The following is a 57,671-nucleotide window of genomic DNA, read 5'->3' as shown; positions in this document are numbered from 1 at the left end:
CGAGTTTGCAGGCGGTCATTCCGATAGCGTTCGTAATTGGGAACGAAAGGGACGTATCGACTTGGACGGATACGCGCCGCCCCGTTTGCTAAGCGCTCTGGGCGTTGATCTTTCAAGACGGCAGCGAGGGATTTTTCTATCACCTACATACTCGCGTCATGGGCTGTTTCTTCGAAAACACACATCAAACAGAAGACTGGATGTTGCTGTGCGCAAACGAGGCAAGACACGCCATGCCGCGCAAAGGCGCTTCCCGGTAATTCCTAATGTAAGTTTCATGGCGGGCTATGCATTGGCCCCATGACACCAGAAGGCAACCCTTAACTGAAGCGATTTTGTTTGATTTAAAAAAATTGGATTGATAATCGCTTAGACTATTTATGTTTCTTTTGCTGGCGGTATTTTTCGGGAAAATAAATGATCTCAAGAACGAAATTGGACACCCGAGACCAGTATACTTGGGCTGAACGGGTCACGGTTTTTGACAGTCGGGGTTTCAGGATTTCTGAAACAACGACGTATGATGACGGCAGGGTGCGAGTTGCGACGTTCGAGGAGACAGCGCTAACTGCAGACATCTGGAGCGATCCGCATGATAATATGCCTTGGACGGGGATTACCAGAACCTACGATTCGAGTACGGGCCGAACCCTGACCCGCGTTGCTTTGCAAGATGACGGTCAGAGTATCAACTCAACCTTTGCAAATGGTAACGTAGCGACGCGAGAAGTCACCGACACGCATGATGTTGCCTCTTCTCAAAGCATCACGGAACTTTTTGACGCAGCGGGCAGGATATCAGAGAAGATAAAGGTCCAGGATGATGGGCGCGTGACCCACACCTATTTTGCCGATGGCGTTCGAACACATCGCATTGTCGAGGACAGAGACGACACCAAACCGTGGGCGCGTCAGGAATATACCTTTGAGGAGGCCACCGGCAGATTGGTGTCAGTCAAAACCGTTTTTGACGATGGTCAGGAAGAGACACAGCTGTCTTTTGCGAGGGCGTCCGGCTCCACAAGTGTGCAGGTCGATACAGACAACGTCCACAAATGGCATACGACGACGTCGTCTTTTGATGATCGTGGAGATATGGTGTCGCAAGAGCGCGTGTTTGATGACGGGCGCACGCAGGCCACACAGTTTGAAGATGGGGTCAAGGCGACTTCCGAATGGGCCGACGTTGGGAATGTCTATAGCTGGACTTCAAAAAGCGTGATCTTTGACGGTGCCGGTCGCTTGCTTTCAACGTCGCAGGCTATGGATGATGATCGCTTAATAACAGCCACTTACATCGAAGGCACCCGCCAGACGTATGCCGTCACCGACTTAGGCGATGCACACGGCTGGGCAACCAAATCCAAAAGTTTCGATGCGCAAGGGCGCATCTCCGAGTTGGTGGTTGTCTATGACGACGGCCGTCTGGCGACCACGACGTATGTTAGTGGCGTCAAGCAAAACCAATCGGTTCTGGACCTCGACGATGTTTACGGCTGGGCGCGGATCTACAAAGAGTTCAATGGCCCGGGAGGCGCCAAACTTTTCACGCAGCGCACGTCTGACGATGGCCAAGTGTCAGTGGTTGATGCGCGGGGGCGCGAGATCATAACAGGAGGCACCGAAGCTACGGTCACGGAAGATGCGACACCGTTGCTTGAGGCATCGGGACAACTCCAAATTGTCGCCGACTATCTTGGGCATACAGATTTTGTTCCCAGTATTGCGGCGCTTGGCGATGCCGGTTTGGGGCATTTCACCTTGGCGGTTGATGGCAGTTGGGCATACGTCGCGAATTCCAACCAGCGGAATATTCAGGCGCTTGGAACAGGCGACAGCCTGACAGACAGTTTTTCAGTGCGCACTGTGGACGGCGTGACTGCACAAGTGAGCGTGACGATCCAAGGAGTAACGGACGGGCCAGAACCGATCTACGTCGGAGGGGCGGTGATTGGCTTTGGTGAAGCTGGAGATCTCGCCATTGCCGCGCCAACACTCGACCTAACCCAGTTTTTTGCGGATGAACAGGGGGATGCGCTGACAATCACCGCGGCTGGACTGGATCCAAAGTACAGCATTGCGAACAACGTGTTGCGGTTCACAAATCCCGCCGATTTTGCGCTCAACGGCACCGCCGGAGACAGTGCCATCACGCTGACAGCGCTGGACGCCACAGGACAAAACACGAGCGTTTCCGTGACCTTGGCGACAGGAATGGCGCGAAGCTATGGGGACGGCATTTTGTCAAGCTTTGCGGGGCTCGACTACACAAGCGGGGATGATCGGCTCGAATTTGGCAACGGCGCGGGGGAGAATGGTTTCCTTGCGATGCGGCTTGGCGCCGGCGATGACAGTGCACAATTCGGGCACTTCGCGGCGGACGACGGGGAGATGCTGCTGGATGCCGGAGACGGCAATGACAGCGTTGTTTTCGGTGACGACGCAGGCCGGTCGACAGACGGATTTGGACTTGGCGAGCTGAATGTGAACCTTGGTGCAGGTGACGATGCGGTGCGCTTTGGCATGCGGGTGGGCCTTGGTGGGGCAGGAACCCAGATACACGGCGGCGTAGGACGTGACAGCATCATCTTCGATGGCAGCACGGCCAACGCTTTGATTGATCTCGGGGTGGATGGTGATGCGGACAGTGTCCTGTTCAATGGGGCGCTCGACAAGGTTGTCGTGCGCAATTGGCAGTTTGGCGAGGACACCATCGCGCTGACCGGTTCAAACGGCGGCATGTGGGTGCGCAGCGATGCGGTAGGCAATGCCTATTTCCAGCGCTTTGACGGATCGAACTTTATGGTCGAAGGCGCAGCGGGCATTGCCGCGCAGGATATCGTTTCGGGACTTACCCTGAATCACGCGCCAACATACGTTGGTGGGGTTTTGCCAATCAGCGCGGGCAGCATCGGGTCAACGGGTCATCTCGCCTTTGATCTGGCCACCTTGTTTAGGGATGCAGACATATCGCTCCGAGATGAGTTGCATGTGACGCTGGAGACAGTGCCAGCCGGTTTTGACGTTTCAAACAACGTCCTTAGAGCGATTGACCCTGCTGACTTGTCGGTTGCGGGTGACTACACCTTGCGCGCCACGGCAAGAGACCTGCACGGCGCTTCGGTCACGCAGGATATTTCGTTGCGGTTGGTTCTGGATCATGCCTTTGCCGACAGCCACAACCGTGATCCCTTCGTGGTGCTTGGCACCTTGGGAGGCGATGAATTCACCATCCCGGGGACACTGCGCCAGAACGCAAGCGGCACTGCTCAACCTTTTGCGATACAAATCGATACTTTGGCTGGGGAAGACACGATCGCCATCGGCGACGGGCTGGATACTGTCACGATGTTGGATATCACTGACCTCGCCGGCAGCACGACCTTGACGATTGGCGACCGGGTCAATGCGCAAAGCCCCGTCACAACCATCGCCCTTTCGACACACGCAGAGGATTTTAGCGCCGTCACCATCGGAGACGGGTTCTCTGATGACGCTCAAGCTTCGCTGTCAGGGCGCGGTAGCTTCCGCTTTGGCGACAGTACAGCGAACAATTATGGGGCCATCACGCTGGATGTGGCCGGCGACATCGCCTTTGGATCATCCGCAGGTGCACAGGGCGGGGCAATTGAAGTTGTCCAAGGTAGCTTTGGCGCGCGGAATATGACTTTTGGGACTGGCGCTGAAAACTTGACGCTCGCCTTTGGTGCATCAGGTATTGCGGAGACACTGACCTTTGAAGGCATGGTCAGCAATGCCACCATCTCGAATTTCGAGGCGGGCCTTGATCAAGTAATTGTGTCCGGTCCGACCACTTTTTGGAGCGCGTTTGATGTTGCCGGGGATAAGCTTTTTCTGGATGAGCGCGGGTCTAACTTCACGGTGCTTGGGGCGGCAGGCATCGCGGCTGATTTGCTGGCGCCAGAGCTGGTCAACCCCGGTCAGGACCTGGCGGTTCTGTTCAAAGCAATGCAGGACAGTTTTGTATTTGCAGAAGACGACGTACTCACCGGCACGCTTCTTGATAACGACCTGTTGGTGGGTACGCCTGTCACTGTAACGTTGCTGGATCAAGGCACCGCCGATGGTAGCCTCGTGGTAAACCCTGATGGCCGTTTGAGCTACATGACAGCGCGACAGGACCTCTGGGAAGGCTATCGCGATACGGTCCAGTTCATCTATGGCATCACGAATGCGGACGGGCTGACCTCGCAAGCCACAGCTGAGATCACAATCGAAGGCGCAAATGACGCGCCGGAGATGGCAGACGCGGAGATGGACGTTTTTGACAGCGTTCTTGGCCCGGGGGTCGGCGGCACCTTTGTTTTGGACCTGTCCACATTGGGCAGCGATCCCGACGGGGATGACAATGGCCAAACGCTGACCTACACAGTCACAAGCGGCAGCGCCGGTAGTCTGGCCACGGTACACGGGACCGAATTGCGTGTCTTTCCCGGCGCCACGTGGCGTTACCTCGACAGCGGGCAGACCAGGACACATGATCTGGAGATCACTGCCACGGACCGCCATGGCGCGTCCACGACCAGCACTGTCACGCTGAACGTTGTCGGGGCAGATAATGCGCCTTATTTGGGTTTCCCGGGCTTCACAATCCTCGAAGACAATGCCTCTCTTTTGGACGTGCTCGCGGGAGCGCGGAACATCGATGAGGGCGACACGTTTGCGCTCACGGAGATTCTAGGCACACACAACGGTTCTGCGGTCATTGAAAACGGACAAATCCGCTATACGCCCTTTGATGATTTCTGGGGCGAGGGTTGGGTCCGCTACAAAGTGGTCGACAGTGATGGTCTTGAAGCCATCGGCAGGGCCCGCATCAACGTGCTACCGGATCCCGATGCGCCGTTGCTTTCGTTCCAAACCTTTGGGTCTCGGCTCGGAGATGGTTTCGGCCTGATTGTACGCGCCGAAACCACAGATTTTGAGCAGGAGCCTGAAAACAACTTTGTTGGGATCGACCGGTTCGAACTGGTGGCGCGCGATGCGGATGGAAACCTTATCGAGAATTTTAGCGACTATGTCTTCACTACCGAATGGGACACGCCGCTAAATCGCACCAATGAGGCTTACGCTTTCCGTTTCAATCTTCCGGATGACGTTCCGACAGATTGGGATATCGAAGTCACGGCCGTTGCCAGAGATCTGGATGGCCGGGAAGCGTCCACAACCGAAACCTTTGCCATCGAGTTTGATACGACACACCACCATGCCACACAGACGTTTGAAATTGGCAGCCAGAACATTTGGAACAGCGCTGACGGAGAGCGTTTTACCGCGTCGGAAACCTTTGGCGGCTCCTTCAACGAAGCCGGCGGAACAACGGCCACGCTTGTTCAGTTTGACCACCGCTTGGCCGGCGTTGGCGTGTCGACGCATTTCAGCACGCGCCTTGATGGCGAAGCCAGAGGCAACATTGGCGTGACGGCCTCTACAGGGATCGAAGGAGGTTCCGTCAGCGGCACGGCGGCATTTGACACCACCGTAACGACCAGCATCTTGCGCACGGATGCGGGAACAACACTGAACTTTAACACAAGGGCAATTGCCGATCCCGGCGCGGCCAGCTTTGTTGCAAGTGCTCCCAAGTTGGATTTCGACCTCTCCGTTACGGAGCTGGATCTCTATGCATCATTCGCCGCACGTCTGTGGGGGTATCTGCACTTCCATCTTGCAGCCAGCACGGTGAAACCCGTGGATCGAGGCGACTTTTACGATGGTTGGGCGTTTGGGGCAGTTGCGCCACTGGATGCAAATCCACTGCTGGGCGCCGACGGCCGCAGTATTGTCAACTTCGATGGGATCGACACGGTCCAGTTCCTCGAATTTGGCCCAACGACGCAGGATCTCAGCGGCTCTTACACCGATCCGTTTGAGAACAGGTTGCTTGATTATGTCCTTGGCACAACTAATTTCACCAACCAAGCCACAGGTTCGTCGGGAAGTTTGCTATCGGGTGAGTTTAGCCAAACCTTTGCCGATCTGACGCTTGATCTGGATTCCATCGCCGCGTCGATCATTGGTAAGAGAAATCCATTGGGGTTCGTCAAACAAGAAAGCCAAGGTCCGTTTTCCTATGGTTACCACTACGATTTGCTGGACCTCGATCTCAGTTTCCAGGCCGCCTATCGCCAAGCCAATTCTCTCGACCTTCGCACGCTTGATGGCACGATCGTGTTTGAGGACGGGTCCGAAGTGGACTTCGTCTTTGGTGACGCTTTTGGCTTGAACAATGCGCAGCTCTACGATGAGGGCGGCGATAATGACGGGATCATCGAATATAACATCCTGATGCGGCCGACGGCGCGGTTCAACTCTGATGCCTATGTGGACCTGTCGGTGTTCGACCTTTTGAGCGTGCTAGGCGCTTCTGTCAACGGCGGCGTCAATGGTGGCGACTATTACGGTGTGAGTACTCCTGGTTTTGGTATCAGCAGATCGGTCGGGCCGGTATATTCGCATCGCGGCTTGATGATCGACGAAAGCAGTTCCATCACTTTGGCACAACGCAGCTTTGAGTTGGATGTCGGGACAGCGGTTTGGTCAGATCTCTTTGCTTGAGAACGATTATGATCAAGGCCTGCTACATATTTCTGCTTTGTTTCTCTTTTCAACCCCGGAACCCTTTCGCATAAAATGCCCGGATTCCGCCCATGTCGCGACTGTTCCGGACGACCAAGAGCGTCAAACACATTTTTTCACAGCCACTTGGGGTTGCGCGTGTCGATGACTGCCGCGTTCTCAGCGGTATCATACATGTCATTCTTTATGGCTTGCGCTGGCGAGACGTCCGTCCGACTAAGGCCACATAAGACGCATTCAACCGATAGGCTCAACGGTCCCACACGGGTGTCTTTGCAGGCATGCTGAGCGAATTTTCTGCTCAGGTAGATGTGACTGGCACGCTAATGATTGATGCGACTCATCTGAAGACCCATCGAGCAGCGTCCATCATGAGGCTTATAAAATGGGGTGGGCCTCAATCAGAAGAGAGGATGTTTGGAGGGTACAATGCGCCCAAAATGGACAAATATGATCATACACGAGGTGTTGGGGAAATTTTTGGTGCCCAGAAGAGGCACATAACATACGCCCAGTTATGCCCGCCCTGATAGATCGATATGAAAAAGTATTGTTTTAAAACAATATACTTGTATTGTTTTGCGTTTTTATGCCTTTTGCCACCCCGCTATAGAGAGTAGAAAAAAGGGGATAAGGCGGGGGATAGATAATGGGGCAGGCAGCGCAGCCGTGACAGGAAATCGAACAGTGCCGCCTAAACCGCTTCAGGGAACCAGCCCAACCTAAGGGGGGCAATTATGGCCGACACGAACCACGACGCAAAAAACCATTTGAACGCGGCACCCCGTGCTAAACGTGCTAAACGCAACCCCATGCCTGCTCATCCAGGTGAACGGTGCGGCGTTATTGCCCGAACAGAGGGGCTGGCAGCATGAGCCGCCAAATCTACAAGCTGACAGGCACGCAAGTGAAGCACGCCCCGCCGGGAAAGCATAGCGACGGGGGCGGCTTGTATCTCTATGTGCTGGCCACCGGAAAGCAATGGGTTTTCCGCTTCACGATGGCAGGCAGGCGGCATGAAATGGGCTTGGGGGGTTACCCTGAAACGTCCCTAGCAGACGCGCGAAAGCAGGCTGACAGGCACCGCGCGACTGTCAAGGCAGGGGGCAACCCCATAGAGGCACGCAAAGAGAATGAGAAGGCCGCACGAGCCGCCTACGAAGCCACCAATCCTGAAGCAAGGCGGGCGCGGCTGTTATCCACGATTGCGCCGCTGGCCTTCGAGGCACGCAAAAGCCAATTGCGTGATGATGGCAAGGCGGGGCGCTGGTACAGCCCGATTAGAACCCACGTCCTGCCCAAGCTCGGGCAAAAGCCTGTTGAAGAAATCACCGGAAACGAGATTGCCAAGGCGCTTAAACCGATCTGGCACAGTCAACCGGATGTCGCGCGTAAGGCCATTACCCGACTAGGCGTTTGTTTGTCCCATGCCCGCGCAAAGGGTTTTGAGGTGGATCGAATGGCCGTTGCCGATGCCAAGGAATTACTAGGTAAGCAGGTGCATGTGGCAAAGCACATTGAGTCTATGGATTGGCAGGACGTGCCCGCCTTCTATCAAAGCCTTGAAGATGCCGGGGCAACAGGCTGGGCGCTGCAACTGCTTATCCTGACCGGATTGCGCTCTAAGCCGATCCGTTTTGCCCATGTTGACCAGATCGAAGGGGACGTTTGGACCGTGCCCGCCGATCTGGTGAAGGGCAACAAGGGCAAGACAGAGGACTTTCGGGTTCCGGTTACATCCGAAGCCTTGCGCGTGATCGACCGCGCCCGCGAAACTGCCCGCGACGGGTTCCTTTTCCCCGGTATTCGAAAGGGCGTAATCAGCGACATGACAATGGCGCAGTTGATGAGCCGTAGGGGGCTTGCCGCCCGCCCGCACGGGTTCCGTTCCAGCTTTCGCACATGGGCCGACGACATGACCAACACCCCTTGGGAGGTGAAGGAAACCGCAATCGGGCACAAAGTCGGCAACAAAGTTTCACGGGCGTATCTGCGCACTGATTACCTTGAGGAACGCCGCTTGTTGGCCCAGCGCTGGGCGCAGCATGTGACCGGAGAACAGGGGCAGGTTTTGGCCATTCACGGGGCAACGGCATGACGCAGAACGAATCAGAACGACCACAAGGTTTAGCCGCAAGCACAAATCGGAAACGCAACATGCAGTGTAAGAAGGATAGTTTTTAGGTCATGACGCCAATTCGCGCCAATAAAATAAGGTTCATGATGTGTTCCATCGTTTTAGCGCCCCCTAAGAATACACCGACAAAAGCAAAAAAGGTTGCGCGTGGCAGGGAAACGAATACGCTTGTCGCAGCGTTAAAATGACGCAGAAGGCCGCGACGGGGGCTTGTCGCCAAACAAATCACCCCCGCCGCACTAACCAACCAACCCTAACGAAAGGGGGCCGGAACTCTGAATTTGTAAGTCACGACACACACGGGATTATGCCGATTTTTCTCCACCCGCTTTAGAAGTATTTCTAAAACCTTTTCACATTATGTGTACGCGGGAGAGGACAAAATCAAGCTCAAAGTGTCGCCCTTGGCAACGTGGTGCAATGCCCTGCAACGCACAGCAACACCCGTTAACGCACACATTCAGGTTCCGGTTTGCACATAAATGGAGTGCAAATCATGCAAGACACACAATACCTTATCCGCCTAACCGACGCGATTAAGCGTTATGGTTTGAGCCGTTCCACCTTCGACAAGGCCCACAATGAAGGGCACATTCGCAAGCGCAAGCTGGCGCGTGCCGTCTTCGTGGATACCCGCGAAATCGAAGCGTGGATCAACGGCGAATCAAAGAGCGCGTGAAAAACCCGCACCTGTGAAACACGGGCGCGGGCGGTAGCACTTCAGAGATTGGATTCCTGCAATCTACCGCATGTGCCCGATTGTCAAAAGAGGCAATCGGATGACTGACATCAAATCGAGTAAGACGACTTTCACCGACACAACCCCGCAAGGAGAGACCTTTAACCTGCTACTGGCGGGGCGTAACCGTTGGGCAATGGAGCAGTTGATAAAGGCGGGGGTCAAAGACTGCACGCCGAGCGACACCCCCGCACCGCGCTGGGCGGCATACACCCATAACTTGCGAAGTTTTGGGGTGCCCATTGAGACCGCGAATGAAAAGCACAAAGGGCCGTATCCCCGCACTCACGCCCGCTATGTCTTGCGTGCTCAAGTGAAGGGAGGTGCGCATTGACCGATGCACAAACATTAACGCTGGATCTGGGCGGCAAGTGGTATCGCAGCTATGGGGCTGCACCTTGTCCCGTTTGCCAGCCGGAGCGCCAGAAGGGACAAAACGCCCTGACTTTGGCCGATGGCAAAGAGCGGTTGCTTTTGAACTGCAAGAAAGCGGGTTGCGACTTCACGGACATTCTAAACGCAGCAGGAGTAACAGCGGGGGACTATGCGCCGCCAGATCCGGTTGTCGTTGTCGAGCGACAGGCACAACAGCGCGAACAGGACCGTAAACGCGCGATGCAGGCTCAAAGGCTTTGGGATGAGGCGTTGCCGATCAAGGGCACCGTGGCCGAAACCTATTTACGGGGGCGGGGTATCACTTGCCCCCTGTCCGATACGTTGCGCTATATGCCCGATTGCTGGCATGGCCCGACTGCAATACGGCGCCCGGCAATGATAGCCCTTGTCGAAGGGTCCGACAGGTTCGCTGTTCATCGTACCTACCTGAAACACGATGGTTCCGGCAAAGCTGATACGGACCCCGCCAAGATGATGCTGGGGAGCGTCTCGGGCGGCGCAGTGCGACTCAGGCAGGGGCATGACGCCTTGGCGGTGGGTGAGGGTATAGAAACGGCCCTAAGTCTTTCCAGTGGCCTTCTGAACGCCTCTATAACGATATGGGCAACCCTCAGCACAAGCGGGATGAAAACCCTAAGACTACCCTCAAGACCTTCACGGCTCACCATTGCCACGGATGGCGAACAGGCAGGCCGTGAAGCGGGGTATGCACTGGCGGAACGCGCAAACACGCTGGGCTGGAAAGTGTCCCTGTTACCCGCGCCAGACGGGCGCGATTGGAACGACATTCTGAATATGAAAGGGGCCGCAACATGAACGCGCCCGAACCTATCCACTTCAAGGCAGAAGGGCCGCAACCGCTTGTGCGGGAAATCCCAGCGGGGGAAACGTACCCAATCGATGCATTGGGTCCGCTCAAGGCCGCAACAGAAGCTGCACAAGACACGGCACAAGCTCCTATTGCCCTAGCAGCACAAAGCGCCCTGAGCATCGCCTCATTGGCCGTGCAGGGTTTTGCCGATGTTGAAACACTGGGCGGATACGCACCCCTTTCGCTCTATTGCTTGACGGTGGCTAATTCGGGGGAACGCAAGTCGGCAACCGACAAGGTGCTAATGCAAGGCTTACGCAACCATGAACAGGAACAGGACGCAGAATATCGGAAGGCCATACAACGCTGGCAAAACGATGCGGCAATCTGGGAAGCTGACCACAGGCAGGCCATGAAGCCCTTTACCACAGGCAAGGGGGACCGCATTGCGGCGCAAGCGGACCTAGAGGAACTAGGCGCAAGCCCAGCGCAGCCGATTGCCCCAAACTTGACTGCAACCGAACCAACCCTAGAGGGCTTACAAAAGCTGTTTGCCGTTGGCCAGCCTTCCCTTGGCTTGTTCTCGGATGAAGGGGGGCAATTTCTGGGCGGTCATTCCATGAACAGCGACAATCGCTTGAAAACCGTTGCCGGTTTGTCTGACCTGTGGGGCGGTGCCGCTATCAACAGGACGCGTAGCGGGGATGGCACGTCAACGCTTTACGGACGTCGGCTTGCCGCTCACTTGATGGTTCAACCCATCGCAGCCGTGCCATTTCTGTCTGACCCCGTGGCCAGTGGGCAAGGGCTTTCGGCGCGTTTCTTGATTACCCAACCGCCCAGCGCGATAGGTTCCCGGCTCTACAAAACGCCTTCCGCTGAGAGCATCGAAACGTTGCAAGGTTTTGCCGACAGGCTGAAGGTGATTTTAGCCACTTCCAAGCCAACCGCTGACGATGACCCGCAACACCTGAAACCCAGGCAACTGCCATTGTCTGGGAGCGCGTGGAAATTGCTCGTATCTTACTACAACACGATTGAAGTGCAGCAAGCGCCGGGGGGCGACTTGGAACATGTTACATCCTTCGCCAGCAAATCAGCGGAACAAGCGGCACGCATTGCAGGGGTGTTGACCCTTTGGGGCAATCTTGACGCTCTGGAAGTAAGTGCAACGGACATGGGATACGGGGTTGCCCTTGCGCAATACTACCTCGGGGAAGCGCAACGACTTGCCAATGTCGCCGCCATTTCTCAGGAAACGGAACAAGCCGAAAGGTTGCGCAAATGGCTTTTGGATAGCTGGCCAGACATTGCCGCGAAAAACGGGCGTTCCTCTGATTTTGTTTTGCCGGGGGATGTTGCGCAATACGCGCCCATGCGTGGCTTGCGCGAAACTAAAGTGGCAAAAAAGGCGCTGGGCCTATTGATGCAACATGGCTGTATTCAACCGCTTGAACAGGGTGCGGAGGTTGATGGCGTGAAGCGCAAAGCGGCCTATCGAATTGTCCGAGGGCAAGGGTGATGCAGGGCCGCCGATTAGCACGTTTAGCACGCCACCAGGGTTTCAAAGCGAAGGGGATTTGCTATGTGGTTTGATGTGAATGCCGCCTTGAAAGATGTGCTTGAACAGCATCCCGAAGCACGCGCGAGGGTGCTGGCAAGTGTCGAAACAACCCGCCCCCAGTTAACAGGTAGTGCAAACGATATGGCAAATAAGATTCTTGAGATGTTGCGAGAGTGCGAAACCTTGGCTCAGGCAAGCGAGCAAATCACGCGGTATCAAGGTGAAATAGCAAGGATTGAAGCAGCGGAACCCGCGCGCAAAGCCCATATTGAAAATTACATGCGCTACAGGTGGATGAAGGCCCAAACCCTTCGTGGCTCAGGGGGTGACACATGACCAGCCCCAGAGAATTTGCAGCAACTAACAAGCCCGTGATTGATTGGATAGGACAATGAGCAAGCCACTTGCAAAGAAGGAAAAAGACAATGCGTTGGGCGTGAAAGTGGAAGGCTCAGCAAGTGAGGGGCACGCAGTCAAGCTATCTGGGCACGACGCCTTGAAAACAATCTTTGGTACCAAGAGTCAGGAGCAAGCTGCGGCCTTGCTCAGTCATTGCTTTAGCGTGCTCAACAGGTCTGAGGCAGGGGAAGGCAGCGAGGCCGAGGACGAACGGATGTTCATGCTCTCGACAGTGGATGACATTGCCCCGCGTGACGCAGTGGAAAGATTGCTGGCGGTGCAGATGGCCGCAACGCATGTCGCGACAATACGCTCTGCCCGTTGGCTCGCCAATAGCGATCAACTCGAGCAGGCTCAAGTTCACTTTAACGGCTACAATAAACTAGCCCGAACTTTCACTGCTCAAGTCGAGGCTCTGCGAAAACACCGAAACGGCGGCAAACAGACAGTCACCGTGCAGCATGTGAATGTAGAGGAAGGTGGGCAGGCGATTGTCGGCAACGTCCAGCAAGGGGGGGAGGGTAAGGATGGAAAGTAACGTAAGCCCCATGAACAAGGCTCACGCCGCCCCCCGATGCACGGCTAAATCAAAGCGCACGGGCGAAAGGTGCAAAGGCCCAGCCGTGAAAGGGTGGAGTGTTTGTCGCTTTCATGGAGCAAGGGGCGGGCATGGTTCCGGCAAGGCACACCCAGCTTACAAGCACGGACTGAGGACACGGAAAGCCGAAGAGAGCCGCAAGCTGGTAACAGCGCTACAACGGCAACTCAGAGACTTGGATTCGTGGCTCAAGTCAGGGGCGGATGAATGATTGAATCTATTCTGGCGTTCATAATTGACTTGGGAACCAGTGACGTTTGCGGGGGATGGCCAGGATGGTTCAAGTATGCTGAAAAGCAGTTTGAGCACGTGTTGGTTGGCGTTCTGTTTGGAATATTCTGGCTTCCCCTTCGAGTTGTAGCATTCGCGGGCTGGCTGGCCAAAGAGCTATTCTCGGACTTGTCGGACTGTAGTTGGTCTTGGTTTGTGGCCTTGGATAGCGTTGCCGACTTGGCGTTTGCTGGTGTTGGTGTGGCGCTGGCAGTCATCGCAAAGCGATGCCTTAAGAGAGCCGGAAGCTTCTCACGCTCAGTTTCTTGAAAAGGAAAGGCCCCGCAAGCCGGCGGCGCGGGCAAATTCTATAGAAAAAGAAACAGACAAACTTTTTTGGATTGTCATTTACGTAAATGCAAGTCGCCACCCAAATCACTTGACTAAGAACACGATGCCGTTCTTCATAATTGAAGTATTCTAAAAATGAAATTTGGCGGAAATTTAATAGTTGCTTCAAGCAACAGTTCGGGAGTTGCAGAATGGCAGTCGGAAACAATGTAGCAGTTCCCATAGGTAACGAATTTCAAATAGATCTCGCTCCGTATGCTATTGTTGTGCCTCGTTCTGGCGAATCAGATTTTTCTGCCTCGGGCTTATCGGGCGGTGGGTTCGTGGTCACGTGGACAAGCACTGGCCAAGAACAAGATGGCTGGGGTATGGGAGTGTTTGGGCAGCGCTTCTCCGATAACGGTGACGAAATTGGCGCCCCTTTCCAAGTCAATACCTTCACTGACTACAATCAAAATGAATCATCCGTTGCGGCGCTCGAGGACGGTGGCTTTGTCGTAACGTGGACCTCTCAGGAGCAAGACGGCAGTAGAACGGGGATATTTGGGCAAAGGTTTTCCGCTGATGGCAGGGCTAATGGTAGCGAATTTCAAATAAACTCTCTGGTAGAAGGCTATCAGTTTGACTCCTCAGTGAGCGGATTAGAGACTGGTGACTTTGTTGTAACGTGGTCTTCTGTACCGCTAGAAGGATTTAATGGCGAAACATATTTGCAGCGGTATTCGGCTAGCGGAATCGCAATAGGTGAAGAATTTCAGATCATCAATTCTGAAGAAAGACTTCATTTTTCAGATGGTGTTACCAATTTGCATGATGGTGGTTTCCTAGTTACTTGGGTTGCTCCCGAACGGGACACTGACGGTGGTCGGTTTTTTGGACAATTGTTTGATGCAGGTGGTGCACCAACTGGTACTGAGTTTTTAATAGGGCCGGCCAACGTAGACTACTTTTTAGGCGAAGACGGTTACCACGTTGCCGGTTTGGTTGGAGGTGGTTTCGTTGCAGCTTATTCCATTTATGATGAAGCATACGGTCGTGAAAGTGTGTTTGTACAATTGTTTGACGCATTTGGAGGAGCCATCGGTTCCGAAATTAGTGTTGTTTTCCCAGGGCCTTACTTGGGAAACCCATCGGTAACTGGCCTTGAGGATGGCGGCTTCGTTCTGACATCTCGAGTTTATGATGGGGGAGGATTCGTGGATGTGCTCGGGCTAAGGTTTGATTATCAGGGCGTCGCGATAGGAGAGAGTTTTCAGATAAACAGCTCCCCAGTTTATGCTTCTGGTGGGCCTTTCCCCTATCACCTTGTTACAAGTGCGATTAGTTTGGATAATGGCGGGTTCTCAGTGATTTGGAGTCCTTCTGACCTTCTTGGACAGACGTTCACTGGGGAAGTTGTTGAGGCGGATTTTTTCAGGCCGACGACCGAAACGCAAAACCTTGCGGTTGAGGCGTCCTTAGGCTGGGTAAACACGCCATCTGGAGTAGGGCAGCAGGCAATTGAAGGCTCTACGGTGTATCTTGGGCGCAAAGATGGCCTTGAGCGACTTCTACGCATCGAGGGCGGGACAGTTATTGTTGATGGTGCCCTTGCCCGTGTCCAAAACGCCACTGTCTATTCAACCCAAACCCGGCAAGATGAAGTACTGTTTAGCGGCAGCTTCACTCTGGATCTCGACACGCTCACGACAACCGAGTTCACATATGACCATGCGTCCTCGCAATATGATTTCGCCAATGTTGCAACGCATAGTTTTTCAAGCCTGACCGTCAATGAAACCGAGGTCTCCCTTGGTATGGGATTGTCGTTCAATAGTGGCGTCTGGAATTTCAGCACTGCTGACAGCCTTCTGTCCTTAACGATCGGTGAAAGCGGTATCGTGCCGTCGTTCGGCACAATCGGGTCAACACGTTTGGCAGATGTGGAACCACTTGAGCTGTCTTTTCCTTCGGGCGATAACACCTATGAGATAGAGTTCTCCAACATTTCCTTCAGCTACGACAATGCAAGTGACAGCCTGTATCTGGGGGCCGCTGCAGAAATCTCGGTCGACTTACTAGGGTCGACCCGCAGGCTGGAGATTGACCTTGCTGGCGATCCGGGACCGACACCGTTTGATCCCGGAACGCGCTTTATCAGGTTCTCGGGGCTTGGGGACGGAAATAGTGGCTACGAATTTGATATGGTCGGAACGCTGACCTACTCAGTCGGGGCCGAAACGGATTCCTATGGAACCACGAGTTTGTTTGCCCCCAGTTGGGGGCTTTCCGGACTGTCTCTAGATTTGGACACCATTCAGAACAGTCTGGGTGGAAGTGTCACTGTCGGTTTACCCTTCCTGAACGGTTTCGAAGTGACAGGGGGGATTTCGTTTTTCTGGGATCCGTTTGCATTGGATGCCATTTCGTTTGATGTCGATGGCCTTAACACTCCCATTTTTAGTACGGGCTTGTTTTTGCAAGGGTTCCGCGGGGGAGCTTCCGGGCTTGCAAATGTTATTGCTTCGGACCCGCTCACCTATTCGGGCGGAGCAACGGTCTCGATAGGTCCAAGAGGCACCGAAGCTTTTGTTGGCGAGGTTGATGGAGAATACAGCGAACGTTCGATTGATCTGGAACTGGATGGCGCGTCAACGGCGGCACACTTCCTTCCTGAAACCGTGGTTCATGCCTTGCAGCTTGGAGAAGAAACCAACAACCGCTTGGTGAACACAATGACACGCTGGTTTGACGTGTCTATTTCGGACGTACTGGACTATGAATGGATGTCTCTGGACGGGTCGTTGGATTTTGACTGGGGCTCAGGCACTTTTGAGTTTGATGGCCAGTTTGACACGTTCGGCGGCCTTGTTTCGCGCGAACTTGAAATCACTGCCAACAGAAACTTCGATTTCTCAGTTAGATACACCTCCTCGATGTCCGTTCCGGATGCCATTTGGGTGATTGGTGGCCGCCAGCTTACTTCCGTTGAGGTGATGTTTGAGTTCAGCAATGATGACGACTTCAGCAATGACTTTGGCGCTGTCTGGACAGAGATTTCATTGGATGCAGGGATCGCCGAGTTTTCTGGATATGTCGGCTTCCAGGTCATGTTTGACGGTACTTTCAATCGTTTAGGCGGAGAAGAAGTAGAAGAGATCAATGTTGCAAACGCTCAGGCAAGCGGAGCGGCGAGTAACTTGACTACCCATACGGAAAGCGAATGGTTTCTGGACGAGGGAAACGTAGTATTGCTTTCAACCCGATGGGACAATGCTTCTGACAATGCGCACGCCATTCTGACCGGACCTGATGGAACACAATACCGCGAGAGCCAGTTTGCGGAATTGGAGTTCGTTCAGATTGTCGAGAATCTCAGCGATCAAACTTCGAGAACTTTGGCCATTCGGGTGCCTGAAACCGGCAGATGGACATTTGATATTGAAAGTACAGATTCTCTTGGCGATCTAAGCTACGACGCCATGGAAATATTGGATCCGGTCGATGTGCAGGTTGTGTCTGCATCAGCTGACGACAACTTAGGCACTATTTCGGTGACATTAGATGTTTCCGGTGTCTCTGTGGGTAACGAAGTCTCACTATATGTGTCGGAAAACGCCGATGGAAGCTCACCTATGGCAATCCTTGTTGGACAGCCTATTTCGTTGGACGGACAGCATAGTTTCAATCTGGATGTCACTGATATTCCGCCAAGTGAACTTTTTGTCGTTGCGACAATTAGCGGGAACGGAGCGGTGCCTGCAACTGCGGTAGCGGAAGAGGCCGTAGTGTTAACATTAGGCGAAGATCTTTCAGTTTCGATTATCGAAGGTAACAGCTTTGATAGCGATGTGCAGGTCTTTACCGTGCGGGTTGAGAATATGGGTACAAGGAGCAGCGCTCCTTCTTCTCTCGTCCTAACACTCCCAGAAAACGCTCTGCTCGTTGGTGCAATTGCCGGCGCAATTGTCCAGAGCGATGGTAGCTTATTGTTAGATTTGGGTCCGTTGGCTGCCGGTGAGATGTTTGATGTCACGCTAGAGTTGAACGTCCCAGATTCTGTTTTAGGAGAGGCTTTGCAAGCCGAGATCGAAGCGAGTGCTTTTGACTTGGATGCCTTTAACAACACTGCGGAGTTCAATTTGTCTACGGCCGAAGCTCGCTCCGAGAACATGCCCGAAGGTGCAACTGAAGCGGCAGACGTTTTGAGAGTGGCTGAGTTGGGCGATATAATCGACGGGCAAGGTGGGAATGACATCTTATTGGGGAATGCCGATCCCAATCGCTTGGCGGGAGGCATAGGCGATGACACTTTGGTTGGTGGTGACGGAAACGATACGCTGATCGGCGGTGAAGGCAATGACTCGCTCATTGGTGGTGACAGTGAAGACGACCTGCGTGACCTGATCTATGGCGGCACCGGCAATGACTCGATTGACGGCGGCTATGGCAACGACGAACTGCGAGGAGATGCGGGCAACGACACCATCGCGGGGGGCTTTGGCGCGGACACTGTGATCGGTGGCACCGGTGGCGACACCCTGACAGGCTCGGCCTTTGCCGACCAAATCTTTGGCGGCGATGGTGATGATTTTGTGAACGGTGGCTTCGGCCATGACCTTCTGAATGGCGGCGCGGGCGCGGATCGGTTCTTCCATATCGGAATCTTCAACCACGGATCCGACTGGGTTCAGGATTACAACGCGGCCGAAGGAGACGTCCTCCAGTTCGGCATCGCCACAGCCACCCGCAGCCAGTTCCAGATCAATACAGCCCACACTGCCACAGCGGCAGGAGAACGCTCGGGCGACGACAATATCGAAGAGGCGTTCGTGATCTATCGCCCCACGGGTCAGATCATGTGGGCCTTGGTCGACGGAGCGGGGCAGTCCTCGATCAATCTGCAGATCGGCGGGGATGTGTTCGACCTGTTGGCCTGATATCCAACCAGATAAGCTCGTAGAATCCCGCTTCGGCGGGCTTTTTCTATGTCCGGGAAACCGAGTGCCCCGCCCAATTGAAATCAGGGTGCCCTTATCTCTGGTTCGGGAGGACGGAAAGGAGGACGCGGGGGTCTCTCTCCTCTGTCTTCTATCCATCATTTATACCTATTCCGCTTACCCCTAGCCCCTCTGGCATAGGGAGCTATCCCTGCGTGTCTGACGTCAGCGCCTATGGGTCCAAATAGCGGTATTTGATAGGAGAGTGTTCTTGGCTCATCGTAACCACTGAGGAGTGGGACATGAGACAGACTAAGAAGAGCCCTGGCGAGACGGGAGCGTGAGCGATGGGGCATAGCTAGCGACTAGAACCGCTCCCAGCGACCTCGAGCCAGCGCCCCCGGAGACTGCAACCGGCCCGTATCAGGATCGTAGACACACAGCCAGGTTTGGCAAAAAGTCAGTTCTCAACGCCTACCCTTCAGCCTTGTTTTGAAGGGAACTCAGGAGTACGCTTGGCGTAAATTTCAAAAACAGATTTCCATTGTAGGTGAATTTCACGAGGGGCCAGGATGAGTTTGAGAGAGTTATATGATCAGCTCTCGGTAATAGGGCTGATCCGCATTGAAGCACAAGTGAAGCAAGATTTTGCCTTCCTTGGCGACATCGAAATTCGACATACTAATCCGATTGTCGACCATTTTTATTCGCCCTACGACATCTCTGAGACGATCATTAGAATTGAAATCATTGAGCGTATTTCTGAACGCATTGAGCTTGCCTATGCGGAAGACAATTACAACCAACTGCTGACAGAATTGGAAGGATTCAGCACAGCAAATCGCGTTCTTTTTGAAGAAGACATTGCTGCTGCCGGACAAGCATTTACCCAAGGTATTTCAGATGCAGGCCAGTCTTTCGGCGAAATACTGGAGCGCCATATTCATGGTGCCGCTGGTATGTGGATTTCAGTTGCAGATCTGGTTCTGGATACAGCACTTTCCACATCCGCCACAGTTCGGGCAACATACAACTCAGTAGCAGGCACATTTGATACGTTTAGAGGCTTCACCGGGGCTGTATTCAATCCAAAAGAAGCTATCGACAACATTTCGGAAAGTGTCGAAACGACAGTCGACATATTCAATACAATTGTAGAGCAATTCATTAGAGCGCTCGGTGGACTTAGGAACGATGGCTTTGAAAGTACGTTTGAGGACGTTCTTCAGAGTGTTGCAAATAGTCTCAACGACCTGTCCGGCACCCACGAACAGTTTCAATCCGTTTATGACGCATTTGTTGCTACCAATGATGCCAAGGCGTTTCTCGCCTTTTTATCCAGCGCAGAATCAGCCAGTGAGCTACGAGACAGAATTTTTATTAGAGATCATCTAAGGCAGTTTGAAGAGAACGAAGTTCTCGGACAAGTGGTTGAAGACTTTTTCGAAATATTGTTTAGGGTTGCCGAAATCCTTGTGGTTTGGGAAGATATTACCGACCTCAAATCAGCAGCCCAGAGCTTTGAAAGTGAAACACCCGGCGCGCGCTTGATCGAGGCCAGCATTGACATAAAGCGATGGGAAATTTGGTCTGCCCTGTCCGAATTTGGAGGGTTCATTGCGAACCGAATATCCCATCCGGGAGTGGCGCCGGTCGTTTCAGCTATTTCCAATGCAGCAGAGGCCTTTAACGAATTCAGGCAGACGATCTCGATAACTGACACAATTGATCCGCTCTTTGATTTCTTTTCGGAGGCCCCCTCTGCCTATGAAAGTTACCTAGAACAGATGCAAACGGCGCTCGCAACTTACGGCGGACGTGTGGGCCCAGATTGGGCACGAGATCTCTTCGTCGTTCAGAATGTCGATCCTTCAGGTGGTGAATTTATTGGATCGGAATTTGACGAAAACATTACGGGCTCAAGCGTCCGTGATCTGATTTTTGCTGGTGATGGAAACGATCTCATTTTCGGCGAGGAAGGCATTGATGTCCTGCGAGGTGAAAGCGGGAATGACACCATCTATGGCGGGGATCTGGGAGACGAGATATTTGGAGACCAGAACGACGACAGCATAAGAGGGGAAGCCGGTAACGATACGATAAAGGGAGGGCCCGGTGACGATACTCTTTACGGCGACCAAGGGAACGACACGCTGGAAGGAGAGCAAGGGGTTGACAAGCTTATCGGAGGGCCCGGGCGCGATGTTCTAGTCGGGGGGCAGAGCGCGGACCGGTTTGTTCTAGAAACAGACCCCGATGGCTCCATCGACACTATCCTTGATTACAATCAGGGTGGGACAGGCGTTTACTCACAATACGAGGGGGACACGCTGGACATTTCTGAACTTGTGGGGCCCGAATTTTCGGCGGGCACCAATTGGCAGGAATTGCTCCGTCTTATGCCTCTCTCCTCCGGTTCTGGCTCCCGCCTAGAGGTCAATCGGGTTGCTTCCGTTGGTGGCTGGGAAACAATCGCGTACCTAGAAGGTGTAATGGAAGGCCACACAGTCGGTTTGACGCTTATTCCCGAGAGCAATAGTCAGCAGGCTTTGGTGCGCGTCGGACACGACACTCCAGAGCCGGTTTCAGGGGATTGGACAATCACACCATCCAGCCAAAGCACGGATGAAAATGATGGGCAATTTCTGACCTTTGAAATCGAACGACCCGATGATCAGCAGTCAGAAACTGTTTATGTCAGCACGGTGCAAACCTACGGCAGTCAGAACGTAAATGACTATGATCCGTTGCTAAATCAGGCAGTTACATTTGATGCCGGACAAAGCAGACAGACGGTCCGAGTGGTTCTTCAGGGCGACAACATACCCGAACCCAACGAAACTTTTGGTCTGATCGTGCAATCAGATCAGGATCACTCAGTTGCTCAGTATCTTGCGTCTGCCAGTTTTGAAATTCGGGACCAGACTCCATCCGTTTCCGAATTAACCGATGAGGATGACTATCTACAGCTTAATTGGGAAGATGCTGTTGGTCCCTACTATGGGCTTGAGGGCGACGACACCTTAGTTCTGGATCTTTCAGACTCCGACTATCAACAGCTTTATGTTTCCTGGGGTGACCGTGGTGCTCTCCACTTCATAACGGATCGTTCTCAACCTGAAAGTCGCGAAGTGGTTACCTACCAGTTTGAGAGTTTCGAGATCATTGCAGGGGACGGCGATGAGTCGATCAGTCCGAACCTTTATCGAGATTGGATAGTTCGGGGGAATGGAGGTGATGACACCATTACTGGCGCGCTTTATGGCCACAACACTCTTTTTGGGGGACCAGGAAGCGATTCACTTAGAGGATATGGAGGGGATATCCTTGACGGCGGTGAAGGGTTCGATACGGCCAATGTGAGTGTGAGGCGGGGATTTCTGGAAGCTAACCACTTTACGTTCGATCAAAATCAATCAGAGTATCATTATCTACCTGATGGAACGGTCCTAAGAAACATTGAAAGTTTGAGTTTCTCGGCTGACCGTTCCAACGCATTTGATGATCACCTTACCTATCGTTTCAATGAGGACTTTTTGTATGAGGTGGCTGGCGTCTACAACGAGCCTATCCTTAATCTGGGACTTGGGAATGACCAAGTGACATTGGACTTTAGTCGTTTTTCGACCTCTCTGGAGACAATCACTTCTTCATCCATCGCGAGTTTATGGATTTCAACAGTGCATCTAGACCAAGGAGGGCACCCTGGAGTGCCGGGTACTCGAGGCACAACATTCGCGCAAGTGAATGAGGTTGAAAGATTTGAGATACTGGGGGGAAATGGTGACGACAGGTTCGTTCTTGCGCAAGGCCTTGGGGCGGATACCTTATGGGGGGGTGACGGAAACGATGAGCTTTCCGGAGGTGTGGGGCAAGACATCCTACTTGGCGGGGATGGAGATGATACGCTGATCGCAGGCAGCAGTGCTGACATTCTGGATGGAGGTTCGGGTATTGATATCGTCGAACTGGACCGTTCGGATAGTGAAATAGCCTTTGATATCGTTTTTGAGGATGGCCTTGGCGGATTGCAAATACTCGAAGACACAACCATACTTCGAGAAGTCGAGCGGCTTGGCATTACAACAGGCGAACAGAACGATTCATTTTCTTTGTTTCTTTCTAATGAGTTGTCAGGGCTACTTGTTAATATCGGTCGCAGCGTTGTCGATTTGGGCGGCGGCAGCGACACAGCAATTTTGGACGGCTCATCTTTGGAGCGGTCGATTCTTGTCTCTGCCGAGTCCTTCAATGGGGAGGATATTCAGTGGCTTAACTACTCTGTTGAGGGAAACTACTACAGAGGGGAGTTTCACGGTTCTGAAAACTTCACCTTTTTGGGCGGGAGTGGGGATGACCGTGTCTATGGATCGGACTTAGGGGAGCATCTGAATACCGGTGACGGACATGACTGGGTCCACTCGAGAGATGGAGATGATACTATTATCGGCGGGCGGGGAAATGACACTGTCGATGGTGGTCTTGGTCAAGACGAATATCGCTTTACTGGAAGTTTCGAAAGTTATGCAGTCCAACAAGGAGAAAGCCAGGGCTCCCTGAAATTTGTTTCAGCGCACCAAACGGACCTTATTTCCAACGTGGAAGTTTTTGTTTTTTCGGATAGAGAGCACTCTTTTGCGGAACTGGAAGCAATTGCTGGACGTGAAATCATTGGAAGCAGTCATGCAGATACGCTTGAGGGAGGGGCTGGAGACGACACCATAGGCGGCGTTTGGGGCGACAACCTGTTGCGCGGATTCTCTGGAGATGACCTGATCTGGTCGGGTGGCGGACATGATATAATTGATGGCGGTCCTGGCAACGACACCCTTATTGGCGGACAAGATTCTAGCGACCTGCGCGATGTGATCTACGGCGGTGCTGGAAACGACTCGATCGATGGCGGCTATGGCAATGACGAACTGCGTGGAGATGCGGGCAACGACACGATTGCAGGCGGCTTTGGTGCTGACACCGTGATCGGCGGCACCGGCCATGACACCCTCACTGGATCGGCCTTTGCAGATCAGGTCTTTGGCGGCGACGGTGACGACTTCGTCAATGGCGGTTTTGGGCATGACCTTGTAAACGGCGGGGCGGGTGCGGATCGCTTCTTCCATATCGGCATCTTCAACCACGGATCCGACTGGATTCAGGACTATAACGCGGCCGAAGGGGACGTGTTGCAGTTCGGGATTGCGACGGCCACCCGCAGCCAGTTCCAGATCAATACAGCCCACACCGCTACAGCCGCAGGAGAACGCTCAGGCGATGACAATGTCGAAGAGGCGTTCGTGATCTATCGCCCCACGGGTCAGATCATGTGGGCCTTGGTCGACGGCGCTAGTCAGAGTTCGGTCAATCTGCAAGTTGGATCCAATATGTTTGACTTGTTGGCATAGCCAAATCCACATTTAGTGGAAACCTGCGTTTTCATCCTGACCACCGGTCCCTGATGTATAGTCATGAAGATTGAAGTACCCTCCCGTTTAGCACAATTAGCACGTTTAGCATGGGGTTCTTGTTTCAGTGCGACTTACAATGTCACCTAAAACAACAAGAAATTCATAAATATGATTTAATATATATGAGGGGCGAGCCTTTCAGCTTCACGGCATAGCAGGCCTACAGCTTGCACGGGGAACGGCACCAATCAGCATTCGCGGGCATTAAAGGTAGCGCCGAATATTCGGGGGACAATTCAGGGGATATAGCGACAGCTCAGTTAAAAGCCTTTTTGCATTCCAATGAGTTAGGCTGATTTATTGGTGCCCAGAAGAGGACTCGAACCTCCACGTCCATACGGACACTAGCACCTGAAGCTAGCGCGTCTACCAATTCCGCCATCTGGGCACGGTTGGTGAAGCAGGCGTTTAAGGGTGTATGGGGGTGGTGTCAACGACGTTTGGAGAGATTTTTCATTTTTCTTCCCTCATTCCTTTTGTCACATTTTGAAATCAGGCCGCATCGTGCCAAATAGCATAACTATACTTGTTGAGGATCAAGGCGAAACGAGAGATAAGCCTTAACGATGTGTGTTGTAAGCTACGGGCACTGGCAGCGGAGGATACCTATGTCAAAACTGGTTACGATCTATGGTGGTTCAGGTTTTGTTGGCCGGCATATTGCGCGGTTGATGGCCAAAAAAGGCTGGCGCGTGCGTGTGGCCGTCAGACGCCCTAACGAAGCTATGTTTGTGCGCACATACGGTGATGTCGGTCAGGTCGAGCCTGTGCTGTGCAACATTCGCGATGATGCCTCGGTTGCGGCCGCGATGCAGGGGGCGGATGCCGTCGTAAACTGTGTTGGTGTTCTGTCAGAGCATCGCAAGAACACCTTTGAAGCGGTTCAGGAAGAAGGCGCCGATCGTGTGGCCCGTCTGGCTGCTGCGCAGGGCGTTGCGAACATGGTTCAACTGTCCGCTCTTGGCGCGGACGCCACGTCGAACAGCCAGTATGCGCAAACAAAGGCCGCTGGCGAGGCCGCTGTGCTGAAGCATATGCCAGATGCGATGATCCTGCGGCCATCCGTGATTTTCGGGACAGACGACGAATTTTTCAACCGCTTCGCCTCAATGTCCCGGATGGGACCCGCGCTTGTTATTGCAGGTGGCGGAACCAAGTTTCAGCCGGTGTTTGTAGAAGATGTTGCGGCTGCGGCTGTCAAAGGCATTACGGGCGAGGCATCAGGCTTGTACGAGCTTGGTGGGCCCGATGTGCGCACCTTGCGTGACTGGATGCATGAAATGCTGAGCGTTGTTCATCGCCGCCGTGCTGTGGTCAACATGCCGTTCTTCATGGCCGGATTGATGGCCGGTGTTCTGGATATCTCTTCCAAAATGGTTGGTGGTGTATTCGAAAACAAAATCCTGACGCGTGATCAGGTAAAACTGCTGCGCACCGACAACGTTGTGTCAGAAGGCGCCAAGACCCTTGCGGATCTGGGCATCGAGGCGACAAACACTCGTGCTGTGCTCGCGGATTACCTTTGGCGGTTCCGGCCTTCGGGGCAATATGATGCGATCAAGGATTCAGCGAAAAACATGCGTGTGTAATCACACGTTTTGGATCAATTATGCGGGCGGTCCCATGGGATCGCCTGTAGTATATGCAATCCACAAGAGCACAAGACCCAGAGCAATCCTGTAAATTACATAGGGTGTGAAATTGATGGATTGCAGCAGGCGCATCATCAGGCCAAGAGCGAGATAGGCCGCGCCAAACGCGAAGACCGCCGCAAATGCACAGTCTTTGGCAGTTTCAAAATCCGCCGTAGCATAGACTTCGACACCAAGAAGAACCCCGCTCGCAATGATCGTCGGAATAGACATCAACATTGCCAGACGCGCTGCTTCTGACCGTTCATAACCCAATTGGCGCGCACCCGTGATGGTGATGCCCGAGCGTGACGTCCCCGGGATCAGAGCGAGGGCCTGCCAAAGACCCATCACAATCGCATCTCGCAAGTTCCAGTCTGCCGCAGTTTTGTGAGAGGCGCCGCGTTGATCCGCCCACCACAATACGATCCCAAAAACGAGCATGGTCCAGCCGATGACCTTGACCGATCTTAGTGCGCTGCTCAAATCAAGGGCGCTGAGGCAGGCTCCGACAATAACAACGGGGATGGTTGCAATGAGCAAAAGGAACGCAAGGCGGCTGCCTTCTGTGTCTGTGCGTCCGGTGAGCATTCTTGGTGTGCCAAGCGCTGCTTTGCGCACGTCTGCCCAGAAATAGAGAATGACTGCACCCAGCGTTCCGACGTGAACGGCCACATCAATAGCAAGGCCCTGATCGGTGATTCCAGTAAGCGCAGGAAGAAGAATGAGGTGTCCGGAAGAGCTGACCGGCAGGAATTCAGTGATTCCCTGGATAATGGCTACCAGAAAAATGTGAAACAGGCTCATTAGAATGCATTCCCCTTTACCACCCAACTAAGCGTATAAAGTAGTGGAATCAGATGGAAAGAAATCATTTAGATCCGATTCGGACCTAAAAAATGAACAATTTGCACGTTTGTGGGTGCCTTCATCGCGATTTTTCTTTATTTGGGTCAGTATTGCTGACTTTTATCTTTTTTCTATTTTGCTTAAACACGCTCCAACTCATCAATTCAGGAGGCAGCTTCCGTGGCCAAGCAACCGATGCTGAAATTTGTAACCGTAGACCGTGACATGCCAGAAAAGCGTGACGCAGAAGTGCGGAATAAAGATTTCGACGAAATCTATGCGGAGTTCGCAACCGTAAAGGCCGAAGAGCAGGCCAGCCGGTGTTCGCAATGTGGTGTACCATATTGTCAATCACACTGCCCGCTTCACAACAACATTCCTGACTGGCTTCGCTTGACTGCGACAGGCCGTCTGGAAGAAGCCTATGCTGTTTCGCAAGCAACGAACACTTTTCCGGAAATTTGTGGCCGCATCTGCCCGCAAGACCGACTGTGTGAAGGCAACTGTGTGATCGAGCAATCGGGGCACGGCACAGTGACGATCGGATCGGTCGAGAAATACATCACGGACACCGCGTGGGATAAGGGCTGGGTCAAGCCGGTAGTCCCGAACGCTGAGCGTGCTGAAAGCGTTGGCATCATCGGCGCCGGACCTGGTGGTCTTGCGGCAGCGGATCGTTTGCGTCGCGCAGGCGTGCAGGTCACCGTATATGACCGCTATGATCGTGGGGGCGGGTTGCTGACTTATGGCATCCCGGGCTTCAAGCTCGAGAAAGACATTGTCATGCGCCGGATGGACCAACTCGAGCAGGGCGGCGTTTCGTTCAAATTGAACTGCGCCGTTGGCGAAGACATTTCGTTTGCGGACATCCGTGCGGCACATGACGCCGTGATTATCGCAACCGGTGTCTACAAAACACGTGATCTGAGCGGTCCAGGTTCGGACGCCGAAGGTATCGTTCGTGCGATCGACTATCTGACGTGCTCGAACCGTCTGAGCTTTGGTGACAAGGTTGCCGAGTTCGAAAGTGGCGAATTGAACGCCGAAGGCAAAAAGGTCGTCGTAATTGGCGGCGGTGATACCGCGATGGACTGTGTGCGCACAGCGATCCGTCAGGGCGCCGAAAGCGTCAAATGTCTGTATCGTCGTGACCGCGCCAACATGCCGGGATCGCAACGCGAAACCCAGAACGCAGAAGAAGAAGGCGTCATTTACGAATGGCTCGCTGCACCCAAAGGGTTCGAGGGCAATCCGGTTTCCGGTGTTCAGGTGCAACGTATGCGCTTGGGTCAACCTGATGCGTCTGGCCGTCAGTCCCCTGAAGTGATCGAAGGTGCCGACTATGTCGAAGACGCCGACCTTGTGATCAAGGCACTTGGGTTCGAGCCTGAAGATCTGCCAACCCTGTGGGGTGAAGCTGATCTGGAAGTCACACGCTGGGGCACCGTCAAAGCAGAATTCACCACAGGCGCAACAGCGATGGATGGTGTTTACGCGGTTGGCGACATCGTTCGTGGTGCTTCGCTGGTGGTTTGGGCGATCAAGGACGGTCGTGATTGCGCAGATGCCATCATCGACAAGCTTGATGCCGCTGCAACGATTGCAGCTGAATAATCGACGACGCGCCTGCGACGGAACGCAGGCGCCGTCAAACCGTGGTCTTTGCGGCCACCCGGAAACATCGAAAGAGTTTGCATTATGACAACCAGAACAGGGCATTGCATGTGTGGCGCGGTAAGGTTTACCGCGCAAAACGTGCCGTCCGGTTTTGGGGCGTGTTATTGCGAAAGTTGCCGTCGCTGGTCAGGAGATCGATTTGCGGGCGTGCATGTCGCTTCTGATGATCTGGACGTTACCGGTGCAGATCACGTTACGACCTTGCAAAGCTCTGCCTGGGCGAACCGCTCTTTCTGCAAAACCTGTGGCTCGTCTCTTTGGTATCGTTTGACTGATGGGCCGGAAGCTGGCTCTTGCAGTATTTCGGTTGGGTTGCTGGATGATGCCAGTGGCCTGGTTCTTGAGCGTGAATTTTTTGTGGACCGGAAAAATTGCATTCATGATCTGCCCGCCGACCGGCTTCAGATGACGACCGCAGATATCACAGCCAAATATGGCGCACTTAATGACGGGAGCGCACAATGAAACATTTTGCATTCTTACTGGCCTTGGTTGCTTTCCCACTGAGCGCAGAGACGGTGACACCCCCCGAAGGATGTGAGCCAACGGCGACTGTTCACCGTGACAGCTGTATCGCAACGACCTATTTTTCATGTGGTGATGAAACACAGGTTGTGAGCTACGCACGCGGCAAAGTGACGGACACGCACACCTTTGGTCCTGACTGGGATTTGCTGGGCTATGTTGCCGACAATGGGCGCAGCACAGTGTCTGCAAAGGCCGGATCAAAGCCCGAAGCATCGCTTCAGGCGGCGTTGGAAACCGGTGAAAGCATCGGGGCGCGTGACATGGAAATGACCACTGGTGTTTTGAAGGGCAACTTGATCGAGATGCAATCGAAGCTCTTGTTGGGCACCGAAAGCGTCATATTGAGCGGCAAGGCCTTTCGTACAGGTACACTCGAGCGAAAGTTCACGGTGAAAAAGAACGGCGTCACGTCTGACTACAGCTTTGACATTTTAGCTGCGGAAGATGGTTCGATGCTGATCGAAGGCGCGGCAGAAGTGGATCAGTTCGGTCGTAAATCCGAGCTCGAATGGACGCCCCGCCGTATCGCCTGGCCCGGTGAAGACGGGTTTATGACAATGCAATCCGAATTTGGCTGCGACGGCTGAGCTTTCGCAAAGAAATGAAATGACACGCTGTATGCGACATACGGCTGAAAAGATGACCAAGGACGTGATGGGTACGCCATCCCCTAGGAACAAGGAGAGACCCAATGACTAAGTATGACGACAACTGGGTTCGTGAAGAAGAAGCCAAGCGCAAATGGATGGCCGAAAACGGCCTCTATAAGGAAGAAGAGGAACACTCTTCCTGTGGTGTTGGTCTTGTCGTGTCTATCGACGGGAAACCCAGCCGCAAGGTTGTCGAAGCAGGCATTACCGCTTTAAAGGCAATCTGGCACCGCGGTGCTGTTGATGCTGACGGAAAGACGGGTGATGGCGCCGGGATTCACGTGCAAATTCCTGTCCACTTCTTCTATGACCAAATCCGTCGTACCGGTCACGAGCCGCGTCTGGACGAATTGATGGCCGTTGGTCAGGTTTTCCTACCGCGCACAGATCATGGCGCCCAAGAAGCGTGCCGTACCATTGTCGAGACTGAAGTTCTCAGAATGGGCTACCGCATCTATGGCTGGCGCCATGTGCCGGTGGACACATCCTGTTTGGGTGAAAAAGCCAACGCGACACGCCCAGAGATCGAACAGATCCTGATTTCGAACTCGAAAGGTGTCGACGAAGAAACCTTCGAGCGTGAACTCTATGTGATCCGTCGCCGCATCGAAAAGGCCGCTGTTGCAGCAAATATTACCGAGCTGTACATCGCATCGCTGTCGTGCCGTTCGATCATCTACAAAGGCATGATGCTGGCCGAGCAGGTTGCGGTTTTCTATCCCGATCTGGAAGACGAGCGTTTTGAATCCGCCTTTGCGTTGTATCACCAGCGGTATTCCACAAACACATTCCCGCAGTGGTGGTTGGCACAGCCGTTCCGCATGTTGGCCCACAACGGCGAGATCAACACGCTGAAGGGCAACCTGAACTGGATGAAGAGCCATGAAATTCGCATGGCATCGACCTATTTTGGTGAACTCGCGGACGACATCAAACCAATCGTGCCCGGCGGCGCGTCGGATTCGGCGGCTCTGGACGGTGTGTTCGAAGTCTTCGTGCGTGCAGGGCGTTCGGCACCTATGGCGAAAACCATGCTGGTGCCTGAATCCTGGTCGAAACAGGCTGTTGAGCTGCCTGAACCCTGGAGAGACATGTATTCCTATTGCAACTCGGTGATGGAACCTTGGGACGGCCCTGCCGCCCTTGCCATGACCGACGGTCAATGGGTCTGTGCAGGTCTGGACCGGAACGGTCTGCGCCCGATGCGCTATGTCGTCACCGGCGACGGCTTGCTTATTGCGGGCTCGGAAGCGGGCATGGTGCCCACTGACGAGGCAACAATTGTTGAAAAAGGCGCGCTTGGCCCGGGACAGATGATTGCTGTCGATATGGCCGAGGGCAAACTTTACCACGACAAAGAGTTGAAAGACTCGTTGGCGGCATCGCGCCCCTATGGCGAGTGGGTCGGCAAGATCAAAGATCTTGAAGGCGATCTGGCCGATGTCAAGGAAACCGCGATTTACACGGGCGAAGAGCTGCGCCAGCGCCAGATCGCTGCCGGCTATACCATGGAAGAGCTTGAGCAAATCCTCGCGCCGATGGCCGAGGATGGCAAAGAAGCGATTGCGTCGATGGGGGATGACACCCCGTCTGCGGTCTTGTCGAACAAATATCGTCCGCTGAGCCATTTCTTCCGCCAGAACTTCTCGCAGGTCACCAACCCTCCGATTGACTCGCTGCGCGAGTATCGGGTGATGTCGCTCAAGACGCGTTTTGGTAACCTCAAGAACGTGCTGGACGAAGACGGCTCGCAAACAGAAATCGTCATGCTGGAAAGCCCGTTTGTCGGCAATGCCCAGTTTGAAAAACTGCTGGGCGCTTTCGGTGATACCGTGGTCCGTATCGATTGTACTTTCGGCGTGAACGAAGGTGCAGGCGCATTGCAAGCAGGCCTGGAACGTATTCGTTCGGAAGCCGAGGATGCTGTGCGCTCGGGCGCTGGGCACATTATCCTGAGCGACGAAGGTCAAAGCGAAGATCGCGTTGCGATGCCTATGATCCTTGCGACCAGCGCGGTTCATTCGCACCTGACACGCAAAGGGCTGCGGACCTTCTGTTCTTTGAACGTGCGCTCTGCTGAATGTATCGATCCGCATTATTTTGCCGTTCTGATCGGTTCGGGCGCAACCGTTGTGAACGCTTACCTCGCCGAAGATTCGCTTGCGGATCGGATCGAGCGCGGACTGTTGGATGTTGACCTGACAACGGCCATTGCGCGTTACCGCGATGCGATTGACCAAGGTCTGCTCAAGATCATGGCCAAAATGGGTATCTCGGTGATTTCCTCCTATCGTGGCGGATTGAACTTCGAAGCTGTTGGTTTGTCTCGCGCCATGTGCGCCGAATTCTTCCCCGGAATGACCTCGCGTATCTCGGGGATCGGTGTCAGCGGCATTCAGACCAAAGTTGAACAAATCCACGCCAAAGGTTTCGCCGCGACGTCGAGTGTTCTGCCGATTGGTGGCTTCTACAAAGCGCGTAAATCTGGCGAAACCCATGCTTGGGGTGCGCAGTCCATGCACATGTTGCAGTCGGCCTGTAACCGCGCCTCTTACGAATTGTGGAAGCAGTATTCGGCCGCAATGCAGTCTAACCCGCCGATCCACCTGCGGGATTTGCTGGCGATCAAGCCGATTGGTGAACCTATTGCGATTGAAGAGGTCGAATCGATCACTGCAATCCGCAAGCGCTTTGTCACGCCAGGTATGTCGCTTGGGGCTTTGTCGCCCGAGGCACATAAAACCCTGAACGTTGCGATGAACCGCATTGGTGCCAAATCTGACTCGGGTGAAGGTGGGGAAGATCCCGCACACTTTGTGCCAGAGCCAAACGGTGACAATCCGTCGGCCAAGATCAAACAGGTGGCTTCGGGTCGTTTCGGTGTGACCGCCGAATACCTGAACCAGTGTGAAGAGCTGGAAATCAAAGTCGCCCAAGGTGCGAAACCGGGTGAAGGTGGTCAGCTCCCGGGTATGAAAGTGACCGATCTGATTGCACGTCTGCGTCACTCGACCAAAGGCGTCACGCTGATTTCGCCTCCGCCGCACCACGATATTTATTCTATCGAAGACCTTGCACAGCTGATCTATGACCTCAAACAGATCAACCCGCGCTGCAAGGTCACCGTGAAACTGGTGGCGTCTTCGGGCGTCGGCACGATTGCGGCTGGTGTTGCCAAAGCCAAGGCCGACATCATTTTGATCTCGGGTCACAATGGTGGCACAGGTGCGTCTCCGGCAACCTCGATCAAATATGCGGGTCTGCCATGGGAGATGGGTCTGACCGAGGCGCATCAGGTTCTGGCAATGAACAACCTGCGCGAACGCGTCACCCTGCGGACCGATGGTGGTCTGCGCACAGGCCGTGATATCGTGATGGCTGCGATGCTGGGTGCCGAAGAATACGGTATCGGAACCGCAGCCTTGATCGCGATGGGCTGTATCATGGTGCGTCAGTGTCAGTCGAACACATGTCCGGTGGGCGTCTGTACGCAAGATCCTGAACTGCGGGCCAAATACACTGGTAACGCGGACAAGGTTGTGAACCTGATCACATTCTACGCTCAGGAAGTGCGTGAAATCCTTGCGTCGATCGGTGCAAAATCTCTTGATGACGTGATTGGCCGTGCCGACCTGTTGGCACAGGTTTCGCGTGGGTCTGCACATCTGGATGATCTGGACCTGAACCCGCTTCTGATCACCGTAGATGGCGCCAAGGACATCGTTTACGACCGCTACAAGGATCGCAACGTTGTGCCTGATACGCTGGACGCGGAAATCGTCCGTGATGCGCACCGCTTCCTTGAAGACGGTGAAAAGATGCAACTGTCCTATGCCGTGCAAAACACGCACCGTACCGTGGGCACACGCACCTCGTCGCATATTGTACGCAACTTTGGCATGCGCAATGCGCTGCAAGATGACCACCTGACCGTCAAACTGACGGGATCTGCAGGTCAGTCACTTGGTGCCTTTGCGGCACCTGGTCTCAAGATCGAAGTGTCTGGTGATGCGAATGACTATGTCGGCAAAGGTCTGTCGGGCGGTACCGTTGTGGTACGCCCACCGATGAACAGCCCCCTGACGGCATCGGAAAACACCATTATCGGTAACACCGTTCTTTATGGTGCGACTGACGGCTATCTCTTTGCAGCGGGCCGTGCGGGTGAGCGTTTCGCTGTTCGAAACTCGGGTGCCAAAGTGGTGATCGAAGGCTGTGGCGCGTGTGGTTGTGAATACATGACGGGCGGTCTTGCCGTGATCCTCGGGTCGATTGGTGCCAACTTTGGTGCGGGTATGACCGGCGGAATGGCCTATCTTTATGATCCGGAAGGCAAAGCCGAAGGCGTCATGAACATGGAAACGCTTGTGACCTGCCCTGTCACTGTCCAGCATTGGGAAGATCAGCTGAAAGGCATGATCCAGCGCCACGCAGAGGAAACAGGCAGCCGCAAAGCCGCAGATATCCTGCAACACTGGGATATCGAAAAAGGCAACTTCCTGCAGGTTTGCCCGAAAGAGATGCTGCAGCACCTTCCGGCACCTTTGACCGAAGAAGTACAGGCAATGCCGGCTGAGTAAGCCTCATTGTAAGAGACTGCAAAAGCCCCGCAGGCCCCGTGCTTGCGGGGCTTTTTGTGGAGAAAGACAGTCTTGTCCGGCGACAATCCACTGGCCAAGGTTGAGAGGTTGCATCGGGGCGTATACAACGCGAGAATTCGTTAAGAGGTATGGGTCGCGCGAAACCGGATGGCAAAAAAGACGACAGCAAAAAAAGCGCCGGAGAAAAAGCAAAAGGGTCCACAGCTGGAAAAGCAGGACAACTGGCTGACAAGGCAAGTGAAACGCACGCGCTGGTGGTTCTGGCGTGGCGCAATCTGGGCTGCCTCGATCACAATTTTTGCGGTGCTTCTTTATATCATTGTCGACCCGCCAACGACGTGGACCATGAGATCTGAAAAAGCCCGCATCGGCGAGGTCGATTATCAGTGGATCGATATCGACGAAGTCGCGCCTGTGTTTCTGAGGTCTGTTGTCGCCGCTGAAGACGCGAATTTCTGTTTGCACTGGGGGTTTGATGTGGCAGCGATCCGCGCGGCGCTTGACGAAGGCGGGCGGCGGGGGGCGTCGACCCTGACGCAACAAACCGTCAAAAACGCTTACCTGTGGCAGGGGCGCAGCTGGGTTCGAAAATCAATCGAGACTTTGCTGACACCTTTGATCGAGATCGCATGGACGAAACGGCGGATTCTGGAGATCTACGTGAATATCGCGGAATTTGATGAAGGTGTGTTTGGAGTGGATGCCGCCTCGCACCATTACTTTGGCGTCGAGCCTGTTGATCTGAGCGCACTGCAGGCCGCGCGTCTGGCCGCGGTTCTGCCTGCCCCTAAAACGCGATCCGCTTCAAAACCGAACTCTGTCGTTCGAAATCGGGCTGCTGCCATCATGGATGGTGCGGCAACGATCCGCAAAGACCGCAGGTCAACCTGTTTCGAGGATTGAAAATCCCTTCCCGACACGGCATTGAGGGTACAACCCCACAGATAAACGTGTTGCCTATGAATCGTCTTTTCCATGTCCCCCTCTCTCCGTTTTGCCGCAAGGTTCGCTTGGTACTCGCGGAAAAGCGTATCGAGGTCGAATTGGTCGAAGAGCGATATTGGGAACAGGACCCGGATTTTCTGCGGCGCAATCCGGCCGCCAAGGTTCCTGTGCTCAAGATGGATGGCAAGATGATGGCCGAAAGTAGCGCTATCTGCGAATATCTGGAAGAGATGTATCCAGACCCGTCTTTGATGCCCAAGGACATTGATGGCCGTTACGAAGTGCGCCGGCTGGTTTCTTGGTTTGATGACAAGTTCCACCACGAGGTGACGTCAAAACTGCTCTATGAGCGGGTCAACAAAAAGGTGATGGGCAAAGGGTATCCCGACAGCACAAATGTCAAATCGGGCGCAAAGGCCATCAAGTATCATCTGGACTACATGGCTTGGCTGCTGGACCATCGTCGGTGGCTGGCTGGCGATACAATGACGCTTGCCGATTTTGCTGCCGCATCACACCTCAGTTCGCTGGATTATATCCGCGATGTGGATTGGAACCGGTCCGAAGTGGTCAAGGATTGGTATGCCAAGATTAAGTCGCGCCCTGCGTTCCGGTCGATCCTCGCCGATCAAATCCCCGGCTTCCCGCAGCCGCCGCATTATTCTGATCTAGATTTCTAGGGCACGCGCTAGCGGCGTGTCTTGCAGACGTGAACCGGCGCAGGCAGTCTTTTGAACGCGACAAACAAGAAAGTGTTGGGGGATGTCTGCACAGCTCAAAGAGAATCTGCTGCTTCAAGCGAAAGAGATCGGGTTTGACCTGTGCCGGATCTGTCGGCCGGATTCGGTTGGGCATGTGCCCGATGGACTGGGCGGTTTTCTAGAGCAAGGTTATCATGGGCAAATGGGGTGGTTGGCCGAACGCACCCATTGGCGCGGCAATCCTGCTGCACTTTGGCCCGAAGCACGATCTGTCATAATGCTGGGGCAAAGCTATACGCCGCAACACGATCCAACCACGGTTCATGCCCTTTCGGACAAAGGTGCCATTTCGGTTTATGCCCAAAACAAAGACTATCATGACCTTGTGAAAAAGCGGCTCAAGCGGTTGGCGCGCTGGTTGATTGCAGAAACCGATCCCGAGACTCAGGTAAAGGTCTTTGTTGATACCGCCCCCGTACCGGAAAAACCTCTGGGGCAGGCCGCGGGACTGGGATGGCAAGGCAAGCATACCAATCTGGTGAGTCGTGATCTGGGGTCCTGGTTTTTTATCGGATCGGTATTCACGACGGTAGAATTAGACCCTGATACTGCAGAAATTGATCACTGTGGCCGATGCCGCGCCTGTCTGGATGCCTGTCCCACGGATGCCTTTCCAGCCCCCAACCAAATCGATGCACGCCGGTGCATATCGTATCTGACAATTGAACATCATGGTCCGGTGGACGAAGATTTGCGCCCGCTTTTGGGGAACCGGATTTATGGATGTGATGACTGTCTCGCGGCCTGCCCGTGGAACAAATTCGCGGTCGAAGCGCGCGAAATCAAGTATCACGCGCGTGAAGACCTCAAGGCGCCCGACCTCGAGACTTTGGTACAGCTGCAGGACGCAGAGTTTCGAACCCTGTTTTCGGGCAGCCCGATCAAACGCATCGGGCGAAACCGGTTCGTGCGCAATGTGCTCTACGCGATTGGGAACTCTGGTTTGCCAAGGTTACGACCCTTGGCGCAGGATTTGTGTGAAGATCCGGACCCGACGGTTTCGGATGCGGCGCGCTGGGCTGTTCAACAACTTTCCGACTAAGGCGGACTGGCTTTCCAGACTTTGGAAAATGACAAGAGGTGACGCTTTCAGGCAAGCCATGTCGCAACATGTTGCCTAGGGCAGAACGACAGGAAAACAGGAGCGCGCAATGACTTTGTCCCTTGGGGTGGATACGGGCGGAACATACACTGACGCGGTGTTGATCCGGGATGAACGCGAGGTGATCGCATCTGCAAAATCTTTGACCACGCGCCATGATCTGGCCGAGGGCATAGGCAAAGCGGTCGAGGCGGTTCTGCAACAAGTCAATGCCGATCCTGCCGATATCGCACTTGCGTCATTGTCGACCACATTGGCCACCAATGCCTTGGTCGAGGGGCAGGGGGGTAGGGTCGCCCTGATCCTGATCGGGTTTCGCGAAAGTGATCTGGAAAAACACGGGCTCTCGGATGCATTGGCGGGTGACCCTGCAATTCTTTTGCAGGGCGGACACAACCATGCAGGTGAACAAAAGTCGCCTTTGGATGAACAGGCCCTTCATGACTGGCTACAGGAACACGGTCGCGAAGTGTCTGGGTTTGCCGTGGCTTCACAGTTTGCGACACGTAATCCAGCGCATGAGCAACGCGCCGCAGCGATGGTTGGCGACCTGACGGGGCGCCCGGTAAGTTGTTCGCATCACTTGTCGTCCAAGTTAAACGGGCCAAAGCGTGCAATGACCGCGGTTTTGAATGCACGTCTGATTGGCATGATCGATCGTTTGATTTCACGTGCAGAAGATCGTCTGGGGGAACTTGGCATCACGGCCCCTTTGATGGTCGTTCGCGGGGATGGAGCACTTATCTCGGCCAGCTTTGCACGTGAAAGGCCGATTGAAACGATCCTAAGTGGACCTGCGGCGTCCATCGTTGGGGCCCGCTGGATGACAGGGGCGCAGAACGCACTGGTCAGCGATATCGGCGGCACGACCACTGACATTGCCGTGTTGCGGGATGGGCGTCCTGCCATTGACCCTCATGGCGCGCGCGTTGGGCCCTATCGCACCATGGTAGAAGCCGTGGCCATGCGCACCACGGGTCTCGGCGGTGACAGCGAAGTGCACTTCATCACAGAAGGCCTTCAAGGTGGCGTGACACTCGGCCCGCGCCGTGTACTGCCCGTTTCCCTAATCGCGACCGAAGCGCCAGAAACGGTACATAACGCTTTGGATCAGCAGCTTCGAAATGCGACCCCGGGTGAATATGATGGCCGTTTCGTGCGCGCGGTGCGCGGATTGCGGGCCGATGGTCTTGGGCCACGCGAGGCCGCCTTGCTCGACCGTGTTGGCGATTTGGTGCATCCGTTGGGCAACGTCTTGCGCACCCGGATGGAGCAAAAGGCGCTGCGTCGTCTGGTTGAGCGCGGTTTGGTGCAGGTGGCTGGTGTGACGCCGTCGGATGCCAGCCACGCGCTAGGCAATGCGGATACATGGGATCGGGAAGCCGCGGAAAAGGCTCTTGCGCTGTTTGGTCGTCGCAGAACCGGAGCCGGTATGATGCTTGCCCCTGAACCCAAGGACATCGCGCAAATCATTGTGGATCAACTGACCCAGCAAACGATGCTGGCCCTGCTGGAAACGGCGTTTGCAGAAGAGGACGATGACTTTGGTTTGGATCCGACCCAGCTTGCCCGTCACGTTCTGCTGCAACGCGGGCTGGACCGGCATCGCGGCTTGTTGCGTTTGGATGCGGGGCTGAACCTGCCTGTTATTGGTCTTGGCGCGTCTGCGTCGACCTATTACCCTGCGGTCGGCGTGGGCCTGCATTGCCAGATGGAATTGCCAACGCATGCCGGTGTTGCCAATGCGGTGGGCGCTGTTGTCGGGCGCGTTACCATCCGGCGCACAGGCGAGGTAAGTGCGCCCGCCGAAGGTCGATATCGCGTGCATTTGGAAGAAGGTCCCCAAGACGTTTCTGAATCAGAACAGGCTCTAACAATGCTTGAAACGCACCTTTCGGCCCTTGCACGGTCAGAGGCCGAGCAAGCTGGCGCGGAAGGGATCCGGCTCACGGTTTCGCGTGATGTTAAGATGGCTCAAACAGAGGGGCGCGACGTTTTTGTCGGGGCTTTTGTAACCGTAGAAGCCTCTGGTCGGCCACGGATTGTGGCCGATTGACAAAACGGATGACCAAGACCCCATGCACCGTTTGCCGTGTACGGGGTCCTGGCCGGATGTTAGCCTGCGCGTTTAGGCAGGACCCAATCTGGTCTTGGAAAATGGCAGGTGTATCCGTTCGGATTTTTTTCCAGATAATCCTGATGAAAATCTTCAGCTTCCCAGAAATCTCCAACCGGATCGACTTCGGTCACAACTTTGCCGGGCCAGATGCCAGAAGCATCCAGATCTGCGATTGTGTCCAGCGCGATTTCCTTTTGCGTTTCGTTCTCGAAGTAAATCGCCGAGCGATACGACATGCCGAGGTCATTGCCCTGACGGTTTGGCGTTGTCGGATCATGAATCTGGAAGAAAAACTCGAGAAGCTGTCGGTAGCTCAGCTTTGATGGATCAAAGGTGATTTCGATCCCTTCTGCATGGGTGCCATGATCACGATACGTCGCGTTTGGAACGTCCCCACCGGTATAGCCGACCCGAGTTGATATCACGCCGTCCATTCTGCGGATCAGATCTTGCATGCCCCAGAAACAGCCGCCTGCCAAAATTGCACGTTCAGTCATTTTAGACCTCCTCCACCTGCGCCAAATAAGACCCATAACCTTCGGCCTCCATGTCATCACGATGCACAAATCTCAGGCTGGCCGAATTGATGCAATAGCGCAGCCCACCACGGTCGGTTGGTCCATCGGGAAAAACGTGCCCAAGGTGGCTGTCACCGTGTTTAGAGCGCACTTCGACCCGCACCATTCCATGTGTGGAGTCGTGGTGCTCAGACACGTGTTCGGAAATGATCGGTTTGGTGAAGCTGGGCCAGCCACATCCTGATTCATATTTGTCCGAAGAGGCAAAGAGAGGCTCTCCCGAAACGACATCAACATAGATGCCGGGTTCTTTGTTCTTCAGCAATTTGCCCGAACCCGGGCGTTCTGTACCGTTTTCCTGCGTCACCCAAAACTGTTCATCGGTGAGCGCGGCAATCGCATCCGGGTCGCGTCGATAAGTGGTCATGCGCGTGTCTCCTGTTGTTCGATACACATTAGATGGTTTCAAGAGAGCGAAAGCAAAGCGATATTTCACTTGGATCAACCATAGGTGATCCAATTCCCGTTTCCGGCCGTATCAAGAATAAACAGGGGGATTTGAAATGAAACAAGTCATGTTGGCTATCTTGATCGCAGTGGCATGGGTCTTGCCGGTCAAAGCGTTGGAATTAGACGCGCCGTTTGAAAACATTGATGGCGGTGAACTGCAGTTGTCTCAATGGCAGGGGCAGCCCGTGTTGGTCGTGAATACGGCATCGCGATGTGCCTATACCAAACAGTATTCACAACTTCAGAGCCTGTATGATCAGTACCGCGACCAGGGGTTGGTGGTTCTGGCTGTGCCTTCGAACGATTTCAGACAGGAACTTGGAAGCGAGGAAGAGGTTAAAGCCTTTTGTGAAATTCAATTCGGTCTGGATTTGCCAATGACAGGAATAACGCGGGTGAAAGGCAAGGATGCCCATCCGTTTTTCCGGTCACTGGCGCAGGAAGAGGGGTTCAGGCCCAAATGGAACTTTAACAAGGTTCTGATTGCGCCTGATGGCAGCTTGGCAAAAACCTTTGGATCGAAAACGGCCCCAATGTCTGGTGCGATCACCTCGCAAATCGAAGCTTTTTTACAGTAATTAGCCGCGACAAGAGTCATTGCTTGGCGAAACGCCAAAGCGCGCGCGATAGCTTTTGGAAAAATGCGTTTGAGAGTTAAAGCCGCTTGCGAAACAGATCTCTGACAAGCTCATGTTTGTTTGAAACAAAAGCTCTCGGGCCTTTTGAAGCCTAAGACCCGTGTAATAGGTCTTTGGTGTTGTATTCAGGTGCTTCTTAAACAAACGCTCGAGTTGCCGGCCTGACAGGTTCACCATCATGGCAACGTCCGCCGGTGACAAGGGGTCCTCAATATTTCGCGCCATGATCTCGATGGCCTCTGCGAATTTGGTGTGACGCGCCCCGGATCGCGCCTGAAGCGAAAGACGCTGGCTGTGCTGTTCTGTGCGCGGGGACGTATACACCATGAGGTCTGACACGTAATTGGCAAGGTCGCGCCCGAAATCACGTTCAATCAAATGAAGCATCATGTCGATCGAGGCGGCACCACCTGCGCAGGTTGGCCGATCCGTGTCGATGGCAAACAGGGTTTCCCGAAGATCCATACCGGGAAACACTTCGACAAAGGTGTTGTGATACTCCCAGTGCGTTGTCACAGGGCGATCAATCAACAAACCGGCCATGGCCAAAGTGTATGATCCGGTGCCAAGGGCGCCAACCGTAACGCCAGAACGGGCTTCGCGGCGCAGCCAACTCATGATCTTGGGGGTGCTGCGGGATGCAATGTTATCGCCACCAACGACAATAAGCGTGTCTTGGCGTGACAGTTTTTCGATTTCCCCATCAACACCGGTCGACAATCCGTTTGAGGCATAGACGGTGCTTCCGGTTTCGCTCAGGACGCGCCACTCGAAGAATGTCTTTCCCTCATATCCATTTGCCATGCGCAGGGCTTCGACCGCGCAGGTGAAAGACAGCAAAGAATATTCTTCCAGCAACAGGAAAACGTATTTCTTGGGGGCAACCGGACGAACCGGTTGCGCCTTCGTTGCCGACAGGGCCATGGGCTTTGTCATCTCGCCAACTCCCGCGTCGGGCTAGGCGCGCATATTGGCACCGTTGGCGTCATAAATGGGATTTCCCAGAATTTCAGCGTCATAGAGTTCGCCCAAAATTTCTACTTGCACCAAGGTTCCCGCTTCGGCGGATGCGACGTCGACATACCCCATAGCCATGGATTTCTGCACGTGATGCGCATATCCCCCTGACGAAATGTACCCAACCGCATCGCCATTTCGCAGAATGGCTTCGTCGTTGCTCACATCGATGCCGTCGACATCGATGGTCATTGTTACCAATTTGCGTGTGGGTCCTTGCTCTTTTGCGGCCAAAGTTGCGGCTTTGCCGACAAAGTCTTTGTTCCAGTTGATGAAGGCATCCATACCGGATTCAATCGCGTCGAAATCAGGACGGAAATCGAGCGTCCAGACCCCCCATCCTTTTTCCAGCCGCATCGACATCAAAGCGCGGGCACCGTACCAGCAATAGCCGAGGTCCTGACCGGCGCCTTCTACAGCTTCGGCAAGGCGCAACAGGTATTGCGGTTTACAATAAATCTCGTAGCCGAGCTCTCCCGAGAAGGAAATCCGGTTAAGGATTACGGGCACCCCGCCGACATAGGTCTGGCGCAGGTCGCGAAATTTGAAAGCTTCGGCCGAGACATCATCGCGTGTCAAACGCTGGAGCAAGGCGCGCGACTTTGGGCCGGACAAGGCGATGCCGTGCCAGTCGTCGCTGACGTTTTCATACTCAACATCTGCAGGTTTATCCTTTTCGAACCAGCGCCGGTGTGCCTCTTGCATGGCACCCGATCCGAACAACATGAAGTGGTCTTCGGCAAGGCACGCAACAGTCAGATCACCATAGAGCTTGCCCTTCGGGGTGAGCATCGGGGTCAATGCCAAGCGTCCGGGTTTCGGGACATATCCGGCAAGAATAGAGTCTAAGTACGCACGTGCACCGGCCCCTTTGAAGGTATGTTTTGCAAAGTTGGCGATCTCGATGCCGCCCACCGCTTCGCGCACTGCTTTGACCTCGCGGGCAACATAGGCATGGCTGCGGTTACGTTCGAACGTGGGGTCTTCGTGGGCGTCTTCAGGGCCGTCTGCAAACCAAAGGGCATTCTCGAGACCAAAGCTCTGACCCATGCGCGCGCCCTTGGCGACAAGACGGTCATAAAGCGCGGTTGTTTTCTGCATTCGCCCTTTGGGAAGGGTCTCGTTCGGGAAGGTCATCACGAAGCGACGCTCATAGTTTTCGGTCGATTTGATGGTGCCCCAATCCGGCGTCGCGAATTCCCCAAAACGGGCAACATCCATGGCCCAGACATCAATAGACGGCTCGCCGTCCATCATCCATTCCGCCATGGTAAGGCCAACGCCACCGCCCTGACAGAAGCCCGCCATCACACCCACGGCGACCCAGTAGTTCTTCATGCCCGGAACCGGACCAATCATCGGGTTCCCGTCGGGCCCAAAGGTGAACGGCCCGTTGATCATATCCTTGATGCCGGCCTCGCCAATTGCAGGGATGCGTTCGAACGACATTTCCAGACGGTCAGCGATACGATCAAGATCCGGTTGCAGCAGTTCGTGGCCAAAATCCCAAGGTGTTCCGTCAACCTTCCATGGGGTGCCTTTGGGTTCGTAGGTGCCCAAAAGCATGCCCTGCCGTTCCTGACGGAAATAGATATTGGCCTCATAGTCGATCCCCGCAGGCAGACGTGATCCATGATTGGCGACCGCATCAATTTTTTCGGTGATCAAATAGTGGTGTTCCATCGGTTGCACAGGCAAATGAATGCCGGACATGTGTCCAACTTCCCGGGCCCAAAGACCGCCACAGTTGACCACTTGTTCCGCGTTGATCGTTCCCTTCGGTGTGACCAAATCCCAACTGCCATCTGGACGCTGGCTCATTGAGGTCACCCCGCAATGGGTGAAATACTGTGCTCCGTGAACTTTGGCCGCCTTGGCAAAGGCATATGTTGCGCCAGATGGATCCAGATCCCCGTCCTGATCATCCCACAGGGCCGCATGATAGTGGCTGGGGTCGATCAACGGATGGCGTTCGGCCACTTCTTTTGGGCTGATGAACTCTTGGTTCAGACCCATGTATCGCGCCTTTGACCGTTCACGCTTGAGGTAATCGTACCAGGTCTTGTTCGAGGCCAGATAAAAGCCGCCGGTGATGTTCAAACCCACACTATGGCCCGAAGTTTCCTCGATTTCTTTGTACAAATCGATCGTATAGGACTGTAGGCGCGAGATATTCGGGTCAGAGCTGATGGTGTGTATCTGTCCGGCTGCATGCCAAGACGAACCGGACGTCAGCTCGTCACGTTCCAGCAGAACCACGTCTTTCCAGCCGAACTTGGCCAGGTGAAACAGAATGGAACAGCCGACAACGCCGCCACCAATCACCACAACCTTTGCGTGGGAGGGCAGTTTCTTGGTAGGGCGCGACGCATCTTTTTGAATCTCGGGCATTGAGTGAATCCTAGAATGTGAGCAGGTTCAGGGCAGCAAGACCAACTTGCCGACAAAGGTTTTTTGCAGGAACATCTCTTGCGCATCGTGGATACGGTCGAGTGGGAAGGTCTGCGCGACAAGCGGTGCGATTTCGCCGGCTTCGATATAGCTGACAAGGTTCGGCATGGTTTCTGCGGCCTGCGCGGTGCCCCCGACAAAGGTCAGATCCTTGAGGTAGAGATCGCGCACATCCAGCGATACCATTGGCCCGCCAATGGCGCCGGATGTTGCATATCGTCCGCCGCGCTTGAGGCATGCGATCAAGGCCGGAAAGCCATCACCCGCAACCAGATCGACAACCAGCGTGACGCTTTGCTCTCCGAGAACTTCGGCGGGGTTTTCATGTCTATCCAGCAGACGGTCCGCGCCAAGGGCCTGCATCTGGTCATGTTTGCTTTTCGAGGCCATCGCAATGACCGTGGCGCCGCGTCGTTTGCACAACTGCACGGCAGCAGACCCCACGCCGCCCGACGCCCCCGTAATCAAAACGGTATCGCCCGCCTTGCAACCCGCCCTCGAGATCAGGTTCTCGGCTGTTGAATAGGCACAAGGAAAAGAAGCAAGCTCGGCGTCGCTCAGATCGCAATCGATCTTGTGGGTGTGGATGTCCTTTGCCGTCGCAAACTGTGCGAAACCACCGTCACATTCGGACCCCCATGTGATGAAATCCCATTCATCCACCGCGTCTGCGGCGGGTTGCAGGCTTGCGACCAGAACACGTTCGCCAATGCGGGCGGGATCAACATCTGCGCCTACCTTCACAATCGTGCCGCTGGCGTCTGCGCCTTGGATACGCGGGAACACCAAGGGGCGTCCGGTCCAGCTGGCGTCATCCGCATCGGCCTCCAGCGACCCTGCGGCCGCTTCGGTGTCGCCATCAACGGCCTTGGAATACCATCCGATCCGGGTGTTGATATCGGTGTTGTTGATGCCGGCTGCTTTGACTTCGATCAGAACCTCGTCCGCCTTTGGTTCGGGAACAGGAACGTCCGTGCGAAACTCAAGGGCTTCTGGTCCGCCGTGGCCGGTCAGATAGACGGCCTGCATAAATTCGGGAATGGTCATAATGAACGCTCTCGGTGATTGTGATTGCTCTGTGTGAAAGGTTGGAAACCTGACTGCTGAACCTCAGTACCACGCATCTGGAATGACTTCCTTTCGGCGCGCGACATAGGCCGATAATTCTTCGTGTGTTGCCTCGTCCATTTTTGGGGCTTCGTACTGGTGCAACATCTCTTTCCAGCGGGAACAGGCTCGGGTTCGCATATCGGTTGCACCTTCTTCCTCCCACTTTTCAACGTTTTCCGAGTCACTTAACTTGGGTTCATAGAACGCATTTTGGTAATGACGCATGGTGTGCGCAGACCCGAGGAAATGCCCGCCCGGTTCAACCTCGGCGTAAGCGTCGCGGGCCAAGCTGTCTTCGCTGGTGTCCAGCGCGTGATCCAGAACCTTTTGGTAAGAGCCCAAGCGGTCGGCATCCATGATCAGTTTTTCATACCCAGTGGACAGCCCACCTTCGAGCCAACCTGCCGCGTGCAGCACAAAATTGGCACCGGCCAGCATTGTGGAATGCATGGAATCCGCACTTTCATAGGCGGCCTGTGCGTCTTCGATCTTGGACGCCGTCAATGACCCGCCACAGCGCAACGGCAAACCGGCGCGGCGGGCCAGTTGTCCGATCGCATAGTTGGACACTACAGGTTCCGGCATGCCAAAGGTCGGGGCGCCGGACTTGAGGCTCATGGAAGACAAGAAGTTGCCCAACACAAACGGCGCGCCCGGACGAAGCAGTTGAACATAGGCGCAAACCATCATCGCCTCGGCCATGGCCTGACAAATTGCGGCAGCTGTCGAAACGGGTCCCATTGCCCCCGTCAAAATAAAGGGCACGACTATCAATCCCTGTCCCCGCGAAGAATAAACGCGCGCCGCTTCGGTCACCACGCGATCCACAAGCAGAGGTGAGTTGGTGTTTACGTTGCCCATGATGACGCAGTTTTGCTCCATCACATCTGCGCCAAAAACGATTTCGGCCATATCGACAGAATCTTGGGCGCGGCTCATTTCGGTAATGGCACCAAGATGCGGTTTGTCAGACATTGTCATGTGCGCGAACATCATATCGAGATGACGTTTCGAGACCGCGACATCTGTTGGTTCACACACCACAAACCCGCCGTGATGCAGATTGGGATGCAGATACGTCAACTTTACAAGATCTTCGAAGGCGGCCATGTCCCCATACCGCCTGCCACGTTCCAGATCGCGCACAAATGGCGACCCATAGACAGGGGCGAAAACCTGATTGGTGCCACCGATAGTGACTGACCGCTCTGGATTGCGGGCAAGCTGGGTAAACTGGCTGGGGGCTTTTGCGCAGAGTGCCCGAATCCACTGGGCGTCGGCCCGGACGATGTCACCTTCGATGCGGGCGCCTGACGTGCGCCAAAGCTCGAGCGCCTCTGGATCGTCGCGAAAGGCGACACCAATGTTTTCGAACATCCAGTCAACCTGTGCTTCGAGTTCTGTCAGCTGATCCTCGCCAAGGATGTCAAAGAAGGGCAGGGTGCGCTTGATATAGGGAGAGGCCGGTGCGCCAAGAACAGGCGTGGCTGTGCGGGATCGTGATGCGCGTGTGCGTCGGGCCATCGTCTTCTTCCAAAAAGGGTTGCTTTGACGAGGGTAAGGCGCCTTTTCAGGTTTGTGATCCTTGAAAAAATCTATGATTTGGATAAACCACAGTTATGCAAGAATTGTGGAAAATGCTGACGTCTCCGCGTCATTTGATATTCTTTGAGGCTGCAGCGCGGCTGGGGTCTTTTACGCGCGCAGCCGATGAACTCAATGTGCAACAGCCTGCGGTCAGTGCCGCCATCCGCCAGATGGAAGAGTCTTTGGGTGTTAAGCTGTTCTTGCGTGCTCATCGATCCGTATGTTTGACACCCGCCGGAGAACGCTTGTTTTCAGACGTTTCCGTCGCGCTAGAGCGTATTCTGGCGTCAGCGCGTGCCGTTCATCAACGAGGGCAAAACGATCACGTCACGCTTTCGGTTTCAACAGCTTTCGCAAATTACTGGATGGTGCCCCGGCTCGAAGCCTTTCATGACGCCAATCCCGGTATTGATCTGCGGCTTCAGACAAGTGATCGGGATCCGGATCTGGATGCAGAAGACATCAGCCTTGGCATAAGGCGTGGGTATGGAGAATGGCCAGAGTGCGAAAGTGTGCTGATCGCGCCGGAAGTCATTTATCCGATAGCCAGTCCAAGAGTCATGGCCGCTGCTGTGAACCTCACAACGGTGCCGAATCTTCTGCACGAAAGGCTGATCCACCTCGAAGAGCCGATCCGTGAACGCCCCACTTGGAAAGACTGGTTTGCCCACCACAAAATTCAGGATCAAGCCCCCAAAGCCGGTCTGCGATTAAACGATTATGCTTTGGTGCTTCAGGCTGCCATGGCGGGCGAAGGTTTCGCGTTTGGCTGGCGCCATGTCACCCGCCAGTTGATTGCCCAAGGCCTGTTGGCGGCAAAAACCGAATGGGCGTGGCGTACTGGTGCCGGGTATTATCTGGTGTGGTCCAAACGCGTTCCGATGATCCCCCAAGCCGAAAAGGTGCGTGATTGGCTGGTGACACAAGCGGAAACAGGTGGGGAAACCGAGGGCTGAAACCCTCGGTCAAAGTATGGGCCGCGTGTCTTATGCAACCGATGCAGTAAGAGCGGTGTCCATCAAATCTTTGATTTGGTCTTTGGATGTGCCGGCCACGATGCGACCCAGTTCCTTGTTGCCTTTCAGGACAACCAGCGTCGAGCGACGTGGAATCTTGAGCCGTTTTGTCAGATCAGCCTTGGAATAGGCGTCCCAGTCGACATTGACGAAGGTGATGTTCTTCTCATAGTCGCCGTTTTCGGATTTCAGGGCATTGATAACGCGCTCTTGGGCCTTGCAGGTGCCACACCAATCCGCCTTGAAATCAAGGAACACGGTGTCGCCGGCATCGAGACGCTTTTGAACAAGGCCGGGCGCATATTCTACTGCGGCAATTGCAAGGTTTGGCAGTGCTGCAGACGCGAGAGTGGCTGTGCCACTCAGGATAAAGTCTCTGCGTTTCATGACGAGTCTCCTGTGAATTAGATAGATACGGACAGATCAAGCAACCAGGCAGGCATTATGTTGACGAGCCAGGCTTCGATCGAGTGGTGAAGGTTAAAGAAAAGCATCAGACCGACGGCGATAAACATGACGCCCATAAACGGACGGGCCGACGCGGCAATCTTGCGCATGAGGTCTTGGCGGCGTTGCAGTGCGGATCGCGCACCGTACCCAAGGGCCAGAATAATCGAGGACACACCCAGCGCAAAGAACGTCATGATCAGCGTCGCGCGGAGAAGGCTTTCTCCTTGGCTGGCCAGGGATATCGCGCCACCCAATGTCGGGCCGACGCAGGGGCTCCAGACGGCACCGAGCAGCACGCCCCCCATAAACTGACCACGCAGGGTGGATCGGTCCACTTGATCCAATCCCGCGTCGGCGCTTGAAGCGACGCCAGCGGTGGCTGTCGAAAACGCAGTTGAAAACCGCGGGACCAACAGGATGACACCAAAGGCAATCATCAAAAACGCACCTGCGCTGGCGATATCCTCGGGTCCAAGCCCGATTGCGTAGCCAAAGGTGGTGACACCCATGCCCAGCACCACAAAGGACAGGCTCATGCCTGCAGCCAGTGCGACAGGGCCGTATTTGCTGGCTTGAAGCGCCGTTGCCAACACAATCGGCAAGACGGGTAATACGCAGGGATTGATCAACGTCAGCAATCCAGCGCCATATGCAAAGAGATATTCCATGACACTTTATGTGCCAAGAATAGGATATGATGTCAGTACAAAGACCTCTGACGCGCGATCACTTGGCCGTGTTCGTTTGTTTCGAAAGTTGCACCAAGAGAATGCCAACCGAGATCACAGCCACGCCAACATAATCCATGACGCCCAAGCTTTCGCCCAATAGCAATGCAGCAATCAGAACACCAAAGAACGGATTGAGGAAGTGGAATGTTGCCGCGCGCACAGCCCCGATCCGGTTGACCAGTGTGAACCAGATCCATGTTGCAAAAAGCCCCGGCGCAACAATGGTATAGGCAAAAGCTGTCAGCATGCGGGGATTCCAGTTGAACTCCCATGTTTCGAATGCCAATGACGCCACAAACAGAACTGCCGCGCCGACGAACATCTGCAAGCCGACAATCATCATCAAATTGCCGCCGGTCGACGCGCCACGCAACATCAGGGTGGCAATGGTCAGTGCGGCCGCCCCCACAAGGCACAAGCCGACCCCGAAAATGTCGACACCGGCGCTCATGCGGGATCCCATAATCACGATGACACCCGCAAATCCGAGGATAAGTCCGATGCTGGCCTGTTTGTTCAGCTTGTCCCCAAGGAACACCCACCCCGCCAGTGCCACCATGAGAGGCATTGTTGATGCAATGATAGAGGCAAGCGAGGCCTCGACCGTGGTCATGGCCATGAAGTTAAGCCCAAGGTACAGAGCGTTCTGACACAAGCCAAAGATCAGCGTGGCCCGCCATTGTTCACGGGTGAGATGCCAGCTTTGTCCCATTGCGCGTGCGATGGCGACGCCCAGAACTCCGGCAATTGCAAAGCGCAGGGCCGAGATCGCAAACGGGGGGGCATCTGCCACAATAATGCGTGCGGATGTAAAGGCCGAAGACCAGATCAGGGCAAAGAGCAGCCCCATGCCAATAGCGCGAAAATCCATTTCTGACGGCCTTTTTCCCTGTCGTGCCGCCAAGCAGTAACTCGCAAGATCAGTAGTAGCAAACGCCTATTTGCGAGGAGGCAAGCTCCATTCTAAAATGCGCTCTGGTGTAAGCACTTGGTCACGTCGTGTGCGATATGCGTCAAGAGCAGCCTTTTCCAGTTCAACAAGTTCCGGATCAGAACGCATTTCATTCAAAATGGCTTCGGTCGCGGGCCAATGGCGCAGAATGCCTTTTTCTTCGACGTCATTTCGGTTGTGGCGGAAGTAAAAGACCGAATTCAGGAAATACTTGTTTCGGGTTGCTGCCATGCCGTCGCCGCGGTCGTTCTTCATCAAGAAGATGTCCTGCGATTTGATGGCATAGTGGTTGATGTTCGCGTTTTCCCAAGTGCAGGCCTCGAACCCCATACGGTATCGCGCACGGGATGGATTGCGCAGGGCGCGGTTGTAAACATGTTCGCCAGCCGTGTTGATTAGCACCGGATTGTCCGAAACCGGCTCTTTCGGCATGTGATCAATGGCAGACCCGAACCTGTCGGGCCTGAACATGGTCTTGTGGGCTATGCTGCGTTTCATCGGCCGTCCCTGCGCACGGGTGAAGGCATTCAAGACGCTTCCGCCGTTCCAGTAACCAAGACCGTTGTGCCCAAAACTGCGCCACAGGATGGCGATGGCCTCGGCGTCATCTGACACCGCCAGCAGGTCAGACACAAAGCCCTCGCCTGCCGTCACGTTCAGAAATTCGTCCGCATCGATGTGCAGCAACCACGCGCAGCTGCCAATTTCCGGATGTGCCAAGGCCCGACGCAATCCTGCCCTTTGAGGGGCCTCGCCTTCTTCCAGCTGATTGTCGATATGAATGACGTGGCCCAACTCGGCCAGACGATCAAGCATCCGGTCCGATCCGTCGGTACAGTTGTTTGTTGCAACCGCAATCGTGTCAAAACCGATGGCACGGTGATAGGCCACCCATTCCATGATGAAGGGACCTTCGTTGCGCATACATGAAAAGACGGCGGCGCGATCGGACTGCATTGATGTGACCTGCTCTGTTTTCAGGAGAAAAAACGGGAAATGGGCCGAGCGTGCAAGAATAAAGGTTTAGGAAATGTGATTTCTGTTGCGTGCGTTGCTTCTGGAGCAATGCGGAATGGCCTGACACACAAAAAAGGGCCGCCTTGGGCGACCCTTTTCGTAAGCAATAAGCGAAAGCTTAGCCGTTCACGCTGTCTTTGAGCGCTTTGGCAATGGTCATTTTCACAACCTTGTCGGCTTCTTTCTTGATCTGCTCGCCGGTCGCGGGGTTGCGAACCATGCGCTCGGGACGCTCGCGGCAATAGATTTTACCAACGCCTGGCAGGGTAACGGCACCACCAGCGGATACTTCGCTTGTGATCAGTGCACATACTGCTTCCAGAGCAGCGCCTGCGGATTTTTTGTCGGTGCCCATTTCTTCGGCCAGAGCGGCAACGAGCTGGGTCTTGGTCATTGGTTTTGCCATTACAGGTCTCCATTAGTCTGCCCGAATATTGGGCCTCATGGCGGGCATTTAAGTGGATATGGTAGGGGAACACAACGAATTGTGTGTCAGAAAACCCAAAAAACTAGGGGATAACTGCTGTTTTTTGCCTGATTTGCTGGTGACCGACACCTTGCAAGACGTTCACGTCAACTCTTGCGATTAAATCTCACAAAAATGCGGTCTCGTCAAAGCTGCGCAATTTTCGCGAATGAAGACGCTCTAACGGCATGTCCCGCAGGGTTTCCATGGCCCTGATACCGATCATGAGATGGCGTGCCACTTGGGTGCGATAAAAGTCAGAGGCCATGCCGGGCAGCTTCAATTCACCATGCAAAGGTTTGTCGCTGACACATAACAAGGTGCCATACGGGACGCGAAAGCGGAATCCATTGGCCGCGATTGTTGCGCTCTCCATGTCCAAAGCGACGGCACGTGATTGGCTCAGACGCTGAACAGGCCCGGATTGATCACGTAATTCCCAATTTCGGTTGTCAATTGTTGCAACCGTTCCTGTCCGCATGACACGTTTTAGGTCATACCCTTCCAACTCGGTAACATCTTCGACGGCTTGTTCCAGCGCGATCTGCACCTCGGCCAGCGCCGGGATCGGAACCCACACGGGCAGGTCATCGTCAAGCACGTGGTCCTCTCGCAAATAGGCATGCGCGAGAACAAAATCTCCAAGCGATTGTGAATTTCGAAGACCTGCGCAATGCCCCACCATGACCCACGCATGGGGGCGCAAAACAGCGATGTGATCCGTGGCGGTTTTAGCATTCGACGGCCCGACGCCGATATTGACCAGTGTAATCCCTGAACCATCTTTGCGCTTCAGGTGATAGGTCGGCATCTGAGGTTGCTTCTCGACCACATTCAGAGGGGCATCAGGATCTGTTATCTCTTGGTTACCGGTGCTGACAAAGCTCGAATAGCCGCTGTTGGGGTCTGCGAGCTGGGTGCGAGCAAATGCTTCGAACTCGGACACGTAAAACTGGTAGTTGGTGAACAGGACGTGGTTTTGAAAGTGTTCCGGATCTGTCGCGGTATAGTGGCTGAGACGCGCCAAGGAATAATCGATCCGTTGTGCGGTAAAGGGCGACAGGGGCGCGCTTCCGTCGTCGTGTCCTGAAAATGTGCCATTCACGATATCGTCGTTGGTATTCGACAACATAGGCACATCAAACACATCTCTGAGAGTGAAGGACGACGCGCCTTCTTGTGGGACCGTTAAGGTGGCATCTGACGAGACCGCAAAATGAATGGGGATCGGTGTGTCGGATGGGCCAATGATCACAGGAACGCCATGGTTGCAGATCAAAAGGTCGATCTGCTGCACCAGATAGTTTCGAAACAGATCGGGGCGCGTGATGGTCGTGCTGTGTGTTCCGGGTTCGGCCACGTGACCAAAGCTCAGCCTTGAGTCGATTTGTGCAAAGCTTGTCGTTGTGATCCGGATTTCCGGATAAAAGGCGCGAAAGCGTTTTTGCTTTGGCCCGCCTTCCAGAACAATTCGAAATTTTTCACACAGAAACGACGTGCCTTCACGGTACAATTCTTCAAGGCGCGTGACGGCTGCCTCTGCATCGGTAAACGCTTCGGCGGTGGGAACGGTGGGTGTGATGACGGGGGTGTTCGCAGCAGGTGTCATGTAGTGCTTTCCAAAAGGTCCGTCAGTTCAAATTTGACCACATCGACCAAACCCAAATCCGACAGGCGCAGTTCCGGGATAACAACAAGCGCAAGGAACGAGTGCTGAATATTGGCGTTGTTCAATGTGCAGCCGCAGGCGCGCATGCCATCTACAATCCCTTGAGCCTTTATGGCGACCTCTTTGGCGGGTTCATCAGACATCAACCCGGCAATAGGAAGTTCGACAAGCGCGATCTCTTGCCCGTCTTTAAAGATCACCATGCCGCCCGAAACCTCACCAAGACGGTTGGCGGCCAGTGCCATGTTCTCGCGGCATGTTCCGACGACAATCATTTGGTGACTGTCATGCGCCACTGTCGACGCCATGGCCATATCGCCCTGATATCCAAAGCCAGAGACAAATCCGTTCGCCACACTGCCAGTTCCGCGATGTCGCTCAACAAGGGCAACTTGGGCAATATCAGTCTCTGTTTCAGGCTGAACCAGCCCATCCCTGACCTGAAGCACGGCTGAAAGTGCTTTTGTCGGAGCCTGATTTTCGACAATTCCGATCACCTTTGCTTTCACCGAAGTAGCACCTTCTGGTGCGGGAATCGCAAAATCGGGTGCGGACAGCTGTTTGCCAAGGTGCACGGTTTGTCTCGCGTGATCGGGCCAGTCATAATGCGGGCAGGTCACAAGACATGTGCCGTCTTTCGCGACGGTGACACCACGTGCAATGACCAATTCAATTGGCAAGCTGTGTAAATCGCTGGTCAGGATCACATCAGCACGTCTTCCGGGTGTAATAGAGCCTAATTCACGCTCTAACCCAAAGTGTGTTGCTGTGTTGATCGTTGCCATTTGAAGGGCGATAAGAGGATCGCATCCAACGTCGATGGCGTGGCGGACGGCGCGGTTCATGTGCCCGTCTTGAGTTAGAGTGCCAGAGTGGCAATCGTCGGTGCACAAGATAAAGCCTCGCGGATCGAGCCCTTTTTCGGTCACTGCAGTAATCTGGGATTCGACATCATACCAGGCGCTGCCGAACCGCATCATGGCGCGCATGCCCTGTCGGACGCGCATCACGGCGTCGGCTTCGCATGTGCCTTCGTGATCGTCTGCCGGTCCGCCCGCCGCATAGGCGTGAAAGTTCGGGCCTAAATCAGGGCTGGCATAGTGCCCGCCGATCGTTTTTCCGGCTTCTTGGGTCGCGGCCATCTCGGCCAGCATCTTGGGGTCGGCGTGAATGACGCCGGGAAAATTCATCATCTCGCCAAGACCCACGATACCGGGCCAGGTCATGGCCTCGGCCACGTTTTCGGGCGTTATTTCATACCCTGTCGTTTCGAGGCCCGGAGCAGAGGGCGCACAGGATGGCATTTGGGTAAAGATGTTAATGGGCTGTAACAGAGCCTCGTCATGCATCATACGAACGCCTTCGATGCCAAGCACATTCGCAATCTCATGAGGGTCCGTGAACATGCTGGTCGTGCCGTGCGGAATGACCGCGCGCGCGAACTCGGCTGGCGTCAACATGCCGGACTCGATGTGCATATGCCCGTCACACAGGCCAGGGATCATAAAGCGGCCATGCGCCTCAATGATCTCGGTGTTTTCGCCAACACAATGCGACGCATCCGGACCGACATAAGCGATCCGCCCGTCGGCAATGGCAATGGATTGGTCTGGCAAGATTTCCCGCGTGTGGACGTTGACCCATTGTCCATTTCGAATAACCGTGTCGGCGGCGGCGCGTCCTGCGGCAACTGCAATGAGGCGGGGGGCACTTTCTGCCCAGCTTGGAAAACTGTTCTTAGTCATGGCCCACGTTGACACAGTGGTAAGGGAACTATCAAGCTGCATGGTGATGAAGGTTTCGTGAAAGGGCTTTCTTGTGAATTTTGAAACTGTGGATGCAGAAACGTTTGGAAAATCCCTCAAAGGGATTGGCTTCAATCTTCTTGTGCGCAATGTCAGAGCACATTGCGCCATGTTAGAGACTGTTTTTGATATGACTGTGCATCAGCCGACGGATGATTTTGCGATCGTCACCTATGGCGATCAGGTGTTTCAGCTTCATGCCGACGGGACGTACCATTCAAACCCGCTTTTGGGGCTGTTGCCTGAAAATGGTGCAAGGGGTGCCGGTCTCGAGATCCGTCTATATGATACAGACCCAGAGGTCGCAGTTGCCAGGGCCGAGGCCGCAGGGATGCATGTTTTGCAGCCTCCAACGGACAAGCCACATGGTCTGAGAGAGGCGTATCTGTTGTGTCCGGATGGGTATGCATGGGTGCCTTCGCGCCCCAAAGACTAGAGGACGCGCACCTGCGAGGTCGCCCCGCCTAGTCGAGTGACCCTTCGAACGCAGCAATTTCCTCGATGAGCCAATTGCTGAAGGCTTGGGCCGATGGGGTATCTGCGGCCTGAGGAGACATCAGTAGATAATAGGCTTCTTCCATGGGCACCCGGTGTTCAAACGGACGCACAAGCGTGCCTTGTTTTAGGTATTCCGAAGCAATCGTGTCATGCGCAAGCGCAACGCCTCCTCCCGCTGCCGCAATGGCGAGCGAAATCGAATAGGTGGTGCAATAGGTTACATAAGGATTGGGCCAAGTTAGAGACTGATCTTCGGCCCAGGACGGCCAGTTGCACATCAGCCCCGCGCAGTCAAAAAGAGGATGACTGGAAAGTTGATCGAGAGGCACGTCATATCCGGGCGCCGCAACCGGATAGTAATGATCCCTTTTGAGCAGATGGGCATTCAGGTGCGTGGCAGGACGCAGCGAATACCGGATCTCGATATCTGCGCCTTCGGCCATATCGCGCGCTTCCCAAAGTTCGGTTCTGATGCTCAGGCGAACGTCAGGGTGACGCGCGTGAAATCGCGGCAGGCGCGGAGCGAGCCACTGGATCGCAAAAGAAATGTTGCTTTGCACCTGCAAGACATTTCGATCAGGGCCAAGCATTGCGCGGGTGCCACGTGTAAGGGTGCGAAACGCCTCTCGGACGACAGGCAAAAAGGTTAGGCCCGATTGGGTCAATTCCAATGCGCGCGGGCGGCGATGAAAAAGCTGTCGCCCCAAGTGACCTTCCAGCGATTTGATCTGCTGGCTTACGGCGCTTTGGGTCATGTTGAGTTCGGCGGCCGCATCGGTGAAAGACAAGTGGCGGGCCGAGGCCTCGAATGCGCGAAGCCAATTCAAAGGGGGTAGGGCAGAGTTCATGGTATAATCCATGCATAAGTTATACTAATGCATTAACTCAGAATTTTTCGTTGGTAAAGAATACCGGCTTTGGGCAGGCTTGAACTGATTTCGATTTTGTCCAAGGAGATACGCCAAAATGAGCGTGACTGAACTTCGCCCGAATATGGACCACTGGCAGGAGCGGGTCGATTTGGCGGCTGCCTTTCGCTGGACGGCTCGGCTGAACTTGCACGAAGGGGTAGCCAATCATTTTAGCCTTGCGATCAATGATGATGGCACGCAGTTCTTGATGAACCCAAACCAGAAACACTTTAGCCGGATCAAGGCCAGCGATCTGATTATTGTGGATGCCAATGATCCGGAAACCTTGTCCGGACCAGATGCGCCAGACCCCACCGCGTGGGGGCTTCATGGCGGCATCCATCGCCACTGTCCGCATGCGCGGTGTGCAATGCATGTCCATTCGATTCACGCGACGGTTCTGGCTTCTTTGGAAGATTCACGTTTGCTGCCGATCGACCAGAACTGTGCGACCTTCTTTAACCGCTATGTGATCGACAACCACTATGGCGGACTTGCCTTCGAGGACGAAGGCGAGCGTTGTGCCGCGTTGCTGACCGATCCAAAGAAGAAAACCATGATCATGGGCAATCATGGTGTGATGATCATTGGCGATACTGTCGCAGAAACGTTCAACCGCCTCTATTATTTCGAGCGTGCCGCCGAGACCTATATTCGCGCGCTGCAAACCGGACAGCCGCTGCGGGTGTTGTCCGATGAGGTGGCTGAAAAGACGGCTAGCGAACTGGAAGACTATCCCGAACAGGACTTCAGGCACCTTGCCGAGTTGAAAGCCATTTTAGACGAAGAAAACTCGAACTACGCGAGCTAACGTTTTCCGTGAAGCTGGCACAGAGAACTGGCGGCCTATGAGGCTGCCGGTTCTTCGAAAAGTCGCATCCGTTTGCAAGTATTTCGCAACAAATCAGAGACTATTCCTGCGTAAATCTCGTGGTGTGGTGCCAAATTCCTTGCGAAAGGCACGCGTCATTGCGGCGGGATCTTCATACCCGGAGCGCAACGCGATTTCGCTGATTGCGAGATCAGTTTCATTCACCAACTTGCGGGCAAACGTGAGACGCATGCGACGGTAAACCTGTGCAGGAGACGCGCCAAGGTCCGCCTTCATCCGCGTTTCCAAGGCCTTTTGTGTCCGGCCCGTGCGCCGCGCAATTTCTGAAATGGGCAAGGGGTGCTCCAGATGCTCTTGCATCAAAGCAAGGGCCTGATTGATCACGCGGCTGGAAGAGCTGGCCCCGCCTGCATGGGATCGTGCCGAATCCCGGGACATGAA

Annotated in this window: 41 protein-coding genes and 1 tRNA gene (1 of these 42 only partly in view); 25 read left to right on the top strand and 17 right to left on the bottom strand. The window is 54.5% G+C overall.

The window, feature by feature from the left end:
* The first annotated feature begins 831 nt into the window (after window positions 1-831).
* From PH7735_RS15955 to PH7735_RS21065, 11 genes are all read left to right on the top strand, one after another.
* A complete protein-coding gene (locus PH7735_RS15955; protein WP_158503253.1) occupies window positions 832-6,579 on the top strand; it encodes a VCBS domain-containing protein in 5,748 nt (1,915 codons plus the stop codon).
* Window positions 6,580-7,471: 892 nt separating this feature from the next.
* On the top strand, window positions 7,472-8,698 hold the full coding sequence (locus PH7735_RS15945; protein ID WP_058312416.1) for a tyrosine-type recombinase/integrase: 1,227 nt from the start codon (window positions 7,472-7,474) through the stop codon (window positions 8,696-8,698).
* 535 nt (window positions 8,699-9,233) lie between these two features.
* Complete coding sequence (locus PH7735_RS15940; protein WP_058312415.1) at window positions 9,234-9,416, top strand: helix-turn-helix transcriptional regulator; 183 nt, start codon at window positions 9,234-9,236, stop codon at window positions 9,414-9,416.
* A gap of 100 nt (window positions 9,417-9,516) precedes the next feature.
* Window positions 9,517-9,810, top strand: coding sequence for a winged helix domain-containing protein (locus tag PH7735_RS15935; RefSeq protein WP_058312414.1), 294 nt, complete (start codon window positions 9,517-9,519; stop codon window positions 9,808-9,810).
* Complete coding sequence (locus tag PH7735_RS15930) at window positions 9,807-10,688, top strand: DUF7146 domain-containing protein (protein ID WP_058312413.1); 882 nt, start codon at window positions 9,807-9,809, stop codon at window positions 10,686-10,688. The genes PH7735_RS15935 and PH7735_RS15930 overlap by 4 nt, the downstream gene beginning before the upstream one ends.
* Entirely contained in the window at window positions 10,685-12,205 is a 1,521-nt protein-coding gene (locus tag PH7735_RS15925) for a YfjI family protein (RefSeq protein ID WP_058312412.1), read from the top strand. Before PH7735_RS15930 ends, PH7735_RS15925 begins: the two co-directional genes overlap by 4 nt.
* A gap of 63 nt (window positions 12,206-12,268) precedes the next feature.
* Window positions 12,269-12,583 carry a hypothetical protein gene (locus PH7735_RS15920; protein ID WP_058312411.1) on the top strand — a complete coding sequence of 105 codons (315 nt, stop codon included), beginning with the start codon at window positions 12,269-12,271 and terminating at the stop codon, window positions 12,581-12,583.
* 55 nt (window positions 12,584-12,638) lie between these two features.
* Window positions 12,639-13,184, top strand: a complete 546-nt coding sequence (locus PH7735_RS15915; RefSeq protein ID WP_058312410.1) for a hypothetical protein — start codon at window positions 12,639-12,641, stop codon at window positions 13,182-13,184.
* A gap of 267 nt (window positions 13,185-13,451) precedes the next feature.
* A complete protein-coding gene (locus tag PH7735_RS15910; protein WP_058312409.1) occupies window positions 13,452-13,784 on the top strand; it encodes a hypothetical protein in 333 nt (110 codons plus the stop codon).
* Window positions 13,785-13,996: 212 nt separating this feature from the next.
* Window positions 13,997-18,724: a calcium-binding protein gene (locus tag PH7735_RS21070; protein WP_233488333.1), complete on the top strand. Its 4,728-nt coding sequence runs from the start codon at window positions 13,997-13,999 to the stop codon at window positions 18,722-18,724.
* Between the two features lie 572 nt (window positions 18,725-19,296).
* Window positions 19,297-24,126, top strand: a complete 4,830-nt coding sequence (locus PH7735_RS21065) for a Calx-beta domain-containing protein (RefSeq protein ID WP_082645281.1) — start codon at window positions 19,297-19,299, stop codon at window positions 24,124-24,126.
* 364 nt (window positions 24,127-24,490) lie between these two features.
* Here the strand turns inward: PH7735_RS21065 and PH7735_RS15895 are convergent.
* Window positions 24,491-24,577 (bottom strand) — tRNA-Leu (locus PH7735_RS15895).
* 220 nt (window positions 24,578-24,797) lie between these two features.
* Between PH7735_RS15895 and PH7735_RS15890 the strand changes: the two genes are divergently transcribed.
* Entirely contained in the window at window positions 24,798-25,778 is a 981-nt protein-coding gene (locus tag PH7735_RS15890; protein WP_058312406.1) for a complex I NDUFA9 subunit family protein, read from the top strand.
* Between the two features lie 18 nt (window positions 25,779-25,796).
* On the opposite strand, the gene PH7735_RS15885 is transcribed toward PH7735_RS15890, so the two are convergent.
* Window positions 25,797-26,627: an undecaprenyl-diphosphate phosphatase gene (locus tag PH7735_RS15885; protein WP_058312405.1), complete on the bottom strand. Its 831-nt coding sequence runs from the start codon at window positions 26,625-26,627 to the stop codon at window positions 25,797-25,799.
* 222 nt (window positions 26,628-26,849) lie between these two features.
* On the opposite strand from PH7735_RS15885, the gene PH7735_RS15880 reads away from it, so the two are divergent.
* The 9 genes from PH7735_RS15880 (at window position 26,850) to PH7735_RS15845 (ending at window position 38,989) form a co-directional block, all read left to right on the top strand.
* On the top strand, window positions 26,850-28,283 hold the full coding sequence (locus tag PH7735_RS15880; protein ID WP_058312404.1) for an NAD(P)-dependent oxidoreductase: 1,434 nt from the start codon (window positions 26,850-26,852) through the stop codon (window positions 28,281-28,283).
* Between the two features lie 84 nt (window positions 28,284-28,367).
* Complete coding sequence (locus PH7735_RS15875; protein WP_082645280.1) at window positions 28,368-28,811, top strand: GFA family protein; 444 nt, start codon at window positions 28,368-28,370, stop codon at window positions 28,809-28,811.
* Window positions 28,808-29,461 carry a hypothetical protein gene (locus tag PH7735_RS15870; RefSeq protein WP_058312402.1) on the top strand — a complete coding sequence of 218 codons (654 nt, stop codon included), beginning with the start codon at window positions 28,808-28,810 and terminating at the stop codon, window positions 29,459-29,461. The genes PH7735_RS15875 and PH7735_RS15870 overlap by 4 nt, the downstream gene beginning before the upstream one ends.
* A gap of 104 nt (window positions 29,462-29,565) precedes the next feature.
* Complete coding sequence (gltB, locus tag PH7735_RS15865; protein ID WP_058312401.1) at window positions 29,566-34,104, top strand: glutamate synthase large subunit; 4,539 nt, start codon at window positions 29,566-29,568, stop codon at window positions 34,102-34,104.
* Window positions 34,105-34,253: 149 nt separating this feature from the next.
* Window positions 34,254-34,481 (top strand): hypothetical protein, encoded by a 228-nt coding sequence (locus tag PH7735_RS21060; RefSeq protein ID WP_233488342.1) that lies wholly within the window; start codon window positions 34,254-34,256, stop codon window positions 34,479-34,481.
* A complete protein-coding gene (mtgA, locus tag PH7735_RS15860) occupies window positions 34,399-35,028 on the top strand; it encodes a monofunctional biosynthetic peptidoglycan transglycosylase (RefSeq protein WP_233488340.1) in 630 nt (209 codons plus the stop codon). Before PH7735_RS21060 ends, mtgA begins: the two co-directional genes overlap by 83 nt.
* A 56-nt stretch (window positions 35,029-35,084) precedes the next feature.
* The gene (fzlA, locus tag PH7735_RS15855) at window positions 35,085-35,750 is read left to right on the top strand and encodes an FtsZ-binding protein FzlA (RefSeq protein ID WP_058312399.1); all 666 of its coding nucleotides are present in this window, start codon (window positions 35,085-35,087) and stop codon (window positions 35,748-35,750) included.
* Between the two features lie 82 nt (window positions 35,751-35,832).
* Window positions 35,833-36,873: a tRNA epoxyqueuosine(34) reductase QueG gene (queG, locus tag PH7735_RS15850; RefSeq protein WP_058312398.1), complete on the top strand. Its 1,041-nt coding sequence runs from the start codon at window positions 35,833-35,835 to the stop codon at window positions 36,871-36,873.
* A 109-nt stretch (window positions 36,874-36,982) separates the two neighbouring features.
* A complete protein-coding gene (locus PH7735_RS15845) occupies window positions 36,983-38,989 on the top strand; it encodes a hydantoinase/oxoprolinase N-terminal domain-containing protein (protein ID WP_058312397.1) in 2,007 nt (668 codons plus the stop codon).
* Window positions 38,990-39,048: 59 nt separating this feature from the next.
* Here the strand turns inward: PH7735_RS15845 and msrA are convergent, their stop codons facing one another.
* Both msrA and msrB read right to left on the bottom strand, forming a co-directional pair.
* On the bottom strand, window positions 39,049-39,549 hold the full coding sequence (gene msrA, locus PH7735_RS15840; RefSeq protein ID WP_058312396.1) for a peptide-methionine (S)-S-oxide reductase MsrA: 501 nt from the start codon (window positions 39,547-39,549) through the stop codon (window positions 39,049-39,051).
* Window position 39,550: 1 nt separating this feature from the next.
* Entirely contained in the window at window positions 39,551-39,997 is a 447-nt protein-coding gene (gene msrB / locus PH7735_RS15835) for a peptide-methionine (R)-S-oxide reductase MsrB (RefSeq protein ID WP_058312395.1), read from the bottom strand.
* Between the two features lie 136 nt (window positions 39,998-40,133).
* Here msrB and PH7735_RS15830 point away from each other — a divergent pair, with 136 nt between their 5' ends.
* Window positions 40,134-40,658 carry a glutathione peroxidase gene (locus PH7735_RS15830; protein WP_058312394.1) on the top strand — a complete coding sequence of 175 codons (525 nt, stop codon included), beginning with the start codon at window positions 40,134-40,136 and terminating at the stop codon, window positions 40,656-40,658.
* Here the strand turns inward: PH7735_RS15830 and PH7735_RS15825 are convergent, their stop codons facing one another.
* From PH7735_RS15825 to PH7735_RS15810, 4 genes are all read right to left on the bottom strand, one after another.
* Entirely contained in the window at window positions 40,659-41,654 is a 996-nt protein-coding gene (locus PH7735_RS15825) for a GlxA family transcriptional regulator (protein ID WP_233488332.1), read from the bottom strand.
* Between the two features lie 21 nt (window positions 41,655-41,675).
* Entirely contained in the window at window positions 41,676-44,126 is a 2,451-nt protein-coding gene (locus tag PH7735_RS15820; protein WP_058312392.1) for a GcvT family protein, read from the bottom strand.
* Window positions 44,127-44,153: 27 nt separating this feature from the next.
* Window positions 44,154-45,233 carry an alcohol dehydrogenase family protein gene (locus PH7735_RS15815; RefSeq protein WP_058312391.1) on the bottom strand — a complete coding sequence of 360 codons (1,080 nt, stop codon included), beginning with the start codon at window positions 45,231-45,233 and terminating at the stop codon, window positions 44,154-44,156.
* A gap of 63 nt (window positions 45,234-45,296) precedes the next feature.
* Window positions 45,297-46,820: a trimethylamine methyltransferase family protein gene (locus tag PH7735_RS15810; protein ID WP_058312390.1), complete on the bottom strand. Its 1,524-nt coding sequence runs from the start codon at window positions 46,818-46,820 to the stop codon at window positions 45,297-45,299.
* Window positions 46,821-46,933: 113 nt separating this feature from the next.
* Between PH7735_RS15810 and PH7735_RS15805 the strand changes: the two genes are divergently transcribed.
* The gene (locus PH7735_RS15805; protein WP_306341230.1) at window positions 46,934-47,839 is read left to right on the top strand and encodes a LysR substrate-binding domain-containing protein; all 906 of its coding nucleotides are present in this window, start codon (window positions 46,934-46,936) and stop codon (window positions 47,837-47,839) included.
* A gap of 30 nt (window positions 47,840-47,869) precedes the next feature.
* Here PH7735_RS15805 and PH7735_RS15800 read toward each other — a convergent pair whose 3' ends face one another.
* The 7 genes from PH7735_RS15800 to ade all read right to left on the bottom strand — a co-directional run bounded on the left by PH7735_RS15800 (window position 47,870) and on the right by ade (window position 54,929).
* Window positions 47,870-48,286 carry a thioredoxin family protein gene (locus PH7735_RS15800; RefSeq protein WP_058312388.1) on the bottom strand — a complete coding sequence of 139 codons (417 nt, stop codon included), beginning with the start codon at window positions 48,284-48,286 and terminating at the stop codon, window positions 47,870-47,872.
* Window positions 48,287-48,303: 17 nt separating this feature from the next.
* Entirely contained in the window at window positions 48,304-49,017 is a 714-nt protein-coding gene (locus PH7735_RS15795; protein WP_058312387.1) for a cytochrome c biogenesis CcdA family protein, read from the bottom strand.
* 58 nt (window positions 49,018-49,075) lie between these two features.
* Window positions 49,076-49,951 carry a DMT family transporter gene (locus PH7735_RS15790; protein WP_058312386.1) on the bottom strand — a complete coding sequence of 292 codons (876 nt, stop codon included), beginning with the start codon at window positions 49,949-49,951 and terminating at the stop codon, window positions 49,076-49,078.
* A 66-nt stretch (window positions 49,952-50,017) separates the two neighbouring features.
* Window positions 50,018-50,989, bottom strand: coding sequence for a glycosyltransferase family 2 protein (locus PH7735_RS15785; protein WP_058312385.1), 972 nt, complete (start codon window positions 50,987-50,989; stop codon window positions 50,018-50,020).
* A 178-nt stretch (window positions 50,990-51,167) separates the two neighbouring features.
* On the bottom strand, window positions 51,168-51,455 hold the full coding sequence (locus tag PH7735_RS15780; RefSeq protein WP_058312384.1) for an HU family DNA-binding protein: 288 nt from the start codon (window positions 51,453-51,455) through the stop codon (window positions 51,168-51,170).
* Between the two features lie 187 nt (window positions 51,456-51,642).
* On the bottom strand, window positions 51,643-53,124 hold the full coding sequence (locus tag PH7735_RS15775) for an AMP nucleosidase (RefSeq protein WP_058312383.1): 1,482 nt from the start codon (window positions 53,122-53,124) through the stop codon (window positions 51,643-51,645).
* Complete coding sequence (gene ade, locus PH7735_RS15770) at window positions 53,121-54,929, bottom strand: adenine deaminase (protein WP_058312382.1); 1,809 nt, start codon at window positions 54,927-54,929, stop codon at window positions 53,121-53,123. Before ade ends, PH7735_RS15775 begins: the two co-directional genes overlap by 4 nt.
* Window positions 54,930-55,002: 73 nt before the next feature.
* On the opposite strand from ade, the gene PH7735_RS15765 reads away from it, so the two are divergent.
* Window positions 55,003-55,425 (top strand): VOC family protein, encoded by a 423-nt coding sequence (locus PH7735_RS15765; RefSeq protein WP_058312381.1) that lies wholly within the window; start codon window positions 55,003-55,005, stop codon window positions 55,423-55,425.
* 28 nt (window positions 55,426-55,453) lie between these two features.
* On the opposite strand, the gene PH7735_RS15760 is transcribed toward PH7735_RS15765, so the two are convergent.
* Window positions 55,454-56,335, bottom strand: a complete 882-nt coding sequence (locus PH7735_RS15760) for a LysR substrate-binding domain-containing protein (RefSeq protein ID WP_058312589.1) — start codon at window positions 56,333-56,335, stop codon at window positions 55,454-55,456.
* Between the two features lie 118 nt (window positions 56,336-56,453).
* On the opposite strand from PH7735_RS15760, the gene PH7735_RS15755 reads away from it, so the two are divergent.
* Window positions 56,454-57,209, top strand: a complete 756-nt coding sequence (locus tag PH7735_RS15755; protein WP_058312380.1) for a class II aldolase and adducin N-terminal domain-containing protein — start codon at window positions 56,454-56,456, stop codon at window positions 57,207-57,209.
* A gap of 93 nt (window positions 57,210-57,302) precedes the next feature.
* Here PH7735_RS15755 and PH7735_RS15750 read toward each other — a convergent pair whose 3' ends face one another.
* Window positions 57,303-57,671, bottom strand: partial view of a GlxA family transcriptional regulator gene (locus PH7735_RS15750; RefSeq protein ID WP_058312379.1) — the 3' portion only. The gene runs 579 nt beyond the window's last position; the window shows 369 of its 948 coding nt (coding positions 580-948); its start codon lies beyond the right edge, outside the window; the stop codon is at window positions 57,303-57,305.

Source organism: Shimia thalassica, assembly GCF_001458215.1.
In the GTDB taxonomy this organism is placed as follows: domain Bacteria; phylum Pseudomonadota; class Alphaproteobacteria; order Rhodobacterales; family Rhodobacteraceae; genus Shimia; species Shimia thalassica.
The sequence above is the reverse complement of the archived record's forward strand: the minus strand, read 5'-3'. Positions and strand labels throughout refer to the sequence as shown.

Bases quoted from the DNA above. Each gene is read 5' to 3' on its own strand.
- PH7735_RS15945 (WP_058312416.1), top strand. From the start codon at position 7,472: ATGAGCCGCCAAATCTACAAGCTGACAGGCACGCAAGTGAAGCACGCC.
- PH7735_RS15940 (WP_058312415.1), top strand. From the start codon at position 9,234: ATGCAAGACACACAATACCTTATCCGCCTAACCGACGCGATTAAGCGT.
- PH7735_RS15935 (WP_058312414.1), top strand. From the start codon at position 9,517: ATGACTGACATCAAATCGAGTAAGACGACTTTCACCGACACAACCCCG.
- PH7735_RS15925 (WP_058312412.1), top strand. From the start codon at position 10,685: ATGAACGCGCCCGAACCTATCCACTTCAAGGCAGAAGGGCCGCAACCG.
- PH7735_RS15920 (WP_058312411.1), top strand. From the start codon at position 12,269: ATGTGGTTTGATGTGAATGCCGCCTTGAAAGATGTGCTTGAACAGCAT.
- PH7735_RS15915 (WP_058312410.1), top strand. From the start codon at position 12,639: ATGAGCAAGCCACTTGCAAAGAAGGAAAAAGACAATGCGTTGGGCGTG.
- PH7735_RS15910 (WP_058312409.1), top strand. From the start codon at position 13,452: ATGATTGAATCTATTCTGGCGTTCATAATTGACTTGGGAACCAGTGAC.
- PH7735_RS21070 (WP_233488333.1), top strand. From the start codon at position 13,997: ATGGCAGTCGGAAACAATGTAGCAGTTCCCATAGGTAACGAATTTCAA.
- PH7735_RS21065 (WP_082645281.1), top strand. From the start codon at position 19,297: ATGAGTTTGAGAGAGTTATATGATCAGCTCTCGGTAATAGGGCTGATC.
- PH7735_RS15890 (WP_058312406.1), top strand. From the start codon at position 24,798: ATGTCAAAACTGGTTACGATCTATGGTGGTTCAGGTTTTGTTGGCCGG.
- PH7735_RS15885 (WP_058312405.1), bottom strand. From the start codon at position 26,627: ATGAGCCTGTTTCACATTTTTCTGGTAGCCATTATCCAGGGAATCACT.
- PH7735_RS15875 (WP_082645280.1), top strand. From the start codon at position 28,368: ATGACAACCAGAACAGGGCATTGCATGTGTGGCGCGGTAAGGTTTACC.
- PH7735_RS15870 (WP_058312402.1), top strand. From the start codon at position 28,808: ATGAAACATTTTGCATTCTTACTGGCCTTGGTTGCTTTCCCACTGAGC.
- gltB (WP_058312401.1), top strand. From the start codon at position 29,566: ATGACTAAGTATGACGACAACTGGGTTCGTGAAGAAGAAGCCAAGCGC.
- PH7735_RS21060 (WP_233488342.1), top strand. From the start codon at position 34,254: ATGGGTCGCGCGAAACCGGATGGCAAAAAAGACGACAGCAAAAAAAGC.
- fzlA (WP_058312399.1), top strand. From the start codon at position 35,085: ATGAATCGTCTTTTCCATGTCCCCCTCTCTCCGTTTTGCCGCAAGGTT.
- queG (WP_058312398.1), top strand. From the start codon at position 35,833: ATGTCTGCACAGCTCAAAGAGAATCTGCTGCTTCAAGCGAAAGAGATC.
- PH7735_RS15845 (WP_058312397.1), top strand. From the start codon at position 36,983: ATGACTTTGTCCCTTGGGGTGGATACGGGCGGAACATACACTGACGCG.
- msrA (WP_058312396.1), bottom strand. From the start codon at position 39,549: ATGACTGAACGTGCAATTTTGGCAGGCGGCTGTTTCTGGGGCATGCAA.
- msrB (WP_058312395.1), bottom strand. From the start codon at position 39,997: ATGACCACTTATCGACGCGACCCGGATGCGATTGCCGCGCTCACCGAT.
- PH7735_RS15830 (WP_058312394.1), top strand. From the start codon at position 40,134: ATGAAACAAGTCATGTTGGCTATCTTGATCGCAGTGGCATGGGTCTTG.
- PH7735_RS15825 (WP_233488332.1), bottom strand. From the start codon at position 41,654: ATGACAAAGCCCATGGCCCTGTCGGCAACGAAGGCGCAACCGGTTCGT.
- PH7735_RS15820 (WP_058312392.1), bottom strand. From the start codon at position 44,126: ATGCCCGAGATTCAAAAAGATGCGTCGCGCCCTACCAAGAAACTGCCC.
- PH7735_RS15815 (WP_058312391.1), bottom strand. From the start codon at position 45,233: ATGACCATTCCCGAATTTATGCAGGCCGTCTATCTGACCGGCCACGGC.
- PH7735_RS15810 (WP_058312390.1), bottom strand. From the start codon at position 46,820: ATGGCCCGACGCACACGCGCATCACGATCCCGCACAGCCACGCCTGTT.
- PH7735_RS15805 (WP_306341230.1), top strand. From the start codon at position 46,934: ATGCTGACGTCTCCGCGTCATTTGATATTCTTTGAGGCTGCAGCGCGG.
- PH7735_RS15800 (WP_058312388.1), bottom strand. From the start codon at position 48,286: ATGAAACGCAGAGACTTTATCCTGAGTGGCACAGCCACTCTCGCGTCT.
- PH7735_RS15795 (WP_058312387.1), bottom strand. From the start codon at position 49,017: ATGGAATATCTCTTTGCATATGGCGCTGGATTGCTGACGTTGATCAAT.
- PH7735_RS15790 (WP_058312386.1), bottom strand. From the start codon at position 49,951: ATGGATTTTCGCGCTATTGGCATGGGGCTGCTCTTTGCCCTGATCTGG.
- PH7735_RS15785 (WP_058312385.1), bottom strand. From the start codon at position 50,989: ATGCAGTCCGATCGCGCCGCCGTCTTTTCATGTATGCGCAACGAAGGT.
- PH7735_RS15780 (WP_058312384.1), bottom strand. From the start codon at position 51,455: ATGGCAAAACCAATGACCAAGACCCAGCTCGTTGCCGCTCTGGCCGAA.
- PH7735_RS15775 (WP_058312383.1), bottom strand. From the start codon at position 53,124: ATGACACCTGCTGCGAACACCCCCGTCATCACACCCACCGTTCCCACC.
- ade (WP_058312382.1), bottom strand. From the start codon at position 54,929: ATGACTAAGAACAGTTTTCCAAGCTGGGCAGAAAGTGCCCCCCGCCTC.
- PH7735_RS15760 (WP_058312589.1), bottom strand. From the start codon at position 56,335: ATGAACTCTGCCCTACCCCCTTTGAATTGGCTTCGCGCATTCGAGGCC.
- PH7735_RS15755 (WP_058312380.1), top strand. From the start codon at position 56,454: ATGAGCGTGACTGAACTTCGCCCGAATATGGACCACTGGCAGGAGCGG.